The 57,671-nt window shown below is 46.3% G+C and carries 54 protein-coding genes (2 of these 54 cut by a window edge); 31 read left to right on the forward strand and 23 right to left on the reverse strand.

All coding sequences use genetic code 11. From position 1 onward, the window contains the following. The 12 genes from hypF to CSUNSWCD_RS03985 form a co-directional block, all read left to right on the forward strand. Positions 1–1,934, forward strand: the 3' portion of a protein-coding gene (gene hypF, locus CSUNSWCD_RS03930) for a carbamoyltransferase HypF (protein ID WP_009494355.1). 292 nt of this gene lie to the left of the window's left edge; only the last 1,934 of its 2,226 coding nucleotides appear in the window; its start codon lies off the left edge, out of view; it ends in the stop codon at positions 1,932–1,934. A 51-nt stretch (positions 1,935–1,985) separates the two neighbouring features. Further along, complete coding sequence (nikR, locus tag CSUNSWCD_RS03935; RefSeq protein WP_009494356.1) at positions 1,986–2,399, forward strand: nickel-responsive transcriptional regulator NikR; 414 nt, start codon at positions 1,986–1,988, stop codon at positions 2,397–2,399. Between the two features lie 130 nt (positions 2,400–2,529). After that, positions 2,530–3,714, forward strand: a complete 1,185-nt coding sequence (gene nhaA / locus CSUNSWCD_RS03940; protein ID WP_034964312.1) for a Na+/H+ antiporter NhaA — start codon at positions 2,530–2,532, stop codon at positions 3,712–3,714. A gap of 4 nt (positions 3,715–3,718) precedes the next feature. Next, on the forward strand, positions 3,719–5,002 hold the full coding sequence (locus CSUNSWCD_RS03945) for a DUF2157 domain-containing protein (RefSeq protein WP_009494359.1): 1,284 nt from the start codon (positions 3,719–3,721) through the stop codon (positions 5,000–5,002). Next, a complete protein-coding gene (locus CSUNSWCD_RS03950; protein WP_009494360.1) occupies positions 4,999–5,526 on the forward strand; it encodes a GDYXXLXY domain-containing protein in 528 nt (175 codons plus the stop codon). Before CSUNSWCD_RS03945 ends, CSUNSWCD_RS03950 begins: the two co-directional genes overlap by 4 nt. Positions 5,527–5,764: 238 nt before the next feature. Further along, a complete protein-coding gene (gene hypB, locus CSUNSWCD_RS03955) occupies positions 5,765–6,571 on the forward strand; it encodes a hydrogenase nickel incorporation protein HypB (RefSeq protein ID WP_009494362.1) in 807 nt (268 codons plus the stop codon). After that, positions 6,571–6,885 (forward strand): HypC/HybG/HupF family hydrogenase formation chaperone, encoded by a 315-nt coding sequence (locus CSUNSWCD_RS03960; protein WP_009494363.1) that lies wholly within the window; start codon positions 6,571–6,573, stop codon positions 6,883–6,885. Before hypB ends, CSUNSWCD_RS03960 begins: the two co-directional genes overlap by 1 nt. After that, positions 6,882–7,979, forward strand: coding sequence for a hydrogenase formation protein HypD (gene hypD / locus CSUNSWCD_RS03965; protein WP_009494364.1), 1,098 nt, complete (start codon positions 6,882–6,884; stop codon positions 7,977–7,979). Before CSUNSWCD_RS03960 ends, hypD begins: the two co-directional genes overlap by 4 nt. 12 nt (positions 7,980–7,991) lie before the next feature. After that, positions 7,992–9,041, forward strand: a complete 1,050-nt coding sequence (gene hypE, locus CSUNSWCD_RS03970; RefSeq protein WP_009494365.1) for a hydrogenase expression/formation protein HypE — start codon at positions 7,992–7,994, stop codon at positions 9,039–9,041. A 145-nt stretch (positions 9,042–9,186) separates the two neighbouring features. Beyond that, positions 9,187–9,528: a hydrogenase maturation nickel metallochaperone HypA gene (hypA, locus tag CSUNSWCD_RS03975; RefSeq protein ID WP_034964314.1), complete on the forward strand. Its 342-nt coding sequence runs from the start codon at positions 9,187–9,189 to the stop codon at positions 9,526–9,528. A gap of 135 nt (positions 9,529–9,663) precedes the next feature. After that, positions 9,664–9,954 carry a hypothetical protein gene (locus tag CSUNSWCD_RS03980; RefSeq protein WP_009494367.1) on the forward strand — a complete coding sequence of 97 codons (291 nt, stop codon included), beginning with the start codon at positions 9,664–9,666 and terminating at the stop codon, positions 9,952–9,954. A 56-nt stretch (positions 9,955–10,010) separates the two neighbouring features. After that, the gene (locus CSUNSWCD_RS03985) at positions 10,011–10,556 is read left to right on the forward strand and encodes a hypothetical protein (RefSeq protein ID WP_009494368.1); all 546 of its coding nucleotides are present in this window, start codon (positions 10,011–10,013) and stop codon (positions 10,554–10,556) included. A 484-nt stretch (positions 10,557–11,040) separates the two neighbouring features. Here the strand turns inward: CSUNSWCD_RS03985 and CSUNSWCD_RS03995 are convergent, their stop codons facing one another. Next, on the reverse strand, positions 11,041–13,590 hold the full coding sequence (locus tag CSUNSWCD_RS03995) for a YhdP family protein (protein WP_009494371.1): 2,550 nt from the start codon (positions 13,588–13,590) through the stop codon (positions 11,041–11,043). Between CSUNSWCD_RS03995 and mltG the strand changes: the two genes are divergently transcribed. The 9 genes from mltG (at position 13,520) to CSUNSWCD_RS04045 (ending at position 22,165) form a co-directional block, all read left to right on the forward strand. Then, a complete protein-coding gene (gene mltG / locus CSUNSWCD_RS04000; RefSeq protein WP_208853713.1) occupies positions 13,520–14,482 on the forward strand; it encodes an endolytic transglycosylase MltG in 963 nt (320 codons plus the stop codon). The two genes, CSUNSWCD_RS03995 and mltG, sit on opposite strands and share 71 nt — an antisense overlap. Positions 14,483–14,546: 64 nt before the next feature. Next, the gene (locus CSUNSWCD_RS04005; protein ID WP_009494373.1) at positions 14,547–16,763 is read left to right on the forward strand and encodes an NADP-dependent isocitrate dehydrogenase; all 2,217 of its coding nucleotides are present in this window, start codon (positions 14,547–14,549) and stop codon (positions 16,761–16,763) included. Between the two features lie 12 nt (positions 16,764–16,775). Then, positions 16,776–17,663, forward strand: coding sequence for a lactate/malate family dehydrogenase (locus CSUNSWCD_RS04010; protein WP_009494374.1), 888 nt, complete (start codon positions 16,776–16,778; stop codon positions 17,661–17,663). 3 nt (positions 17,664–17,666) lie between these two features. Beyond that, the gene (locus tag CSUNSWCD_RS04015) at positions 17,667–18,431 is read left to right on the forward strand and encodes an NlpC/P60 family protein (protein WP_009494375.1); all 765 of its coding nucleotides are present in this window, start codon (positions 17,667–17,669) and stop codon (positions 18,429–18,431) included. A gap of 312 nt (positions 18,432–18,743) precedes the next feature. Beyond that, positions 18,744–19,055, forward strand: a complete 312-nt coding sequence (locus tag CSUNSWCD_RS04025; protein WP_009494377.1) for a 4Fe-4S binding protein — start codon at positions 18,744–18,746, stop codon at positions 19,053–19,055. Continuing rightward, on the forward strand, positions 19,052–20,203 hold the full coding sequence (locus tag CSUNSWCD_RS04030; RefSeq protein WP_009494378.1) for a 2-oxoglutarate synthase subunit alpha: 1,152 nt from the start codon (positions 19,052–19,054) through the stop codon (positions 20,201–20,203). The genes CSUNSWCD_RS04025 and CSUNSWCD_RS04030 overlap by 4 nt, the downstream gene beginning before the upstream one ends. Next, the gene (locus tag CSUNSWCD_RS04035) at positions 20,203–21,048 is read left to right on the forward strand and encodes a 2-oxoglutarate ferredoxin oxidoreductase subunit beta (protein WP_009494379.1); all 846 of its coding nucleotides are present in this window, start codon (positions 20,203–20,205) and stop codon (positions 21,046–21,048) included. Before CSUNSWCD_RS04030 ends, CSUNSWCD_RS04035 begins: the two co-directional genes overlap by 1 nt. Further along, on the forward strand, positions 21,045–21,605 hold the full coding sequence (locus CSUNSWCD_RS04040) for a 2-oxoacid:acceptor oxidoreductase family protein (protein ID WP_009494380.1): 561 nt from the start codon (positions 21,045–21,047) through the stop codon (positions 21,603–21,605). The genes CSUNSWCD_RS04035 and CSUNSWCD_RS04040 overlap by 4 nt, the downstream gene beginning before the upstream one ends. Before the next feature lie 80 nt (positions 21,606–21,685). After that, positions 21,686–22,165: a flavodoxin domain-containing protein gene (locus CSUNSWCD_RS04045; RefSeq protein WP_009494381.1), complete on the forward strand. Its 480-nt coding sequence runs from the start codon at positions 21,686–21,688 to the stop codon at positions 22,163–22,165. A 196-nt stretch (positions 22,166–22,361) separates the two neighbouring features. On the opposite strand, the gene CSUNSWCD_RS04050 is transcribed toward CSUNSWCD_RS04045, so the two are convergent. The 14 genes from CSUNSWCD_RS04050 to murJ all read right to left on the reverse strand — a co-directional run bounded on the left by CSUNSWCD_RS04050 (position 22,362) and on the right by murJ (position 39,187). Continuing rightward, positions 22,362–25,892, reverse strand: coding sequence for a hypothetical protein (locus CSUNSWCD_RS04050; RefSeq protein ID WP_009494383.1), 3,531 nt, complete (start codon positions 25,890–25,892; stop codon positions 22,362–22,364). 258 nt (positions 25,893–26,150) lie between these two features. Then, on the reverse strand, positions 26,151–26,924 hold the full coding sequence (locus CSUNSWCD_RS04055; protein ID WP_009494384.1) for a hypothetical protein: 774 nt from the start codon (positions 26,922–26,924) through the stop codon (positions 26,151–26,153). 53 nt (positions 26,925–26,977) lie between these two features. Beyond that, positions 26,978–27,613 carry a YggS family pyridoxal phosphate-dependent enzyme gene (locus tag CSUNSWCD_RS04060; protein WP_009494385.1) on the reverse strand — a complete coding sequence of 212 codons (636 nt, stop codon included), beginning with the start codon at positions 27,611–27,613 and terminating at the stop codon, positions 26,978–26,980. Further along, a complete protein-coding gene (rseP, locus tag CSUNSWCD_RS04065; protein WP_009494386.1) occupies positions 27,610–28,722 on the reverse strand; it encodes an RIP metalloprotease RseP in 1,113 nt (370 codons plus the stop codon). Before rseP ends, CSUNSWCD_RS04060 begins: the two co-directional genes overlap by 4 nt. A gap of 21 nt (positions 28,723–28,743) precedes the next feature. Further along, positions 28,744–29,742: an AI-2E family transporter gene (locus tag CSUNSWCD_RS04070; protein WP_390886442.1), complete on the reverse strand. Its 999-nt coding sequence runs from the start codon at positions 29,740–29,742 to the stop codon at positions 28,744–28,746. A 20-nt stretch (positions 29,743–29,762) separates the two neighbouring features. Next, the gene (gene pgsA, locus CSUNSWCD_RS04075) at positions 29,763–30,317 is read right to left on the reverse strand and encodes a CDP-diacylglycerol--glycerol-3-phosphate 3-phosphatidyltransferase (RefSeq protein ID WP_009494388.1); all 555 of its coding nucleotides are present in this window, start codon (positions 30,315–30,317) and stop codon (positions 29,763–29,765) included. Further along, a complete protein-coding gene (locus CSUNSWCD_RS04080; protein WP_009494389.1) occupies positions 30,314–30,643 on the reverse strand; it encodes a hypothetical protein in 330 nt (109 codons plus the stop codon). Before CSUNSWCD_RS04080 ends, pgsA begins: the two co-directional genes overlap by 4 nt. Beyond that, on the reverse strand, positions 30,640–31,425 hold the full coding sequence (locus CSUNSWCD_RS04085; RefSeq protein WP_009494390.1) for an enoyl-ACP reductase: 786 nt from the start codon (positions 31,423–31,425) through the stop codon (positions 30,640–30,642). Before CSUNSWCD_RS04085 ends, CSUNSWCD_RS04080 begins: the two co-directional genes overlap by 4 nt. After that, positions 31,425–32,294: a 4-hydroxy-tetrahydrodipicolinate synthase gene (gene dapA, locus CSUNSWCD_RS04090; protein ID WP_390886443.1), complete on the reverse strand. Its 870-nt coding sequence runs from the start codon at positions 32,292–32,294 to the stop codon at positions 31,425–31,427. Before dapA ends, CSUNSWCD_RS04085 begins: the two co-directional genes overlap by 1 nt. A 19-nt stretch (positions 32,295–32,313) precedes the next feature. Continuing rightward, positions 32,314–33,567 (reverse strand): M16 family metallopeptidase, encoded by a 1,254-nt coding sequence (locus CSUNSWCD_RS04095; protein ID WP_009494392.1) that lies wholly within the window; start codon positions 33,565–33,567, stop codon positions 32,314–32,316. Positions 33,568–33,575: 8 nt separating this feature from the next. After that, complete coding sequence (locus CSUNSWCD_RS04100; protein WP_009494393.1) at positions 33,576–34,649, reverse strand: quinone-dependent dihydroorotate dehydrogenase; 1,074 nt, start codon at positions 34,647–34,649, stop codon at positions 33,576–33,578. A gap of 41 nt (positions 34,650–34,690) precedes the next feature. Beyond that, positions 34,691–36,415 (reverse strand): ABC transporter ATP-binding protein, encoded by a 1,725-nt coding sequence (locus tag CSUNSWCD_RS04105; RefSeq protein WP_009494394.1) that lies wholly within the window; start codon positions 36,413–36,415, stop codon positions 34,691–34,693. Then, the gene (gene cysS / locus CSUNSWCD_RS04110; protein WP_009494395.1) at positions 36,412–37,800 is read right to left on the reverse strand and encodes a cysteine--tRNA ligase; all 1,389 of its coding nucleotides are present in this window, start codon (positions 37,798–37,800) and stop codon (positions 36,412–36,414) included. Before cysS ends, CSUNSWCD_RS04105 begins: the two co-directional genes overlap by 4 nt. Next, positions 37,787–39,187 (reverse strand): murein biosynthesis integral membrane protein MurJ, encoded by a 1,401-nt coding sequence (gene murJ, locus CSUNSWCD_RS04115; RefSeq protein WP_009494396.1) that lies wholly within the window; start codon positions 39,185–39,187, stop codon positions 37,787–37,789. Before murJ ends, cysS begins: the two co-directional genes overlap by 14 nt. A gap of 110 nt (positions 39,188–39,297) precedes the next feature. Between murJ and CSUNSWCD_RS04120 the strand changes: the two genes are divergently transcribed. The 10 genes from CSUNSWCD_RS04120 to CSUNSWCD_RS04165 all read left to right on the forward strand — a co-directional run bounded on the left by CSUNSWCD_RS04120 (position 39,298) and on the right by CSUNSWCD_RS04165 (position 49,720). After that, on the forward strand, positions 39,298–41,214 hold the full coding sequence (locus CSUNSWCD_RS04120) for a flagellar assembly protein A (RefSeq protein ID WP_241091507.1): 1,917 nt from the start codon (positions 39,298–39,300) through the stop codon (positions 41,212–41,214). Positions 41,215–41,216: 2 nt separating this feature from the next. Beyond that, entirely contained in the window at positions 41,217–42,353 is a 1,137-nt protein-coding gene (locus tag CSUNSWCD_RS04125) for an MlaE family ABC transporter permease (protein WP_009494398.1), read from the forward strand. Further along, on the forward strand, positions 42,354–43,097 hold the full coding sequence (locus tag CSUNSWCD_RS04130; RefSeq protein WP_009494399.1) for an ABC transporter ATP-binding protein: 744 nt from the start codon (positions 42,354–42,356) through the stop codon (positions 43,095–43,097). It abuts the gene before it with no gap. Beyond that, complete coding sequence (locus tag CSUNSWCD_RS04135) at positions 43,087–44,019, forward strand: MlaD family protein (RefSeq protein WP_009494400.1); 933 nt, start codon at positions 43,087–43,089, stop codon at positions 44,017–44,019. The genes CSUNSWCD_RS04130 and CSUNSWCD_RS04135 overlap by 11 nt, the downstream gene beginning before the upstream one ends. Next, positions 44,016–44,579: a hypothetical protein gene (locus CSUNSWCD_RS04140; RefSeq protein ID WP_009494401.1), complete on the forward strand. Its 564-nt coding sequence runs from the start codon at positions 44,016–44,018 to the stop codon at positions 44,577–44,579. The genes CSUNSWCD_RS04135 and CSUNSWCD_RS04140 overlap by 4 nt, the downstream gene beginning before the upstream one ends. Before the next feature lie 28 nt (positions 44,580–44,607). Next, a complete protein-coding gene (ruvA, locus tag CSUNSWCD_RS04145; RefSeq protein WP_009494402.1) occupies positions 44,608–45,162 on the forward strand; it encodes a Holliday junction branch migration protein RuvA in 555 nt (184 codons plus the stop codon). Positions 45,163–45,175: 13 nt separating this feature from the next. Beyond that, entirely contained in the window at positions 45,176–46,210 is a 1,035-nt protein-coding gene (locus tag CSUNSWCD_RS04150) for a D-alanine--D-alanine ligase (RefSeq protein WP_009494403.1), read from the forward strand. Between the two features lie 409 nt (positions 46,211–46,619). Further along, complete coding sequence (locus CSUNSWCD_RS04155; RefSeq protein ID WP_002947827.1) at positions 46,620–46,850, forward strand: type II toxin-antitoxin system Phd/YefM family antitoxin; 231 nt, start codon at positions 46,620–46,622, stop codon at positions 46,848–46,850. After that, positions 46,850–48,007 (forward strand): alpha/beta fold hydrolase, encoded by a 1,158-nt coding sequence (locus CSUNSWCD_RS04160; RefSeq protein WP_009494404.1) that lies wholly within the window; start codon positions 46,850–46,852, stop codon positions 48,005–48,007. Before CSUNSWCD_RS04155 ends, CSUNSWCD_RS04160 begins: the two co-directional genes overlap by 1 nt. A gap of 276 nt (positions 48,008–48,283) precedes the next feature. Beyond that, on the forward strand, positions 48,284–49,720 hold the full coding sequence (locus tag CSUNSWCD_RS04165) for a Mur ligase family protein (protein WP_009494406.1): 1,437 nt from the start codon (positions 48,284–48,286) through the stop codon (positions 49,718–49,720). A 205-nt stretch (positions 49,721–49,925) separates the two neighbouring features. On the opposite strand, the gene CSUNSWCD_RS04170 is transcribed toward CSUNSWCD_RS04165, so the two are convergent. From CSUNSWCD_RS04170 to CSUNSWCD_RS11945, 8 genes are all read right to left on the reverse strand, one after another. Further along, the gene (locus CSUNSWCD_RS04170) at positions 49,926–51,959 is read right to left on the reverse strand and encodes an ATP-dependent helicase (protein ID WP_009494407.1); all 2,034 of its coding nucleotides are present in this window, start codon (positions 51,957–51,959) and stop codon (positions 49,926–49,928) included. Positions 51,960–52,171: 212 nt separating this feature from the next. Further along, positions 52,172–53,098: an ABC transporter substrate-binding protein gene (locus CSUNSWCD_RS04175; RefSeq protein WP_009494408.1), complete on the reverse strand. Its 927-nt coding sequence runs from the start codon at positions 53,096–53,098 to the stop codon at positions 52,172–52,174. A gap of 9 nt (positions 53,099–53,107) precedes the next feature. Beyond that, complete coding sequence (locus CSUNSWCD_RS04180) at positions 53,108–53,884, reverse strand: ABC transporter ATP-binding protein (RefSeq protein ID WP_009494409.1); 777 nt, start codon at positions 53,882–53,884, stop codon at positions 53,108–53,110. A 2-nt stretch (positions 53,885–53,886) separates the two neighbouring features. After that, the gene (locus CSUNSWCD_RS04185; RefSeq protein WP_009494410.1) at positions 53,887–54,891 is read right to left on the reverse strand and encodes a FecCD family ABC transporter permease; all 1,005 of its coding nucleotides are present in this window, start codon (positions 54,889–54,891) and stop codon (positions 53,887–53,889) included. After that, positions 54,884–55,735 carry a class I SAM-dependent methyltransferase gene (locus tag CSUNSWCD_RS04190; RefSeq protein ID WP_009494411.1) on the reverse strand — a complete coding sequence of 284 codons (852 nt, stop codon included), beginning with the start codon at positions 55,733–55,735 and terminating at the stop codon, positions 54,884–54,886. The genes CSUNSWCD_RS04185 and CSUNSWCD_RS04190 overlap by 8 nt, the downstream gene beginning before the upstream one ends. A gap of 63 nt (positions 55,736–55,798) precedes the next feature. Next, on the reverse strand, positions 55,799–56,152 hold the full coding sequence (locus CSUNSWCD_RS11935) for a TonB-dependent receptor domain-containing protein (RefSeq protein WP_009494412.1): 354 nt from the start codon (positions 56,150–56,152) through the stop codon (positions 55,799–55,801). Then, on the reverse strand, positions 56,149–56,802 hold the full coding sequence (locus CSUNSWCD_RS11940) for a TonB-dependent receptor domain-containing protein (protein WP_341871752.1): 654 nt from the start codon (positions 56,800–56,802) through the stop codon (positions 56,149–56,151). The genes CSUNSWCD_RS11935 and CSUNSWCD_RS11940 overlap by 4 nt, the downstream gene beginning before the upstream one ends. After that, positions 56,724–57,671 carry the 3' portion of a porin family protein gene (locus tag CSUNSWCD_RS11945; RefSeq protein WP_009494414.1) on the reverse strand. The gene runs 3 nt beyond the window's last position, so only the last 948 of its 951 coding nucleotides appear in the window; its start codon lies off the right edge, out of view — the gene reads right to left on this strand; the stop codon is at positions 56,724–56,726. Before CSUNSWCD_RS11945 ends, CSUNSWCD_RS11940 begins: the two co-directional genes overlap by 79 nt.

Raw genomic sequence — 57,671 nt, forward strand, 5'->3', positions numbered from 1 at the left:
CGCCTATCTTGCCTGATTTTGCCCTCTGCGCAGACTGCGAGCGCGAGTTTCACGATCCCGCAGACCCGAGGTATCATTATCCTTTTATCAACTGCACCAACTGCGGCCCGAGGTTTTCTATCATCAAGTCCCTGCCTTACGACCGCGCAAACACGACGATGAACGCGTTTAAGATGTGCGAATTTTGCGAGGGCGAATACAAAAATCCGCTAAATCGCCGCTATCACGCCCAGCCCGTTTCATGCCCAAACTGCGGGCCTAGGCTTGCCTTAAAAGACAAATTCGGGCGGGTTTTAGCGCAGGATAATGAAAGCGCAAAGCAGGCCGCGTATCTCATAAACGAGGGTAAAATTTTAGCCGTCAAAGGGCTTGGCGGATTTCATCTGATGTGCCGCCTAGATGAGGATACGGTAGGGCTGCTAAGAGAGCGCAAAAAGCGGCCTAAAAAGCCATTTGCCGTGATGTGTAAAGACCTAGCGCGCGCTAAAAAATACGCTCAAATTTCGCCCGAAGAACAGCGTCTTTTAAGCTCGAATTTAAAACCGATCGTCGTTTTGCAAAGCTTGCCTGGCGCGCCGGTTCCCTCAAATTTAGCGCCGGGACTCAATAAAATCGGCATATTTTTGCCATACACGGGCGTTCATCTTTTGCTTTTTGAGTACCTAGAGGGCGACGTTATCGCCACCTCGGCCAACGTCTCTGGCGAGCCCATCATCTATGGCGAAAAAGACCTGCGAGAAAAGCTGGGCGGCGTGATAGATTTTTATCTGGATAACGACCGAGAGATCCACTCGCCAAGCGATGATAGTATCGCGTTTGTGGCAGACGGCGAGCCCATTTTTATCCGAACTAGCCGCGGCTTGCATCCCAAATTTATCCGCACGAAATTTAAGAGCGAAAAGACCGTTTTAGCCGTCGGAGCCGAGCTAAAAAATCAGTTTGCGATCTTTAAAGACGGCGAGCTGATGATAAGCCCGTATATCGGCGATCTAAAAAACGTCGCGACCTATGAGCGGTTTTGCGCACTAATCAAGCTTTTTAGCGAGATTTACGAGCTAAAATTTGACGAGATCGTAGCCGACTTGCATCCGCATTTTTTAAATTTGAAATGGGCGCGCGAGTATGCCGCGAATTTTGGCTCAAAAATCACGCAGATTCAGCATCATCACGCACACTTGCTTTCGGTGATTTTAGAAAACGATCTGGACGCAAATCGCGAGTATCTGGGCTTTTGCTTTGACGGCACGGGATACGGCGCGGATGGGAGCGTCTGGGGCGGAGAGATCCTAAAAGTGCGCGGCAAAGAGTACGAGCGGGTTTGTAAATTTGATGAAATTTTGCTAATCGGCGGCGAAGCTAGCGTAAAAAATATCTGGCAGATTGCTTATGCCGCGATTTTAAAATATGATTTGGAGTGCGAGGCGGAGGCGTTTTTGGCCAAATTTGAGCCAGCCAAGCTAAAAAATCTAAAAATCCTGCACGAAAAGCAAATAAATTGCGTCAAAACCAGCTCGCTTGGGCGCATTTTCGATGCGTTTGCGGCCGTGATCCTAGGGCTTGATAGCATCAGCTACGAGGGTGAGGCGGGAATGAGCTTAGAAGCGCTCTACGACGCAAATTTAGACGCTTGCTATGAGTTTGAGATTAGAAGTGACAAAATTTGCTTTAAAGAAGCCTTTAAAAGAGCTTTAAAAGACGATGCTAAAACAGCTGCGACGGGCTTTATAAAAGGGCTGGCAAAGCTCGTAACAGACGTAGCTTGCGCGCAGGCAAACGACATCTTGCTCGCAGGCGGAGTCTTTCAAAATAAAGCCTTGCTTGAAAATGTAATTTTAATTCTTAAGCAAAAAGGTAAAAAGTATTACATAAATAAGAACTTTTCGTCAAACGACTCTTCGGTAGCTATCGGTCAGATCGCGCTTACATTAATTTAAATTAAAGTTTTCTGATGTATAATATTTAATAATTTCTTTAAGGAGGCAGCGATGGAAAACATCATAAGATTCAGCGTCTCATTGCCTAAGCAGTTATTAGACGAACTCGACAATAAAATAGGCGCTCAGGGCTATGCTTCAAGAAGCGAATTTACTCGCGATCTGATTAGGGAAAAAATAGTAAATGACAGCTGGAAGGATGCCGACGAAGATCTCATCGGCGTTTTGACGCTCATTTATTTGCACCACCAAAACGACCTCGTCGTGAAAATGATGGACATCGAACACCAGGCAAATTTGCACATCGCCTGCACGACTCACGTCCACATAGATCACGACAACTGCCTCGAGACTCTGATACTGCGCGGTAAAGCGGGAGCTATCGAGAAATTTTCCGAAAAAATGGGCGGACTAAAAGGGGTTAAATTTTCAAAACTAACCAAGGCCGCCGTCCCACACTCGTAACGCTTAAAATGCGGGCAAGCTTGATAAGCCATATCAAATTTGCCCGCAAAAGTCTCTCTTTTATCACGCATTTATCTCTTTAACGCTAAAATTATCAGGATTCATCACTATTTTTATTTCAAGGTTAAATTTGAAACATATCTCTTTTAAAAATTTCGTCCAAAACGAGGCTAGTTCGGGTATTTTGCTCATACTTGCCGCGATTTTTGCGATGATATTTCAAAACGGCTTTTTAAGCGAATTTTACAACTCCTTTTTGCGCATAAATATGGGCGTGGTTTTTGGCGAATTTAGCCTGCAAAAGCCGCTTATTTTGTGGGTAAACGACGGGCTCATGGCGGTTTTTTTCTTTCTTTTGGGGCTTGAGCTAAAGCGCGAGATAGTCGAGGGCGAGATGCGAAATCCCGCTCAGATCGTGCTACCTATCGTAGGTGCGGCAGGCGGTATCGTCATGCCCGCGCTCGTTTTTTACGCGTTTAACCACGCCGATGCTTTCGCGCTAAAAGGCTGGGCTATCCCGACTGCGACGGATACGGCGTTTGCGCTGGGGCTTATAATGATCCTTGGTAAAAGAGTGCCGGCGAGTCTTAAAATTTTTCTCGTGACGCTCTCTATCATCGACGACGTTTGCGCGATTTTGATAATGGCGATATTTTACAGCGGACATCTATCTGCTGTATCGTTTATGGTTGCCGGAGCGGCTACTTTGGGGCTTTTAGCCTTAAATTTAGCCGGCGTAAATAAAAAAGCCTGCTACATGATTTTGGGCATTATCCTTTGGGTGAGCGTGCTAAAATCAGGCGTGCACGCGACGCTAGCGGGCGTCGTGGCGGCATTTTTCATACCGCTTAAGGCAAAAGACGGCGAGGGCTCGATGCTAAAACAGATCGAGTACGACTTGCACGGTTACGTCGCCTTTTTCGTGCTGCCGGTGTTTGCCTTTGTAAACGCTGGTATCTCGCTAAAAGGCATCGGACTGGAGCAGATTTTCCACCCCGTGTCGCTAGGCGTCATACTGGGGCTGTTTGCGGGCAAGCAGCTTGGGGTATTTGGATTTTGCTTTCTTGCGATCAAATTTAAGCTAGCAAAGCTACCAAAATACTGCAACCTTGCGCAGTTTTACGGCCTTTGCTTGCTTACCGGTATCGGCTTTACGATGAGTCTTTTTATAAATTCGCTTTCCTATCACGACACCTATGAGTTTGCATACGCCGATAAGCTAGCCGTGCTAATCGCATCGGTGATCTCGGGTGCGGCGGGCTATGCGGTGCTCTACTGGGCAGGGCGACACAGGATAATGAAATGCGTGGAGTAGAAAAATGATGATATTTCATAAAAATTTTCTCGCGGACGAGCTTACGAAATGGCGAGAGGACGGGCTAATAAGCGACGAGGCGGCGCGCAAGATAGCTGCTAGATACGATATAGATTTATCGGGCGCAAACGAGCGGCGAAGCTTTATATTAAAGCTCGTAGCATATTTGTTTTTGGCGCTTTCGCTATTTACGCTTGTAGGCGCAAACTGGGAGGAGCTGCCGCGCGCTGTGAGGCTAATCATAGTACTTGGCATACTCGCGGCGGTAAATTTTAGCGGAGTTTTGGCGCAAAAAAACGGTAAAGAGACGCAGGCTACGACGCTGTTTTTCCTGGGTAACTTCTGCTACGGCGCGGCGATCGTTTTAGTCGCGCAAATTTACCATCTAGGCGAGCATATGCCAAACGGCGTGCTGCTGTGGGCGGTCGGAGCTTTGGCGCTCGGACTTGCTACGCGCAAATCCATCATCACGCTTCAGGCTCTTATTTTAGGGCTTGTTTGGTTTTTGATGGAGTTTGAGTTTAGCGGCGTTTCGCACGGATTTTTGCTATTTATCGTAGCTTCGGCTGCGGTGCTTTGGCGCGACGATTCGCGGCTGCTTACGGGCGCGCTTTTTGCTAGCGTGTTTACTTATATCGTATCTTTCGTGCTTTACGAGCGGTATTTTATGACGGATTTGCGCGTGGACGACGCGTTTTACGGCGTTCATTTTTTTGCGCTTAGCTACTGCTTGCTAGCCGTTTGCGCTTCGTTTTTGCTTGAGAGGGTGGGTAAATTTGAACTCGCGTTTTATCTCAAAACCGTCGGCATCGTCTGCGGCGCTGGCATCTTGTGTTTTGATATGTCGCTTTACGAGGACTTGCATTTTTCGCGTCCGTGGTCTTACGGCGCCCAGAATTACGAAAATGTTTTAAACGGCGTTACATTTTTAAAAAGCGTGTTTGGAGCGTTGTTTACGGCTTTTTGCGCGGCCTCTTTGGGACTTGCGTTTTACTTTAAAAAATATGCCGCCGCAACAGTCGGAGCGCTTTTACTGGCGCTACCGTTTATCTTAGACGCGTTTGCGGGCTACGAGGAGGGCGTGTTTTCGCTCATCGGCGTTTGCGTCGCAGTCACTCTTATAAAGCAAAATAATATGAAATTTGGCATCGCGCTCATCTTTTGGGTGGCGTTTGTGCGATATGTCGATCTAGTTGGTGATTACGTCAGTGCTAGCGCGCTGTTTTTGGTATTTGCGCTGGTGGTGCTCGGGGTATCTAGGATCTCTAAAAAAAGGAGCGCGAGATGAAACTAAAGCTGATTTTTGCCGCCGCGGTATTTCAAATTTTAGCCGTGATCGCGATGCTTGCGTATGCGTATGCGCCGATATATTTTGGCAAAGAGATCTTGCTGCAAACTACTCTTTACGATCCGCGCGATATGCTTCGAGGCGATTACGTGCGCCTTAGCTACGGCTTTGCGGGCGTTTACGAGCTGGACAAAAGAGACTCAAATTTGAGCAAAAGGCAGCAGCTGCACGGTAGTAAAATTTACGCTATCTTAAAGCAGGACAAAGACGGCAGGTATAAATTTGACCAATATAGCTTCGAGCGGCCTAGCGGCGGGACGTTTTTAGCGGGCAGAGTTGATTATAATACCGCAAATTTCGGTATAGAGGCCTTTTTCATGCCACCTAAAAAGGCGCAGCAGATGGAGCGAGATATGATGGAGTTTAACGCCACCGCCGTAATTAGCGTGATGGATAACGGCAAAGCTCGCATCAAAGATATCGTGCTAGAAAAATCAAACGCGGGCGAGTCTAGCAAGCATTAAATTTATCGGCAAAGAGGAGCTAAATTTGATTTGGTTTATCTGAACTCAAATTTAGCCTAGTGCTTCAAATTTAACGCGGCTTAAATTTGAGTCAAATTTGACCCACCTCGCCGCTACCGTAAAAATCTCAAAATATAAATAAAATGCAACGAAATAATATCCGCAAGGTATGAAACTAAAGCGAGATTTTAACATCTAAGAGTATAATAACCCCAAAAAATCGCTAAGGAGAAACAAAATGTGTAAAGATTGCGGATGCTCGCTGGGTGGGCACGACCACACCCACACTCATGCTGACGGCACGACTCACTCGCACGCTCACGATCACGGCGCCGAACACGGACACGGCGCGGCTCACGAGCATAGCCACGGCCACGCGCACCCTGCGCTAAACGAGAGCAAAACGGTCGAAGTTATAACGAAAATTTTATCCCAAAACGACGAAGAGGCCGCGCACAACCGCGCTCACTTGGACGAGCACGGGATTTTATGCATAAATCTCATGAGCAGCCCCGGCAGCGGCAAAACAACGCTACTAGAAGCCACGATAAAAAGCGGTAAATTTAAAATCGGCGTCGTCGAGGGCGATCTAGAAACCAACCAAGACGCCGACCGCATTATAAAAGCTGGCGGCAAAGCCCACCAAATCACGACCGGGCAGGCATGTCATCTCGATGCCTTTATGGTGCACGAGGGGCTTCATCATCTGCCACTAGAGGGCCTTGATATAGTTTTCGTTGAAAACGTCGGCAACCTCGTTTGCCCGGCTAGCTACGACGTGGGCTCGCACTTTAACGTCGTGCTGCTATCAGTACCTGAAGGCGACGACAAGGTAGCTAAATACCCCGTGATGTTTCGCGCCGCCGATCTCATCGTGATAACCAAAACTTCGCTGTTGCCGCATTTTGAATTTGACGTGAAAAAAGTCGTCAAAGAGGCTCGCAAGCTAAATCCGAAGGTTGATGTAATCGAGCTAGACGCAAAAACGGGCGAAGGTATGGAGAAGTGGCTAAATTTCTTAAAATTTAAAAAAGAGCTTAGATAATGTGCCTCTCAATCCCTTCAAAAGTGGTCTCAATCGACGAAGATAACGTCGCTACCGTCGAGACGCTAGGCGTGAGTCGCCGCGTGAGCCTCGATCTCATCGCCGAGCCCGTAGCCGTGGGCGAATACGTACTCATCCACGTCGGCTACGCGATGGAAAAAATCGATACGAAATTTGCACTAGAGAGTATCGAAATCTACCGCCAAATCGCCAAAGATATGCAAAGCGGCGAGATCAGCGCGGACGAGGGCGACGCGGGACTAAGCGCCATGCAAGCGGCGGCAAATGAGCCAAACGCAAAGGAAAAAGCGTGAATCTAATCAATGATTTTCGCGATAAAGAGCTTATTTTAGCGCTTTCAAAACTCATAAAAAAAGAGAGCGTAAAACCGCTAAATATCATGGAAATTTGCGGGGGACATACGCACTCGATCATGAAATTTGGCCTACCTCAGCTAGTGGGCGAGCATATAAATTTCGTCCACGGCCCCGGCTGTCCCGTATGCGTGATGCCAAGGAGCCGCATAGATGAGGCGATAAAGCTAGCCCAGATGCCAGGCACCATCCTGTGCACTCTAGCCGATATGATGAGAGTCCCGGGCTCAAACACCAGCCTGCAAAAGCTGCGTGGCGAAGGTTGTGACATCAGAGCACTATATAGCCCGCTAGACTGTATCAAAATCGCGCGCGAAAATCCCGAAAAGAGCGTGATATTTTTCGCGATCGGGTTTGAGACGACGACGCCTATGAGCGCAAATTTAGTCCAAAAGACGCTAGAACTCGGGCTAAAAAATCTATTTTTTCACATAAATCATGTTACCGTCCCCGCACCCGTGCGAGCGATCCTAAATGACAAAGACGTCAAGATCGACGCATTTTTGGGGCCTAGCCACGTGAGCGTGATCACGGGATATGGCATCTACGAGAGCATCGCGGCGGAGTATAAAAAACCTATCGCGGTTAGCGGGTTTGAACCGCTTGATCTGATGGACGGTATCCTAAACCTCGTCCGCCAGCAAAACGCAGGCATGCACGAGGTCTATAACGAGTACGCCAGAGTCGTCACACGCGAGGGCAATCAAAAAGCAAAGTCGCTCATAGAGGAGTTTTTCGAGCCGTGCGACTTCTCGTGGCGCGGTCTTGGCGTGATCGCGCAAAGCGGTATGAAGCTGCGCTCCGAGTACGCCGAGCTTGACGCGAGGGTCAAATTTGACTGCAGCGTGCAAAGCAAAGGTGAGAGCAAGGCCTGTATCTGCCCTGAAATTTTACGCGGGCGAGCAAAGCCGTTTGACTGCAAAATTTTCGCCAAAGCCTGTACGCCAAAAACTCCCGTGGGCTCGTGTATGGTTTCTAGCGAGGGCGCGTGCGCGGCATACTACAAATACGGCGACGTCAAAAGCGCGGGCTAAGAGGAGGCAAATTTGAGCAAGATAATGCTAAGCCACGGCGGCGGCGGCGAGGAGATGAACTCGCTCATAAACGAGACGATTTTTAGGATATTTGACAACGAAATTTTGCGCGAGAGCAACGACAGTGCGATACTAAATTTCAGCGATTTTCGCGCAGACGAAAACGCTGACGACTCGGCAAATTTGACGCCTAAATTTAACGGCAAGCTAGCCTTTAGCACCGATAGTTTCGTGGTTACGCCGATATTTTTTAACGGCGGCGACATCGGCAAGATCGCCGCATGCGGCACGATAAACGACCTAGTTATGGTGGGTGCCGAGGCAAAATACCTAAGCTGTGCGCTCATCGTCGAGGAGGGCCTAGAAATAGCCGAGCTAGAGCGCGTGCTAGGCTCGCTAGCCGCGGTCGCTCGCGAAAACGGCGTGCGGATAGTTTGCGGCGATACGAAGGTCGTGCCGCGTGGCAAATGCGATAAAATTTTTATCAACACGAGCGGTATCGGCGAGATCGTCTGTGAGGGTGTGGAGCTAAAAAGCCTGCGCGCGGGCGCAAAGATCCTGGTCTCGGGCGACGTGGGCAGGCACGGCGCGGTGGTGCTGGCTAGCCGCGAGGAGCTCGATCTGCAAAGCGAGCTAAAAAGCGACTGCAAAGCGCTAGTGGGCGTGGTAAAGGCGCTGATAGAAGGCGGCGTGAAGCCCCTTTGTATGCGCGACGCGACGCGCGGCGGACTCTCGGCGGTGCTAAACGAATGGGCGAAATTTAGCGGCCTAGACATCCTCGTGCGCGAGGAGGATATCAAGGTTAGCGACGAAGTAACTGGCGTTTGCGAGTTGTTTGGTTTTGAACCTTACGAGCTAGCAAACGAGGGTACCTTCGTGCTAGCCGTCGATGAAAAAGACGAGGCGCGCGCGCTTGAGATTTTACGCAAATTTGACGCTAACGCGGCTTTGATCGGCGAGATTTTATGTGCTGCAAACGGCCGCGTCATCTTGCAAAACGCATACGGCTCGAAGCGCTTTTTAGAAGCGCCAAAGGGCGAGCTGTTGCCTCGAATATGCTAGGCTCGGCAATGGATAGATCAAATTTAAGTGCGCAATATTTTTGGGCTTGTACGGCACGGGAGTCGGCTCGCAAAATTTATCAAATTTACGTCTTGAGTGCATCCGTGCAAATAAAATCCGCTCCGTCCGCAATCAAGGAAATCCGATGCATGAACTAAGCATAGTGCAAAGCCTAGTGGCGCTCTGCGAGAAAAACGCCGCCGCAAACGGCGCGAAAGAGGTTGTGCGTCTTGAAGTGCGTATCGGGCGGCTAAGCGGCGTCGAGCCTCACTATCTAGAAAGTGCATTTGAAGTCTATAAAACCGGCACGATCTGCGAAAATGCCGAGCTTGCAATTATCGTGCAAAACGTCGCCGTGGAGTGCAAAAGCTGCGGTTTTAGCGGCGAGCTTAGCGAAAACAACTTTACTTGCCCGGTTTGCGGTTCACAGGAGCTCGAGGTCACGGGCGGCGAGGATATGCACCTCATGCGCCTTGAGATGCGGTGATTTTGCCGCAAATTTTAGCTCAAATTTGATGTTTAAATTTGAGTCGGTTTTTAAAATTTACTTCTAAAAACGCGTCAAATTTGACGCGTTTTCCACTCTTTAAAACGCGGCAAAATAAATTTAAAAAGAAGCCAAATGCCTAAATACTCATTTAAAACCATAGAGCAAATGCTGCTAAAATGCGTAGCCCAGGGCGGCAAGCCCGAGCTTAGCTTTCATCTGCGCGGTGCAGAATATATAATCATCACCTATGCGGATCGCTGCTCGTTTCAAAGATGCGCGGACGAATCCGGCGCAAATGCGAGCGGCGAGCGGTATTTTGCCACATTGCAAGAACTCTACGCCGCGCCGCAGATAGACGGGCGCTCTCTAGGGGAGCTTTGGGACGAGGCGGATGAATTTTACTGCTTTGATTTTGAGCCGTGAGACCGCGAGATTTGCGCAGCACAGGCAAATGCGCGGATAAATTTGAAAGGAAATAAATGGGTCCTGCTTGGAGTTACAGCGCGAAAGAGTGCAGCGCGGACGGTAAATTTAGCGCGGAATTTGATGGTCATGAGATAGCCATGGGCGCGCCGAGTTTTGGCGAGCTACGGCTTTACGCGAGCGCGGAGCTTTTGCGAGGCAGCATAAATTTGCAAAGCGGATTTAGCGGCGACGCGAGCGCTGAGGCGCAGGATTTAAATTTGAAGCGCAAAGAAAACGGTGGCGAGAGCGAAAACGTAAAATTTAGCCAAAGCGGCGAGATTGAGCAAATTTTACTTAGCGAGCAGGCTACGGCGTGTTTTACGTTTTCGGACGATTCGCAGTTTTTGGCATTTGCCGAGTGGACGGCTGATAAAATGCAGCTCGTAAAGGTGCTGCGGCTAGCGGACATGAGCCTAAAAACCGTTGACAGACTCCAAAGAGTCGCGGAGTTTTTATCTTTTAGGGACGGCCTACTTGAGATTTTGGACTCGCCGATTTTTATGCCCGAAAGCTTTTGGGTGGACGTTCGCGAGCTTTTTGACGATGAGATCAAAAGCTAAATTTGACGCCGCAAAACGCCCGAGCCGCTAGTGGTAAATTTGACGATAAACCGCAATCTAGGCAAGATAGCGCCGAGCACCAAAACTAGCCGTAAATTTGTAAAAAGCATACAAAAATCTACTACTGGCGCGATATGTTTATTGCTGCTGTTTTGGCTTTAAGTGCATTTAGCAAGCCTACACTACATCTACGCCTTGTTTATTTTTCTGTTTCTAGCTTCGCTTTTGTCAAATTTGGAGCGGATACGATTTTTTATTTTGCGGTGCGTGATATCGCTGCGATTTTGGGCTTTATATTTGACTTAGTTTTTCGCGCGGAAATGCTGTTTTTGTCGTATTTAACCGCGCGCTGTTTTGCTATAATTTTGATTAAATTTGCCAATAGCCCGCGAACGTCTTGCACAGTCGAGCTGCGCGGGGTATCAAATTTGGCTTCAAATTTAACCCGCAAACTAGCGGCGCAGAGGCTTGCGGCTCGTCAAATTTACTCAAATATCAAAAACGGCGCTTCAAGTACGTTTCTGATTATCTTAAACGGCGAAAGTAGCGCGTCTTGCAGGATTTGCGTCGAGTACTGCGGCTTTTGCAGAGTTCCGCGCACCTTGATGACTGTCGAGAGCGTGCGGTCTTTGCCTAGCACGATCTGATTTATGAGCGGGATTTTGTCGATGATGGAGCTAGCGTCTTTTAGCAGCTTTAGCTCCAGATCCACATCTATCTCTTTGGTTGCGAGATTTATCGTTCCGTGACCGCCGATATCGGCACTTGAGCTCTCTAGCTCGATGGCTAGAAACTTTAGTACATCTGCCTTTTTCTCAAATAAAATTTTGCCAAATTTCACGGGATACCCATCTGCGCCAAAATCCGGTGTCTTAAACACGAGTAGCGAGGGTACGGAGTTTAAAAACGTGAGAAGCTGGTTGTAAAACGTGTAGTCTTTTAGCGTGGCTCCGATTAGCCTTACTTCGCCCTTAAAATCATCGGTACTGCCGCCTAAAACGCGCATTTTAAAGCTGCCGCCCTTAAAGCTTTTGATGTTAAAAATCGAGTTGATAAACTCGCCTCTGATGTCGTTTGCCCACATTTCAAATTTTTTGTCCGATTTTATGAGAGAAAAGTTGCCGCGAGCGGGCTTTGCGTCAAATCTCACCATCCCGCCAGCACTCTGGCCGCTGTAGGCTAGCAGGTCTAGAGTCGCGTTGAAATCATTTAAAATCAGCTTCGAACCCTTGGCCTCAAACTCGATGTCGCCGTCTTTGTCGGCCAAATTTTCATCTCCGCTAAGCGCCAGATCAAGCTCCTTTATAAAAAGCTCTGTCTTGCCGCCCGCGATTTTAAAATTTAGACCGCCGCTTTTGCTCTTGCCCGTTGCGCCCTTGGCGTTTACGTCGATGGTAAAGCTATCGGCGTCATACGGCGAGCCGTCTTTTTTAAGTAGCGGCGTTTCAAATTTAACGCCGTTAGCCTCGATGCTAAGATTTTCAAAATCCTTGGTTTTTATATTTACGCCGCCTTCTGATATTTTTAGGCTTTTTAGCAGCGGCGAGTAGGGCAGTAGATCGCGCGAGTCGGGTAAATTTATCTCGTTTTGCGCGCCGAATTTTAAACCTACGGCCGCCGGAGACGCGATATCTAGCTTTGTATCCTTGCTGCTAAAATCAAGCCTAGCCGCAAACGGCGTCGCGCCCAGTTTTAAAATTTCGCTCTTGCCAAATGCCAAATTTAGCCCTTTTAGCGTGCCGTTTATGTCGCCTGCGAGCTTGCCTAGATCGAGATTTACTGCCGCATCCGCGCTAAAAAAATCCATCCCCGTATTTTTCGCGTTTACCTTTAGCTTGTCGTTTAAAAGCTCGACGTCTGCGGTTTCGACATTAAATTTAGCACCCGCGATCAGAGTCTGTCCGCCGGTGATCTTAAATTTGCCCTTAGGCGTCACCTCTAGCGGGTCAAATTTGATATCAAGCGCAAGTTTGGCGTCGGTTTTGCCGCTTAGCTGCTCAACAGGAACCTCGATATCGTAGGCCTTTAGTATGGAGTTTACGCTTTTGTCGTAGAGAGCCGAGGTTTGCAGATTTAGCGTGAGCCCGGCGCCTTTATCCTCGAAAATTTTATAGATTTCAAGATTGCTTCCGTTTAGATTTTTGCCCTGCCATTTTGGGTTTTTTAGCGTGAAAAATAGCGAGCCTTTCTTTAGCTCGACATCGACCCCTTCGGCGGTCGCGGCGGGTAGCTTTTCGTGAAATTTAACCTTTACGTTTTTAGAAAATCCCTGCGCGCTAAGCTCGTTTAGATAGGGTTCTTGCTTGTTTAGGTCAAATCTACCCCGAAGCGATTTTACGAAGTAGTTATCCGCCGTGACGTAGCCGTAGATCCAGCTTTTTATCTCTTTATCTAGCCCAGTTTTTGCGCCCAGTTCGTCCATAAAGCCACTTAGGCTAGTCGCGTTTATGTCGCTTAGCTCGTATGATAGCTCGCTTTTTTTGAGATTTATAGCGGCATTTCCGTTTAGTTCGTGGCTAGAAAAAGTACCGTTAAAATCGTAAATTTGACGCCTCAAATCGGCATTGCTAACGCCGCTTAAAGTGATGTTAAAGTCCTTAAACTCGAGCAGATAGATGTTTGCGGTTATGCCGTCGTCGGTGTCTTTGAAATTTGAGCTAACCGCCAAAAACGGGCTATCTAGATAAAAAACGTCGTCTCTGTAAAATAGCGTGGACTCGCTGTTTAAAAATTTGACGCTCTCAAGTAAAATTTCATCAAACAGCCTGTCGATCCAGACGATGTTTTTGGAGAGGTCTAGTAGCGCTTCCTCGGAGCTATCCTTGGCGCTTTGTTTAGGTATCTCTATATTTTTCGCGCGTAAAATTATTTTTTTATCGAGTTTTATATATAATTGCTCTATTTTAAAGTCGCCCGCGTCGATATTTTCTATCTCGACGCCGTGTTTTAGGACGGCTATAAAAATGACGAATATCAAAACCGCAGGGATCAAAATGCGCCAAATTTTCTTCATTATCAGCGAGATGATTTTCATATTTTTTCTGAGCTTTCTTGTTTATCTTAGCCGCCCGGTGAGCGTGAGCGAGGTCATTTTCGTGCCTCAGGGCAGTACGCTTGGGATTATATCATATCTAAGCGAAAAAAATACGGACGCTAATAAATTCGACGCCGTGATCTTGCGCGCTATGGGGCATGTGCAAGCAGGCTGGATAGACCTGGGCGCGGCAAAGCTTAGCAAGCTTGATTTTTTATACAAGCTCACGACCGCAAAGGCGGCCCTAACGCAAATAACGCTGATTCCTGGCGAAACGACGGCCGTGTTTTTGCAAGAGGTTGCAAAAAAGCTAAATTTGAGCGAGACGAAGCTAAATGAATTTTACGCCAAATTTGCCCCGCTAGAAGACGGCTTTTTGGTGCCAGAAACCTATAAAGTGCCCCTTGGCGTAAACGAAGAGCAGCTAGCGGCACACCTCGTAAATTTATCTAAAAAATCCCACGAAAAAACGGCTACCGAGCTACTTGGAAACTACGACGAGAAGCGCTGGAGCGAGTATCTCGTAACTGCCTCGGTCGTGCAAAAAGAAGCCGCGAACGAGGATGAGATGCCCCTCGTCGCCTCCGTCATCCAAAACCGCCTAAAAAATGGCATGAAGCTGCAAATGGACGGTACGCTAAACTACGGACTCTACTCGCACGAGACGGTCACGGCCGAGCGCATACGAAGCGATAAGAGTAAATTTAACACCTATCTAAACGAAGGCCTGCCGCCAAGTCCCGTCTGTACCGTGGGATTAGCTGCGATAAGGGCGGCGATAAGGCCCGCGCAGAGCGAGTTTTTGTACTTCGTTCGCGATAAAAAGACGGGCAAGCATAAATTTAGCGTCACTTACGATGAGCACGTGGGCACGATAAACTCCCAAAAATAGCGCGCTAAAAGGCGTTTTAATATAAATTTGGATAAGATTTTGCGAAATTTAATTAGGAGAAAAGATGAGCGACATCGTTTATACTAGAACCGACGAATCCCCGCTGCTTGCCAGCTACTCGCTGTTTCCGATCCTGCAGGCGTTTTTGCGCGCGGGCGGCATAGAGATAGCCCAGGCCGACATAGGGCTAGCCGCGCGGATCATCGCCGCTTTTAACGACAAGCTGCCGCCAGATCAACGCGTGAGCGACGACCTGGAGATGCTGCGAAATTTGACGCAAGAAAAGCGCGCGAATATAATTAAGCTACCAAACATCTCGGCAAGCTTGCCTCAACTAAACGCCGCTATCACGGAGCTTCGCGCCAAAGGCTACGATCTGCCGCCATACCCGTCCGAGCCAAAAACGCCGGAGGAAAAAGACGCAGCCGCTAGGTACGCCAAAGTGCTAGGAAGCGCGGTAAATCCGGTGCTGCGCGAGGGCAACTCAGACCGCAGATGCGTCGGTGCGGTAAAACGCTACGCCCGAGAAAATCCGTACAAAATCACCCCTTTTGAAAAAGATAGCAAAACCGAAGTAGCCTATATGAAGGGCGGAGATTTTTACTCCTCCGAGCGTTCGATTAGCTTTGAAGCGGATGAAAATTTACGCGTCGAGTTTATCTCAAAAAGTGGCGAAAAACGCATACTAAAAGAAAATTTAGCGGTAGAAAAGGGCGATATAATCGACGCTAGCTTTATGAGCGCAAGCAAGCTGGACGCCTTTATAAAGGAGCAAATTGCGGACGCGAAAGCAAAAAATTTGCTCTTTAGCGTCCATCTAAAAGCCTCGATGATGAAGGTGAGCGATCCCGTGATTTTCGGGCATTTTGTAAAGAATTTTTTCGCGGAGGTTTTTGAGGAGTTTGAAAGCGAGCTAAAAAGCGTAAATGTCAGCGAAAACAACGGACTAAAAGACCTTTTTGCGCGGATTTTAAATTTACCTCAAGCTACGCAGGAAAAGATCAAGGCCAAATTTGATGACATTTACGCCACAAGGCCAAATTTGGCGATGGTGAACTCGGCTGCAGGCGTTACAAATTTACACGTACCTAGCGACATTATTATCGACGCCTCGATGCCCGCGATGATAAAAAACGGCGGCAAAATGTGGGACAAAGATGGTGTGCTACGCGAAACAAAAGCCGTGATACCAGATAAAACCTACGCTGTCGTTTACGAGGCCTCGATCGCCGATATCAAGGCAAATGGCGCGCTAGATCCCGCTAAAATCGGCAGCGTCTCAAACGTCGGGCTAATGGCTAAAAAGGCCGAGGAGTACGGCAGCCACGATAAGACCTTCGTAATGAGCGAAGCGGGCGAGGCGTGCGTGCTAAATGAAAAAGGCGAAATTTTATTTAAATTTGAGTTAGAAAAAGGCGATATATTTAGGATGACGCAGGTTAAAGATATCGCCGTGCGAAACTGGGTCGAGCTGGCGCTAAAACGCGCGAAAATCACGGGGCAAAAGGCGATATTTTGGCTGGACGAAAACAGAGCTCACGACCGAGAAATCCTAAAAAAAGTAAAAGCGCAGCTAGCTAGCTCGGATGCGAGCGGGCTTGATATAGAGATTCTCTCTCCCGCGGTAGCTTGTAAAAAGTCGCTTGAGATCATCAGACGCGGCGAGGACTGCATCAGCGTCACGGGCAACGTCCTGCGCGACTATCTGACCGATCTTTTTCCGATCTTGGAGCTTGAAACTAGCGCCAAGATGCTCTCGGTCGTGCCGCTACTAGAGGGCGGAAGTATCTTTGAAACGGGGGCGGGAGGCAGTGCGCCAAGGCTCGCCGAGCAGCTACTAGAGCAAAATCACCTAAGCTGGGATAGCCTGGGCGAGTTTTTGGCTCTAGGCGCTAGTCTCGAGCAGCTGGCAGGTTTTAAACAAAGCCCTGAGGCGCAAATTTTAGCAGATACGCTAAACGCGGCCGTAGAGCGCTATCTAAAAGAAAACAAAGTTCCGCGGTTTGAAGCCTTGCAGCTAGATACGCGCACGAGCCATTTTTATATCGCGCTTTATTGGGCGAGCGAGCTTGCCGCTAGCGGTACGCAGCTGGGCGATAAATTTAAACTCGTCGCCCAAAATCTCGCGCAAAACGAGAGCACGATAGTGGCTCAAATAAACGCGGCGCAAGGACAAAAAGTCGATCTCGGCGGATACTATAAGCCAGACGATAAAAAGGCAAGCGCGGCGATGAGGCCGAGCGTGATGTTTAATCAAATTTTACAAAATCAAATTTTATAAAAAAGGAAAAAAATGAAAATTTCAGTTATCGGAGCTGGAAACGTAGGCGCGAGCGCGGCTAGCGCTATTTTGCTAAGAGGCATCGCAGACGAGATCGCGCTGGTGGATATATTTGGCGATGTGGCGCGCGCAAAGGCAATCGATCTATCTCAGAGCGCGGCGGTTTTTGGTCTTGATGTGAGCGTCGCTGGCGGGGATGATTTTTCGTTGATTAAGGATAGCGACATCGTGGTCGTGACCGCCGGAAGCCCTAGAAAAGAGGGGCAGACTAGAGAGGATTTGCTGCTAAAAAACGCGGGCATCGTAAAAGGCACGGTGGAGAAAATCGCCAAATTTGCCCCAAACTGCGTCATCATAAACGTAACAAATCCGCTTGACGCGCTCACGTATCTAGTCTATAAAACGAGCGGTTTTGATAAAAGTAGGGTGCTAGGGATGGCTGGCGAACTAGACTCTGCGCGCCTAAAATACGAGATCTCTCAAAAAACGGGGCTAAAAAACAGCGCCTTTAGCGCGCACATCATAGGCTCTCACAACGACGATATGGTCGCGCTACAAAGCAACGTGAGCGTGGATCTGGGCGGCGAATTTGACGCGGTAGCGCAGGAGGCCAAAACGGGCGGTGCAAAGATAGTTAAGCTGCTTGGCACGTCGGCATACTACGCTCCGGGCGCGGCTGCGGTCAAGATGTGTGAGGCGATAAAAACCGGTAGCGAACAGTGGCTAAGCTGCTGCGTGATAGAGGGCGAGTGCGCGGGCGGCAGGCTCGTTAAGCTAGGCAAGGGCGGCGTGCGCGAGATCAAGCAATCAAGTGCGGAGGAAAAAGCGGCTCTTGAAAAAGGCGAATCGCAAACTGCCGTAAATATCAAATTTTTAAAAGAAAGCGGGGTAATCGCGTAGCCGATGTTTATAAAATCCAAGATAAAAACGAATCAAATTTGCGCGCTATTTTTGGCGACTTTTATTTCAGGCTGCGCTAACGTTTCGTCAAGCACTCCCAAAAATACGATACCGATAAAGCAAAGTAAAATTCAGACTTTAGCGCCGAAAGAAAAAAATCAAATCAAAGTCGCGACTTTACTAGAAAAGAATGAAATCCAGAATTTGGGAGGTCGAGCTTTTCTAGACAAAAGCGACGACAGATTCAATGCAAAAGATACGGCTCTGCTAAATCTCCTACAAGGATATATAGGTAAGAGAGACGGCGGCGACTGCTCGGGTTTTGTAACGCTCGTAAATAAAAAACTAGAACTAGACCTTTTTGATGAAAAAGAGCTTGATAAGTTTTACACCAAGCACAAACTAAAAAGCGAAGCTATGTTTAAACTTTACGAGAGTAAAAATTTAATTGCGTTTGACAACCCAAAGGTTGGGGATTTGATATTTTTCAACAACACGACTAGAAGCATGAAAAATAACAAAAAAACCAAAATCGTCACTCATGTAGGTATTGTAAGTAGCGTCGAAAAAGACGGCACTGTAGGTTTTACGCATAACTCAAGAGGTAAAAATGCGGTTAATTTTATGAATCTAAAAAATAAAAATACGCGTAAAAAGGGTGAAAAAGAGTTAAATTCCTACATCGTATCTTGCAAAAATAACAATGCGTCGTGTCTTGCGTCAAATAGATTTGCGGGATTTGGCAAAGCTGGCGTAAGGAGAAAGTAAAGTTAACTTTAATGCTTTAAAATTTGCCGTCGCATCTGTATAAATTCGTATCAAATTTTACGGATAGACGGCGGTAAATTTGACTTTTAAATTACCCATCGACTGCAAATTTAATTTTCCTTTCGACGAATTTGCCGCAATAGTCGTTAAATTTGAGCCAATAAGCACAAAAACATCCGCACGGGCGTTTCAAATTTGCTCGCTTTTATGCAAAAAATCTTCAAAATTTTACTTTGCCCTGCGCTTTAAATACCAAATTTAACTTAAATGCTATAAAATTATTGTTATGAGTTAAATTTGATAAGGAAAAATATGCTGATAAAAACTGACGCCCCCGTCTGGGTCGATATCTCGCGCTGTAAGGCGTGCGATATCTGCGTGAGCTGCTGTCCTGCGGGCGTGCTGGCGATGGCCGTCGAGCCGTGCGCGGTGCTAGGCAAAACGATCGAAGTAGTACACCCGGAGGCCTGTATCGGGTGCCGCGAGTGCGAGCTGCACTGTCCCGATTTTGCGATTTACGTGGCGGAAAAGGGCTTTAAATTTGCCAAACTAACTGCCCAAAGTAAAGAGCGCGCGACCGCCGTAAAAGAGAACAAATTTGAAAAATTAGAGGCTGGGTTATGAGCGAGCTTTTAAATAATAACGGCGGCAAAAGAGAGGTCATCGCTAGTGGAAACGAGCTAGTCGCGCTTGCGGCGGTGGAGTGCGGGTGTAACTTTTTTGGCGGTTACCCGATCACGCCAAGTAGTGAGATCGCACACGAGCTAAGCGTACTGCTGCCAAAGCACGGCGGCAAATTTATCCAGATGGAGGACGAGATCGCGGGTATCTCGGTGGCACTGGGAGCTTCGATGAGCGGAGCAAAGGCAATGACGGCAAGCTCGGGTCCGGGCATCTCGCTAAAGGCCGAGCAGATCGGGCTAGGGTTTATCGCGGAGGTGCCGCTAGTGATCGTAAACGTCATGCGCGGTGGGCCCAGCACGGGGTTGCCTACTCGCGTGGCGCAGGGTGATTTGCTCCAGGCGAAAAACCCGACTCACGGCGACGTAAACAGCATCGTTATCGCGCCATCTAGCCTAGAGGAGTGCTATACGCAGACCGTTCGCGCGTTTAATCTCGCCGAGCGGTTTATGACGCCCGTGTTTTTACTGCTGGATGAGACGATCGGGCACATGCATGCAAAGGCCGTGCTGCCGCAGATTAGCGAGCTAGAAATCTACTCGCGCAAGCAGTTTGGCGGCGACCCTGCAGACTACCGTCCATACAAAGCAGCTCCCGACGAGCCCGCTACGCTAAATAAATTTTTCGGCGGTTACCGCTATCACGTCACAGGCCTACATCACGGCGAGACGGGCTTTCCGACAGAGGACGGCGCAGTCGTGGACTACAACATCAAGCGCCTTTTTAACAAAATAAATGCACACGCGCACGAGCTTGAGCTCTGGGAGGAGTTTATGCTAGATGATGCGGATATTTGCATTATCGCGTTTGGCTCCGTGGCCCGCTCGGCAAAAGAGGCAGTGCTAAATTTACGCGAAAAGGGCGTGAAAGTAGGGCTTTTTAAACCTATTACGCTATTTCCGACGCCGAGCGAAAAACTACGCGAGATCTCGGCTAAATTTAGCAAAATTTTGATCTGCGAGTTAAATTTAGGCCAGTACACAGGAGAGATAATCAAAGCTACGCTAAGAGAGGACTTTAAGACGCTGCTAAAAGCCAACGGTCGTCCGATCAGCCCGCAAGAAATCGCGCAAAAAATAGGAGAATTTTGATGGCATTTAACTACGATAACTACCTACGCACGGACAAAATGCCGACTCTGTGGTGCTGGGGCTGCGGCGACGGCGTGATACTAAAGGCGCTAATCCGCGCAATCGACAAGCTCGGCTGGGACATGAACGACGTGTGCGTGGTATCTGGCATCGGCTGCTCTGGGCGCTTTAGCTCATATATCAACTGCAACACCGTTCACACCACGCACGGGCGCGCGATCGCCTACGCTACGGGTATCAAGCTGGCAAATCCCGATAAACACGTCATCGTGGTAACCGGCGACGGCGACGGACTCGCAATAGGAGGCAATCACACGATCCACGGATGCCGTAGAAATATAAATTTAAACCACGTTTTGATAAATAATTTCATCTACGGCCTAACAAACTCTCAAACCAGCCCGACCACGCCGACTGGCTTTTGGACAGTGACGGCGCAATACGGCAACATCGATCCAAATTTCGACGCGTGCAAGCTCGCAACCGCCGCAGGAGCGACCTTTGTAGCGCGCAGCAGCGTGATAGAGCCCTCAAAGCTGGAAAAGATATTTGCCGAGGGCTTTGAGCACGACGGATACAGCTTTTTTGACGTATTTTCAAACTGTCACATAAATCTAGGCCGCAAAAACAAAATGGGCCAAGCTACGCAAATGCTCGAATGGATCGACGATCGCACGGTGAGCAAGGCTAAATTTGACGCGATGAGCGAGGATGAGCAGGGGGGTAAATTTCCGCTCGGAGTGCTGCATAAAGACGAGTCGCGCATGGAGTACACCAAGGCCTACGACATGGTGATAAAAGCCGCCAGAGACGGCGAGAAAATCGACTTTGGAGCGCTAAAATGAAAAGGCAATTAAGATTTGTCGGAGTGGGCGGTCAGGGCGTGATTTTGGCGGGCGAGATTTTGGCGGCAGCTAAAATCAAGGAGGGCGGATACGGCATCAAAGCCTCGACCTACACCTCGCAGGTACGCGGCGGGCCGACGAAGGTCGATATCATTTTGAGCGAGCGCGAGATTTTTTATCCGTACGCAAACGAGGGCGAGATCGAGTTTATGCTAGCTACCGCGCAGGTTAGCTTTGAGCAGTTTAAAGACGGAGTAAAAGAGGGCGGCATCATCGTCGTGGAGCCAAATTTGGTTCGCGCTAGCGACGAGGATAAAAAGCGTTGGAAAATTTACGAGATACCAATCATCTCCATCGCCAAAGACGAGGTCGGCAACGTAATAACCCAAAGCGTCGTCGCGCTCGCCGTCGCCGTGCAGATGAGTGGCTGCCTAGATACTGAGCTAGTTAAACGCGTAATGCTCTCAAAAGTGCCTAAAAAAGTCTACGGTGAAAATGAAAAAGCATATGAGCTGGGAATTAAATACGCCAAAATTTGCATAGAAAACGACAAATAAAAGCGTGATAAAATAAGATAGATTAAGTATCATTTCGTTATAATTCAGGTATTAATTTATGTAATTTTAAGGAGAACGAAATGAGCGTTGGGATTTTTTACACGACGACAAAGGGGCACACAAAGAGCGCGTGCGATTACCTAGCGGACAAAATAGGAGCGCAGCTAATAGACGTAAAGAGCGCCGGGGCGGAGGATTTTGCTAAATTTGACGTCATCATCGCAGCAGCGCCTAGCTACGGCGACGGCGAGTTGCAGTCTGACTGGGCGGAGAAACTGCCGCTTTTAAAAGCAGGAAGCAAAGGCAAAAAAGTAGCCATCGTAGCTATCGGAAATCAAGCCAACCACCCGCAAACTCTTTTTAGCGGCGCGGTGGATTTCCTGCCGTATCTAAAAGATGCGCAAATTTTTGGCGCTAGCGACGTGGACGGATATAAATTTAACCACTCAGCGTTTTTACTAAACGGCAAATTTATCGGCCTAGCGCTTGACATTAAGGGCGACGAAAACTACGCAAAACGCATCGACAAATGGATCGAGGAAAACAAGTCAAATTTTTAATTTACCCTACTTCCCGCCGCTTCGCTCGTTAAATTTGCGGAGCGGACGACCTTTTTCTACTCACGACATTAAATTTATTAGTTAACGGCGACGGCAAAATTTGGCGCTTGCGACAATGACTCAAATTTGATAGTAAATTAGCGAAAAAAGCAAGATGTAAAAAAGGGGCCAAATTTAGCCCCTTTTAGTTTTAAGTTTAGCTTAACGTCGTGTATCCGCCGTCTACGTCGCTAAATCCTGCGCCGTAAGCTACGCCGGAGATTTTGACTAGAGTGTCGCTGCCATCCTGATAGCCTTCTTCTCCGTCCGTATTTAGCGCCAGATATGCATTAAATTTATCCGCTCCTACGTTTTCTAAGAAATAAGCGCCTTCGCCGTTTTTCAAATTTGCGAGCTTTTCCGTCAAATTTGACGAATCCGTGCCGTCTGCTGCTTTTGAAATTTTATTGATATTTTCAGGCAGTTTGATTTTTTCGTTTTTAGATATTTTCATCATACCCGTACCCGATTCTATCGATATCTCTTTTTGATCCGTATTTTGAGCGATAGTTTCTTTGAGATCAAATTCCTCTTTGCTCAAAAACGATCCGTTATTTCCCTGGGCTTTTGAGATGAGAGTTATTTTATCCGAGTTTATATTTTCATAGATTTTAAACGTCGTTTGCGTATCTCCGATCTGGGCTACGGCTTTTTTATCTAGCGCTTTGTCGGTTATAGTCGCAGTACCTTTAAGTCCTTTTGTTACGTCGCTTAACGGGCTTAGATCCCAAGGCTTAGATAAATCCATCGTAAGTGGCGATTTTGTCGTTAGCATCGAAGCTTCATTATCTGAGCTAACGTCAAATTTTACCGTTTTATTGGCATATTCTGCGCTTTTTATTGTAGCCGATTTTATCTGTTCGTTTTCGTAGGTTACGTCTACGGTTTTGTCGTTTTGACTGTACGAAGAGTCTTGTAATACCTGCTTTATTAGCTTGTTTGAAGCGTCGTAGGTTTTTGTGATGGTTTGGGTAACCCTACCACCTTCATTATTGCTTAGGGCTTTTACGATCTCGACGTTTGGAGTAGATTTGTCTATCTCGTAGACCTTTGCTCTAGTTTGCCAGCCCGTAGTATTTAGCACCTTTTCGTTTTTATCGAAAAATACTCCTTGTGCAAATTTAAACCCACTATTTTCGTCTTGCGCCTTTTCAAAGACTGTTTGGTACGCCTTGTTAGCCACCGTATCTTCGTATTCCCAGATTTTAGATTTTCCGTCTATTACGTCTTTAGCTGCCGCATCTTCAAAACTAGACGGAGTCGGAGTGGTAAAATCAGGCGTTAATTTCTTATAAATCGAAGTTGCGCCTTCTTTTATCCCTGTAAAATAGCTTCTAGATTCGACATCTTTTACCTCTATCAAGGTATCGCTATCCTTTTGATAGCCCTCTACGCCGTCGGTATTTAGCGCCATATAGGCATTAAATTTATTTTCTCCTACGTTTTGCAAGAAATACTGCGCCTTACCGACTCCGAGCGTAGATAGCTTCTCCTCGATATTTTCTTGATTTACGCCCTCTTGCGCTCTTGTTAGCTCAGTGATGTTTGATGGAAGCGTGATTTTATCTTGAGCGTTGTCTAGTACCGCCATTTTTGAGCCGTTTGATAGATTGTTCGTGTCGGCGTTGATGCTTATTTTTTTCAAATTTGCATTTTCTTGCAGGGTCTGGGCTATATCAAAAGTATCGACTCCATAGCTGCTATTGACTGTATATGCAGCCTTTGACACTAGCGTTACGTCATCCGAGAATCGTCCGTCGTACGCTCGGTAGACCACTTCGTCTTTTCCGATATCGGCGGTCCATTTCGTATCTAGCGCGCTATCTGTTACTGTGACTTTGCCTTTGTAGTTGAAACTCGGCGTAAGAGTGCCTAAGTGTTCTGGCGAGCTTGCGTTTAGATATAGCTTACCTTTGTAGTCCAGATTTTCGCTATCTTTGCTGATCTCGAAGTTTATATCGGTATTTGCGTATTTTGGATCTGTTTTGCTAGCATAGCTTAGTTTGCCGTCATTGTAGGTTAGGGTGAGTTTTTCGCCACTGGATCTTTCTAAGATTTTTTCTTCCAGCACGCCTTTGTCGTCAAATTTATCTCTAGTGATATCGCCTGATTTCGAGGTGCTAGGCGTGTATTCTTCAGTTACTTTGTAGCCGTCTTTTTCGTAAATTTTATAGGCTGAGATCTTGTAGTCCTTGATCATATTTTCGCCGTTATAAAATTTACCGTCCGGCATATCTACTTTTATATCCGAGCCCTCAGGCTGAGCGTCTCTTTTGCCAAATTCTATCCTATACGTTACGCCCGTCGTGTCGTTTGAGTATTCCCAGGTAAAGGCCTTGCCGTCTTTTACGTCGATCGGTTTCATGGCTGCTTTGCCGGTCTGTTCATTGACCTCATACACTCCGTTATCTTTGTCGTCCTTAGATACTACGTCTTTTACGGCGTCGTATTGTGCTTTTATGAAATTTATCTTTGCATTATCGGTACTATCTAGAGTCTTGATACTATTTATATGGGATTTTATATAGTCAAAGTTTTTAACAATATTTTCCGAAGTATCTTTTAATACTAATTTATCGAGATTTGCGATCTTGTCTTTTAACGATATAAAAGTAGCGATATCTAACGTAAAATCTTTACTATCGTCTATAAAAAATTTCTCTACCGAACTGCTTTTTATCAAATTTAGATGATCGCTCGTTACGTTATGTAGCCAAATTTTACCTTCGGAAATTTTGTTTAGTAGCACCGTAGTAGCCTTGCTGGCGTCTAGCGTAAAGCTGCCGCTAAATTTAATAGATAGGACGTATTTTAAATTTGAGGCGATTTTATCTATATTGTTTTGTATATTTCCCGCTTCGTCTTCTATGATAAACGAAGTGCTTTCGTCGGTAATACTTGCAGCTTTTTCCAAAAACGTCTTAACATCGGTTTTTTCGATGATGGGATCAGGGTCGGGTTTTGGCTCCGGTTTGGGATCTGGTTTTGGCTCCGGAGTAGGGACATAATCTTTATCGTAGTTTGGAAATTGACTTTTTATCTCGCTTTCGCTTTTTCCTGTTACTTGCGATATTACGGATATTTTATCGTTTTTGCTTAGCGATTCGTCTAGTTTTGAGTTACCTAGCGTCAAATTTGATTTGTTGTTTATGATAACGTTTTTTATATCCTGAGCGGAGGATGTCGCCGTTATAGCGTCGTTTATTTTTAAAAAAGAATTTAAAGCGGTTTTTATATCGCCGTCCGGTACGTCTTGTACGCTATCGGCTACGACGTTTGAGGCGATGATTTTGTTTATCAGTGTTTTGTGCGCGTCTCTAGTGGCGGCATCCGAGCTTTGCGCGTGGACCGGGTTTAGCGCCGCTTTTAAGATCTCGCTTACGACTTGACCTCCGTCGTTTGTATTATTTAGCATGTTTATCCAGCCTGCTTTTCCGCCGACGTCGGTATTTTCATCCTTGTTTAACAATGTTGCATAAATATGCTTGATGAAATTTTCGTTGCTCTCCAGGCTTTTGCCGAAAAACTCCTTCGACGCCGTCGTATCCAACATCAAATTTGCAACGCTGGATAAATTTAAATTTTTAGCATTTGCCGATTTTAGCCAGGCTTCATTGCCCGCTCCTTCGCTAGATCTGCCAAATAAGGCAACATAAAGTCCTGAAATTTGTGACTTGGTTAAAGACATTTTCACGCCTTTAAGTTGTATTTTTAAATATACGTATGGAATATTTAAAATTTTATTATTATATAGCATAAGTATAAAAATAAAACTTAATATTTTATGAAATATCAGCTACAAAATATGGAACTTTAGGCGTGAAGCTTTTGTATTTTTATGCGTATTAAGTAATAAATTTTGAGTTTTTTAATTATCAAAATAGATAGATGAAATTTGTGTTAAAGCGGAGTTTTGAAAAAGGACACGGAAGTAAAGCTCGCGGCTTCACTTCCCAAAAAAATTCTTTATAGCGCCGAAAAAGCCGCCTGAGCTCTCGTTTTTATCGCTTTCATCTTTCTTTTTATTCAGCTTCATCGCTTCGCTTATCTGCTGTGCCGCCGTATCGGCGTAGATAAATGCGCCTTCGGGGTCGCAATTAAAAAGATTTGAGTAGCACTCGGACTTGTTTAGATCGAACGGGTTTGGCATGATGACGTCGGTAGCCTCAAATAGCCCGTAGCCGTTTTCTACGCTAAATTTGACCGCGCTCAAAAACGCAGGCAAATTTTGCGCGTAAAAGTCATCTACTTTTTGTTTTATATTTTTATCGGCATTGTAGTCCTGCCAAAATTTGGCCAAATTTGCCGCGCTTATAAATGCGCCAGACGAGTAGTTTCCGTCAAATTCGCCCGTAAATTTAGCTTTTATCTCGGGTGGTATGATGCCGCTTATATCGCTTAGATACCGCTTAAATTCGCCGTGTTCGTCCGCCAAAAAGCTAAACGCCGTGCCGCGCGTGTAGAAGTATTTTCTAAAAAATCCCTGCACGGCGGCGAGTATGTAGCCGTGTCCCGTAGAAAAACTCTCGTCATCTTTGGTTTCAAGCGCGACCTTTAGGGTATCGATGTATTTTTGCGCGTAAAAATCCTCTATGCCGTACTCTTTTGAAAGCCTTTGTGCGACCGACCAGTCGCCCTCTCGCGCGCTTTTTAATGCGTCAAAATACCACTGCTTTATCTCGCTTTCGTTGATCGGATGATAGCTTACGTCGTAGCCCATTTTGGCTCCTTTTTTGGTAGATTTTTTCTAAATTTACAAAGATCGCGGCCGACTTACGCGTACAAAATCGACCCCAAACGAATCATATTCGAGCCGCATTTTATAGCTAACTCAAAGTCGCCGCTCATGCCCATCGAGCAAATTTGCGCGCCGCGAGGTTGCAGATTTTCGTAAATTTTACGCGTCGTCTCAAAGCTTTTTTTTACGACCTTCTCGTCCTCTACGTGCGCGCCGATACTCATCACACCGACTGGTTTTAAAAATTTGCACTCCTGCGCGATTTGTAAAAACGCAGCCTCGGCGGCCTCGGGCGAGATGCCTTGTTTGCTATCTTCGCGCGCGGAGTTTATTTGCAGCAGGCAAGGTAGCTCATGGTCAAGCCTCTTATCCACCGCAAGCGCGGCCTCTACGCTCTCGCAGCTTTGCCAAAGCGCGGGCTTGAGCGCTAACAGGTGGTTTATTTTGTTACTTTGAAGTCGCCCGATAAAGTGCCACTCTATCGGTAAATTTGACAAAATTTCTCTCTTGTTTTTGAGCTCTTGTACGCGGTTTTCGCCAAAGCTCGTTTGTCCCTGTTCAAAAAGCTCCAAAACCTCTTTGGTAGTTACGTTTTTGCTCACGGCGATTAGTTTTACAGGCTCGCCGGTACGTGCGTTTTCGATGCGTTCTAAAATTTGCGCGAGTTTCATTGTCCCGCTCCGCTCAGGCGCATCACGTCGTTAAAGGTCGCAAATGCCATCAGGCAGAGCAAGAACGCCCAGCCGCAGTAGGTGAGGCCGATATAGACTTTTTCGTTCATCTCGCGGCGGAAAACGAGCTCGTAAAGGTTGAAAAATATATGACCGCCGTCAAGCGCTGGGATAGGCAGCAGGTTTAGCACGCCTAAATTTACGGAGATGAGCGCGGCGATGATGAGTAGTGTTGAGAGGCCGATACCAGCGGCTTTTGAGGTGATGTCAGTGATCTGGATGATGCCGCCCATCTCTTTTAGCGGCACGACGCCCACTATCAGCTTTTCAAGCCCCGTAAATATAAGCTTTGAGGCGTTTACGGTCTCAACAAGCGCAAATTTGAGCGAGCTAAAGCCGGTGTTTCGTATCGTGACGGCCTCGCCTGAGGGCGAAATGCCGATGAGCGGTTTTTCTATCTTTTCGCCAAATATCGTCATGCTTTGCCCGATTTTAGGCGTCAAATTTATCGTTTTTATTTCGCCTGCGCGCTCGAGCGTGATCGCGGTGGAGGTTAAATTTACGTTTTTGCTTATCTCGTCCCATTCGCTGATTTTGATGCCGTTTATGTTTAAAATTTTATCGCCCTTTTGCAGTCCGGCATTCGCCGCAGCCGAGTTTTCCAGCACCTTGCCCACAGTCGGCGCTAGCCTTTCTACGCCGATGTGTCCGAGCGCGATAAAGATAAAAAACGCCAAGGCAAAGTTAAAAAACGGTCCGGCAAAAAGGATGAAAATGCGTCCTAGCGGGCTAAGTCTCGTGTAGCTGTCGGCGTCCTCGTTTTTTAGGCTGGGCTTTGCGTCCTCTTGTCCTTTTAGACTAACGTAGCCGCCAAGCGGTATCGCGCTGATGGCGTACTCGGTGCCGCCGATGGTTTTTGAGTAGACGCTCTGGCCAAAGCCCACGCTAAATTTTAAAACGCCCACTTTTAGCATGCGAGCGGCGAGAAAGTGGCCCAGCTCATGGAAAAATATAAGAAACGAAATCACCAAAACCGTGATCAAAAAGTGCCAAGAATACGTATAAATGCCGACGGCTAGCAACGCCGCCACAAAGATAATGCTTTTCAAAATTTACCTTTAAATTTGATTTTACCGCTCGAGTTTATCGCTGAGTAAAACGGCGATAAATTTCGTGCTCGGGTTTGCGTCAAGCGCGATCTTTAGGCTCATCGTAAGCGGTACGGCTAAAAACATACCGCCGATGCCGAACAAAAATCCCCAAAAAAGTAGGCTCAAAAGTACTACAAGCGTGCTGATACCAAGGCCTTTGCCAAGAAATTTAGGCTCGATAAAGTTGCCGATGACGACATTTACGACCACATACAGTGCTGCAGTCCAAGCGCAATCCGCCGCGTCGTTTAGCAAAAGCGCCACCAAAAGCGCTGGAACGGCCGCGATGATAGAGCCGATCGTTGGGACAAAATTTAGCACGAAAGCCAAAATCCCCCAAAGCGGCGCGTAAGGAACGCCGATGAAATTTAGCCCGATAAATATAAAAACGCCCGTCGCAAAAGATGCTGCGGACTTGATCGCGAGATAGCGCTTGAGATTTGATATAAACGTATCTACGATCTGATTTGTTTGCGGATTTTTACTCGCAAAATACTCGACTTTTTGAGAAAATACCTGCACCTCAAAAAGCATAAAAGTAACGAGTAAAAAGACAAAAAAGCTCTTTGAGGCAAGCTCCGTGCCACTTCTTAAAAACCCGCCCAGCACGGCAAAAAGTTTATTGATATCAAAGTCTGCGGGCGCGGAGACGCTGTTTGGGTCGATGAGGCCGCGGCTAGCTAGTATATGGTGATAGTGGTCGGCTAGGGTTTTAAATTTGCTCTGAAGCTCGGGCATATAGCTAACTAGCCCGTTAATGGTCTTTAACACGGTGTTTGCGATAAATCCAAGCAATAAAAACACGACCGCGGTAACTAGCACAAAAGCTAAAACGCGCGGAAATTTGAGCTTTTTTAGCGCATTTATCGCGGGCGTCGCCACGATAGCGATAAAAACCGCCATCAAAAAGGGCAGCACTACGACGCTAGCGGCCTTTAGTCCGGCTGCTACAACGACGAAGCTAGCTAGATAGATTATGGCGTTTCCTGTTCTCAAATTTACGCCTTTTTGGCTTGATTTTTAACGTGCCTTACATAAGCGTTTACGTACTCAAAGCCCGAATACAGCGTCAGCGCGACGCTAAGCCAGAGCAAAAACTCGCCAAAAGGCCACTGCATGGTTAAAAAGCCGATCGCGACCATCTGGCAGACAGTTTTAATTTTGCCTGCCATCGATGCGGCGACCTCTACGCCTTCGCCCGCCATCACAACGCGAAATCCCGTGATAAAAAACTCGCGAACGAGGATGAGATACACGGCCCATGGGCTCGCGCGGTCTATCATCATGAGTCCTAAAAACGCGCCAAGCGTTAGCATTTTATCCGCAAGCGGGTCGATCACGGCTCCTAGTTTGGTTTTTTGATCCCATGCGCGCGCGATAAATCCGTCAAAAAAATCCGTGACGCTAGCGATCACGAATACAAGCGCGGCAAAGTAGTTCATCCAGCTAATATGCACGCCTGAGAAGGAATTTGCGCTAAGTAGCAGCCAAAACATCAGGGGTGCGAGAAATACGCGCAGGAAGGCTAGGGCGTTTGGTAAATTTAGGCTCATTTATTTTTTCTTTCTTTTGGATTTCGGGGTTTAAAATTTGACGGCGCAGTGCGGGAGTCGGCGGAAAAATCGCTTGCCTTGTTTTGGCTCGACTTTGCCCATTTCTTATTCGCGTTTTGGTTAAATTTGCTCGGCTCTTCGTCAAATTTGAGCAAATTTGGCAAATTTGGATTAAATTTAAAAGAGCCGTCCACACCGCAAAATTTGCTTGTAAATTTTAAATTTTCATCAAATTTAGCCTGTAAGCGCGTTAAATTTATAACGCCGAATTTGCCCAAAATGCGAGCAGGCGGCAAAGGCGCGTAGGCTAAATTTGCTTTTTTCATTTAAATGTAGTACCGCCGTCGATGATGAAGGTGTGGCCCGTAACCCAGCTGGCTTTTGAGCTGCACAGAAACAAACACGCACCTGCTATGTCGGTCGGCTGCCCCATGCGATTTAGCGGGCTTAGCTCGGCTGTTTTGTCGCGTACTTCCTCATAGTTGGTGAAGGCTCGCAACGCGTCCGTCTCGATTGGACCGCCGCTAACGACGTTTACGCGGATATTTTTTTCGCCAAGCTCGGTTGCCGCATAGCGCGCCATAGCTTCTACTGCAGCTTTTGCAGTGCCATGGCCTGCGTAGTTTTCGATGTAGACGAGATTACCTGTAGATGAAAGCGAGATGATACTGCCGCCGCCCGTTTTTTCCATGCGTTTTGCCGCTTCTTGCGCGCCGACTACGAATGCGTTTACGGTTGCCGTGAAAATATTATTAATACCGCGAGGGCGAAGTTTCATAAATTTCGTATATCCGCCTGCGACCGAACGACCCGAGATGATAGCGTTTGAGATGAAAAAATCGATGCGGTCGAAGTCTGCGTCGATCTCTAAAAATAGATCTTTGTAGGTCTCGGGCTCTAGTATATTTAGTGCGTAGGCTCTGGCTTTTATGCCGTACGTCGCCTCGAGCTCGGCGGCTTGGGTCTTGGCTAGCTCTTCGTTTGAGTTATATGTAAAGGCGATGTTTACGCCCTTTGCGGCGAATTCCTCCACGATGGCGCGTCCGATACCGCGCGTTCCGCCGCTGATTACTAGAGTTTTGCCTTTAAATTCGTTTTCGCAGTTCATTAAAATCCTTTTATGTTATATTGTTTTATGGTTTGTTCGATTTTTTTGAGATTTTCAGCGCTCGGCTCGCAAAGCGGCAAGCGGTACTCTAGGCTTGATATGAGCCCAGCGATGTACATAGCGGCCTTGACCGGGATCGGATTGCTCTCGCAAAACATTATTTTATTTACCGCATAAAGATCGTCGTTTATGGCTTTTGCGCGCGCAAATTCGCCTTTTAGCGCAAAGTGGGTCAAATTTGAGATCTCGTCCGGGAGCAAATTTGCCGTGACCGAGATCACGCCCCTGCCGCCATTTGAGAGGATAGGGTAATTTATCGCGTCCTCGCCGCTGATGACGGATAGGCCGGGCTCGTGCGCGAGTAGATCGACGCAGCGCTCGATGCTACCAGTGGCCTCTTTTATGCCGTAAACGTTCTCGCACTCTTTAAACAGCCTAAAAACCGTGCACGGCTGGATATCTACGCCCACGCGGCCCGGGACGTTATAGAGTAGCACCGGGATTTCGACGCTTGAGGCGATTGCTTTGTAGTGGCGGTATAGGCCTTCTTGCGTCGGTTTGTTGTAGTATGGCGCTACCGAGAGGATACCGTCTGCACCGTGATCTTGAGCAAATTTTGCTAAACCTACCGCCTCGTGAGTGGCGTTACTGCCAGCGCCCGCGAGTACTTTTACGCCGGTGTTTTTGCAGGTATTTACGGCGATTTCTATGCAGATTCTATGCTCGTCGTGCGTTAGCGTCGCACTCTCGCCTGTGGTGCCGACTGGTACGACTGCGTCGATGCCGTTTGCTATTTGTCTTTTGATTAATTTTTCATAACCGATTTCGTCTAATTTGCCGTCTTTAAAAGGCGTAATCAGCGCCGTCATAGCGCCCGTTATTGCTTTTTTATTCACTTTTTTCCTTTCTTAGGATGATCGTCGTGGATTTTTCTTTTCTTGCGTATTTTTTGCAGATTTCGTTTAGATCGGTAGGTTTTAGCGCGGCTGTTTTTTCCGGCAGCTCAAAAAGCGGCTTTATATCGCCTCTAACTAGATAACTGCCGTATAAATTTGCAACCTTCGACGCGCTATCTAGCGAGTAAATAAGATCGCTTTTTAAGCTATTTTTTATCTTGGTTATCTCGTCTTCGTCTATTTTTTGGGTTTTGGCGTTTTCTAGCACTCGCCAGATCTCTTCCTCTACGGCCTCGGCCTTGACGCCAGGATTACAAACGGCTAGTACGATGAGCAAGCTCTCGTCGATGTTGCTCATATTATAGACGTCCACGCTGTTTACGAGGCATTTTTCATCTATCAAAACGCGCTGCAAAACAGAGCTTTGCCCGCTGCCTAGATACTCGGCTAGCGCGCCCAGACGCGGCTGATCCTCGTGATTAAACGGCGGGATCTTAAAGGCAAGCGCCAGCATCTCTACTTCGCTGTCCTTGTAAATTTCAGCCCTTTTTGCGCCGTTTTGCCCAGGCTCGATGCAGTGGAGTTTTGGTAGCGGTTTTTTGTTTTTTATATTTTCAAAGTGCTTTTTACCTAGCTCAAACGCGCTTTTTTTATCTATGTCGCCGCTGATTAGAAGCATTGCATTTTGCGGCTGATAGTACGTCTCGTGAAATTCTTTTATATCATCTATCGTCCAGTTTCTGATGTCGCCGATAAAGCCGATCGGTGTCCAGTGATACGGGTGATAACTAAAAGCGACGTTAAAGAGCGTAAAGTACAAAAAGCCGATCGGAGAGTTGTCCGTGCGCCATCTGCGCTCCTCGGTCACGACGTCGCGCTCGGGCTGGAATTCTTTATCTTTTAGACTCAAATTTTCCATTATATCGGCGTAGAGCCTAAGCGCCTCGTCTAGGTTACCCTTTGAGCATTTGACGAAATAGTGCGTATAATCAAAGCCCGTGCTAGCGTTGTTTACGCCGCCAAATCCCTTTACGATCTCGTCAAATTCGCCCGCTTTCATATTTTTGGTGGATTTAAAATTTAGGTGCTCTAGCATGTGCGCGATGCCGCTTTTGCCCATGGTTTCGTTTCGCGAGCCCACGCGGTAAAACACGTCCACGCTGATGACGCTAGAACCCTTGCTAGCGGGGATGTGATAGATCTCAAAGCCGTTTTTGAGCTTTGTTTTGGAGTATTTTATAAGCATAAATTTCCTTAAATTTTGTTTTTTATATCGCAGCCCACCGCTTCGCTAATTGAGGCGAAATTATCCTCTTTTAAAAGCTTTAAAATACCTTCGTTTATCTGTTTTGCGATGTTTGGACCCTTAAAGATGAAGGATGTGTAAATTTGAACCAAATTTGCGCCTGATTTTATGCGCGCGTATGCCTCCTCGGCGCTGTCTATGCCGCCGCTTGCGATCAAAACCGTCTTGCCGTAAAGCTCGCTAGCTACCGCACTAAAAAGCTCGCGAGAGCGTTTGGTGATGACCTTGCCGCTTAGTCCGCCGAAATTTTGTAAATTTGGCGACTTTGATAGCGAATAATCCACACTCGTATTATTTACGATGACGCCTTTTGCGCCGCATTCTACGGCCGTTTTGCAGATCTGCACGGCTTTGTCGTCGTCCATATCGGGCGCGATTTTAAAGATTATCGGTTTTTTTGCGATCGGCGTAAGGCGCGCAAAGAGGTCTTTTATAAAGCTATCTTCTTGCAGTTCGCGTAGGTTCGGGGTGTTTGGCGAGGAGACGTTGATGACGAAGCAGTCGCAAATTTCGTTAAATTTGGCGACTAAAATTTCGTAGTCCTTGATCGCTTCTTCATTTGGCGTGATTTTATTTTTGCCGATGTTGGCAAAAAGCGGTATCGCAAACGGATAGAGCTTGCCGACGCGTGCGTTCAGAGCGTCTGCGCCTTCGTTGTTAAAGCCCATCGCGTTTTGTATACTCTCTTCTTCGATTAAGCGAAAAAGGCGAGGTTTTGCGTTGCCCTCTTGCGGTTTTGGCGTCACGGTGCCAAACTCCACGTGCCCAAACCCGAGCGCTGCCAGCGGACGCAGCATGGTGGCATTTTTATCAAAGCCACCGGCGATTCCAACTGGGTTTAAAAAGCTAGTTCCTAGCAAATTTTGCGAAAGAGCCGCGTCCGTGACGACGCAGTTTTTGGCGACGATGCTATAAAGTCCCGGAAATACGCAGTCTGAGATACTTAGCGTTTTTTCTACGATTTTGTGAGCGGTTTCGGGGTCAAATTTAAAAAATATGGATTTTAGCGTTTCGTAATTCAAATTTTATCCTTAAATTTTGAGCGATTTTATCAAATTTAGGCTTAAACAAGGGCTTCGCCTTTTAGTTTCGCGTAAATTTCGCAGCTCTTGCTAAGCGCCTCGTCAGTATCAAAACCAACCACTTTTCCGCCGCTGATAACGGCGATTTTATCGGCATTTTGCACCGTGCTTAGGCGGTGCGCGATGATAAATATTATCTTTTCTTTTTGTAAATTCGCGATGGCTTTGGTTATTTGCTGTTCGCTTTCGTTATCCAGGGCGCTCGTAGCCTCGTCAAATATCAAAATCTGCGGATCGTCGTAGAGCGCGCGGGCGATGGCGATACGCTGGCGCTGGCCGCCTGAGAGATTGGTGCCAAATTCATTTAAAACGGTCTGAGCGCCCTGGGGCAAATTTGACACGAAATCATAAGCGTTTGCGGTTTTTAGCGCGAGCTCGACCTTGGCCTCGTCGTATTCGCGGCCGTAGGCGACGTTGTTTGCGACCGTGTCGTTAAAGATATAGACGCGCTGGGTAACTAGGCCGATATTTTGCCTAAGCGAACCTAGATCGAAATTTTTGATATTTTCGCCGTTTATCTCGATCGCTCCGCCGTTTGCGTCGTAAAATCTCATGAGCAGGTTTACGACCGAGCTTTTTCCGCCGCCGCTACTACCCACGAGTGCTACGGTTTGGGATTTGCTCGCGCTTAGATTTATGCCTTTTAGCACCTCTTTATCGTCGTAATTTAGCCTGACGTCTTTAAAATTTATCAAATTTATTTCAGACGGCACCGGTTTGTCGCCGCTTAAAATTTGAGGCTCTTTATCAAGTAGCTCAAAGGTTCTCTCGGCCGCGACCACGGCGTCTTGCATTTTGTTATAAAGGCCTGAAATGCGTTTAATAGGCGTATAAAGCATGAAAAGCGCGGTTAGAAACGAAAAGAAGCTTCCCATCGTCAAATTTCCGTCTATGACCTCTTTGCCGCCGATAATGACGACCGCCGCGACGCCCACGGAGCCAAAAATTTCCATCATCGGGCTTACCATCTCGTTTACTTTTACGCTTTTTAAATTTAGCTTGAAAAATTTTGCGTTTTCGTCGGTAAATTTGGCGTGCTCAAACTCCTGCGCGTTGTTTGCTTTGATGATTTCGATGTTGGTAAAAATTTCGCTCAGCTTCGAGCTGATGTCGGAGGTCTTTTCCTGCGAGGCGCGGGAGATTTTTTTCATCTTTTTTGCGAGTCTTGAGAGCGGATATACGGCTGCAGGCATGATAACTAGCGCAAAAAACGCAAGCTGCAAGCTCTGATAAAGCACGACGCAAAGTAACCCGACGATCGTGATAGCCTCGCGGATGAGCTCTGGGATCATGGAGCTAACGATACTTCTGATGCGGTCGATGTCGTTGATATTTCGGCTGATTAGCTCGCCCGTACGGTAGTCGTTAAAAAACTTCATATCCAAATTTAGCAGGTTTTTTAGCAGCTTTTCGCGAAATCTCCTCACGATATCCTGCCCGATGTACGCGGTAAAATAGGCCTGCAAAAACGTCCCAAGCCCCTTTAAAAAGTAAATCGCTATGATGGCGTAGGGCAAAAGATAAAGCAGGTCTTTGTTTTTTTCGATGAAAATTTTATTTAACACAGGCTCGATCACCCACGCCGACGCGGCCGTACCGCCGCTAGCCATCAGCATGCCCGCAATCGCGATGATAAAATACGAAATATAATCCCTAAAATAGGGCGCAAACCGCCGCAAGACCTCTTTTAGGCTCATCTGCTTCATATCTTTTCCCACATGCAGCCGTTTGGAGTATCCATGAGGCTGATGCCGTTTGCGGATAGCATATCGCGGATTTTATCGGATAGCTCGTAGTTTTTTGCTTTTTTGGCTTCATTTCTTTGATTTATCAGATCCTCGATATAGGCTCGTTTTTCGTCGCTCACGCCAAACTGAAAATACTCAAATACGTCCACCTGCAAGATGCCTAGCACTCGCGCTATCAGCTCCAAATTTGCCGCGACCTCGCCTTTTTTGGCTTTGTCTTTAGGATTTGCGTCCAGTTCGTCGTTTGCGCTGCGGACAAACTCGTCTACGCTAGCAAGGGCTTTTGAGGTGTTTAGATCGTCCCCCATCGCGGACATAAATTCGCTCTTAAATTTATCGTTTGCGCTCAAATTTGCCGCCGCGCCCAAAACTCGTTTTTTTAGACGGTAAATTTTATCCAGGCGCTTTTTTGCCGCGCTTAGATCGTCTTCGCTAAAGTTAAAATTCGCTCTGTAGTGGCTAGAAATCAGATAAAATCTCACCGCCTCGCCCAAATTTCGCTCTAGCGCATCTTTAACGAAAAAGCTATTTCCCAGGCTCTTGCTCATTTTTTCGTTATTTACTTGGATAAAGCCGTTGTGAAGCCAGTATTTAGCCAGGCTTTTATGCTCGGCACAGCGGCACTGCGCAGCCTCGTTTTCGTGATGAGGAAAGAGCAAATCAAGCCCGCCCGCGTGGATATCGATTTCAAATTTTTCGCCGCTAGATAGGTGCTTTTTTATCATCGCGACGCACTCGGTGTGCCAGCCTGGGCGACCGCGGCCAAACGGGCTTTCGTACCATTTCTCGTCAAATTTCCACAGCACGAAGTCTTTTTCGTCCTTTTTTTCGTCGCTACTAGCCACGCGAGCGACATTTGCCTCGGTGTCAAATTTACCGCTCAGGCTCAGATACTGCGCGTCTTTTGCGGTGTCAAAGTATATGCCGTCGCCCGCGATCCCATAAGCAAAGCCGTTTTTTAGCAAAATTTCGATGTACTCTATCATCTCTTTTAGCGTCTGCGTCGCTTTTGGCTTGACGTCTGGCTCAAGCACGTTAAGTGCGCTCATATCGCGCTCATAGCTTGCGATGTATCTATCCGTGATCGCTTCTAAACTCTCGCCGCTCTCACTCATTTTCTTTAAAATTTTATCGTCGATGTCGGTGTAGTTTCGCACGAATTTGACCTTGTATCCAAGCTCGCTTAACGTGCGTCTAAGCAAATCAAAGCTAATCGCGCTTTTGGCGTGTCCTAAATGCGCATCGTCATAAACCGTCGGCCCGCAGACGTAAATGCGCACAAAGTCGCTTTTTACAGGCTCAAATTCTACTTTTTTTCTCTTTACGCTATCAAAAATTTGCATCTAAAAATTTCCTTAAAAATATCAAAATCACTGCTTCTAAAACCAAAACCGCGCTTAAAAGCGTTATTTTTTTAGGCTCAATTATAGCTAAAAATTTCCTTATCCCAAAAAATTTGACGTTTAAAGCTAGCGTCAAAAACCCGCCTAGCGAGCTAGCAAGCGCTAGTCCGAACGCACCGTAAATTTGCATCAGCGCGACTGCTAAAACGAGGTTAAAAACGAGCGTTATAACGGCTATTTTAGAGGCTAGCTTTTGCTGTAAATGCGCATAAAGCCAAAGCGAGAAAAGTTTAGCAAGCCCAAAAGGCAAAAGCCCGATCATATAAGCGGCCAAAACGCTTGCGGTCGCTGCCGTATCGGATGCCGTAAAGCTTCCGCGCTCAAAAAGCAGCTTGATGATAGGACCTGCTAAAATAATGCCGCCGATAGCCGCCGCAAAAAGCAGAAAATATAAAATTTCAAAGCTTTTTCGCATCCATTTTAGAGCTTCGGCTTCGTTGCCGGCCTTGATCTGGCGCGTGATTTTAGGAAAAAGCGCCGTCGAAAGCGCGATCGCAAATATCGCTAAAGGCAGCTGAAAAATGCGGTTGGCGTAAAAAAGATAGCTGATCGAGCCAGCTGCCAAAAACGATGCTAGCCACGTATCCATAAACGAGCTTAGCTGCATCGCGGACGATCCCACTAGGCCGTGGAAAAAGTTGCTAAAAAAGCCCCTCGTATCGGCCCTTTTGCCGCGGGCAAATTTAACTAAGCCGCCAAAAAATAGCTTTGAGATTCCATTAAATTTAAGAGCGATAAGGTGCGCTATGAGCTGCAAAATACCGCCTACAACGACGCCGAAACTCAGATAATAAGCCACGATTTTAGGCTCTTGTCCGCGAGCCAAAATCAAAGAGCCGATCATAGCTAAATTTAGCAAAGCGGTCGAAAATGCCGTCGTCGCAAAGTGTCCTCGGTACTGCAAAAGCGAGGCTAAAAAAGTAACGGCAAAGATGAGGGCCAGGTAGTAAAAGTTGATTTTTACGAGCGGGACGGCTTCGTTTATGTCGTTAGGCGCTAAACCGGTGGCAATAACGGCGGTAAAAAACGGGGCGAATAAATTTACCAAAAGTGTGAGAATGCCGATAAAGGCTAGAAATTTAAGAAAAATCTCGGCGCTAAAGAGCGATTTTTTGTTTGATTTCGTAAAATTTGGCAAAAAAGCGTTGGCAAATGCCCCCTCGCCAAAGATACGGCGCAATAAATTTGGTATCTTAAACGCGATGAAAAATATATCGCTGTAAATGCCCGCACCTAAAGTAGAAGCCGTGAGCAAGTCGCGCACAAGCCCTAAAACTCGCGAAACCATGATGCCGATGCTATTTGAAAAAAAGCCCTTGATAAACACGAAAATCCTAGTAAATTTTTAGCGCAATGATAGACAAATTTAGTTTTAAAAGACGTAAAATCAAGAGTTTTTAATGAAATTTTAGAGATAATCGACTAAAAATCAAAAAATTGCGAGAGTATCACGTGCCAGAAAACCAAAATGCGCAGCAAAACTTCCTAGCCGAGACGGAGGTCGAGACCGCCAATCCGTACGGCGAGATATTAAATTTAGCAAAACACTTCGGCGTCGATAGCAAATTTATAGATTTTGATATCATGGAAATCAAAACCGAGTGCAAGGTGGTGGGCGAGAGCCAACCTCGCCAAGTCCCTGCGGAAAAACTAAATATCTTTGACGACGATAAATTTTTTGTAGAAAAAGTAGAAAGCATAAAACAAAACTATCTGGTTAAATTTTACGACACGAGGCAGGTAAAACCAACGCCTTTGCCTAATGTCGCCATAAATGCGAATAAAAATTTAACTAAAATTTTAGCCACCGTTTCGCAAAACGCCGACACGGTTTATTTTAAAGAATTTGACAAAAAGCTGATAAATTTTATCTACAAAAAGCTGATAAAAGTAGGCATCCTGGTTGGCATCAGAAACAAAACGATGCTAGAAGAGGTCGCTAAAATTTATTCGGTTTTAAGAGTAAAAGAATTTATCGACAAAGACTACTCCTTTGTCGTAACTGCAGGCGTAAACGTAAATCCGTCGGCGGATGATGCGCTAGTGTTTCACTATAAAAATAAAAATAAATCCACTGACGAAAACGACAAGATCGACTATTCAAATAGGGGCTATTTATTGGGCGTAACCGAAAATGAATTGATATTTGAATACGTGAAACTAAGAGAAGGCGCAAACGGCCGTGATGTGCGAGGAAAACTTTTGCCTACTCAAAAAGCCAAAGCTACTATAGCAAAAATGCCAGAACATACAGAAAATATTTACTCAAAAGAAGATGAGGAAGGAATAAAATTCTTTTCAAAAAAATCCGGTTACGTACAGGAAGAAAAGGGCGTTTTTGATATTAAAGACGAGCTTGACGTAAATGAAATTTCGTTTAAGACTACCGGCTCGGTAGATACTGGGCTTGATACAAACGTAACTTTAAACGTAAAAGAAAAGGATCTAACAAAAGATGCCATAGGTACCGGAATGACGGTCGAAGCAAACGAGATAAATATAGAAGGAAACGTAGCCGCAAATGCGGTGGTGAAAGCAAATAAAGTAGTAATCGGCGGACAAACCCACGCTAAAGCTCTCATTGAAGCAAAAGATGCGAAAATAGCCGTACATATCGGTAGCTTTGACGGAGAATACGTCGAGATAGATAGGCTAGAAGGCGGCAAAGTAAAAGCTAAAAAAGTCGTGATAAAATCGGCGATCGGCGGAGAGATAATCGCCGAAAGCGTCATCATAGACACGCTCGTATCAAACTCAAACATCATAATCGCCGACACGTTAGAAATAAAAAAACTAAAGGGCGTAAATAATAAAATTTTAGTCGATTTTAGTATGATAAAAAACACGGGCGAACAGATAAACGAGCGCATGGCAAAGATAAAAACCATCAGAGAGCAGATCGTAAAAATGCCGCGCACTTTGGAGTCTAAAAGATGCGTTATCGAGGAAAACAAAGGCCCGATAAACGTCATAAAAGCTAAAATCGAGGAGCTAAAAAGCACTAACAACACTCCGCCAGTAACATTTATGAAAAAACTAAAAGAGTATCAGCAGCTGGTACACGAGTATAACGCGCTTTTAAAGGAATTTCGCGAAAAAAAAGCCGCGATCGCCGAGCTAAAAAGCGAGATAGCCAATATTCAAGACGGAATATTTAGCTCAAAAGTGATAAATCACAGCAATTGGCGCGAATTTAACGAGATAAAATTTAGGCTCGTCGATCCTGCTCGCGACATCACGTACAGCACCCGCGAAAACGAAATCGCTCGAGTCATAACGATAGCCAAGGTCGAGACCGAGGATGGCGATATAGACTACGTAGTTAAGAAAAACAACAACGTCAGAAAGGCCTAAATTTGCCTCTTTTTTTAAAATTTGAAAGCGAATTTTACAAGTGCGAGCAAAGTAGCGACAAGCTAACTATAAATCTAAAAAACGACTGGAACTACAAGCTACCGGCTCAAATTTGGACCCAAACGGCCGCGCTTATCGGCTCAAAGAAATTTAACAAAATCGTTTTAAATTTTAAAGAGGTAAAAGAGCTTGATTACGCAGCGGCACTGTTTTTTAAAAATACCTTTTTAAATGCCAGCAAAGAGTACGAGCTCGTAAATTTAACTCCCCACGCGCAAAAGATTTTTGATTCGATAAATAGCGAAGTAAATCCCAAAATAAAGCAGATCATAAACTCCAAACCGCACGGAAATCCATTCTCTCAAATCGGCAAAAATTTGACCGCGTTTTTTGCGGGATTTTGCGCGTTTTTAAATTTCATAGGCGAGTTTTTGGTCAAATTTAGCAAGATATTTATGTTAAAAAATATCCGCGCGAAGGAAATTTTGGCTTATTTTGAAGATGCGGGCATAAAGTCCGTTTTTATCGTGTGCCTCACCTCTTTTCTCATCGGTATCGTGCTAGCATATCAGGGCTCGAGCTTGCTTGAGCGTTTCGGCGCTACGATAATAATCGTTGAAATGATGGGGCTTTTGACCCTGCGCGAGATAGCTCCGCTCATCGCCGCCATCATCGTTGCCGGGCGCCTGGCGTCAAGCTTTACTGCGCAAATCGGCGTTATGAAAATCACCGAAGAGATCGATGCGATGAAAACGATGGGCTTTGATCCGTTTAAATTTCTAGTTTTGCCTCGCGTGATCGCTCTTATCGTAGCTATGCCGCTTATCGTGTTTTTAGCCGACGTGGCGGGGATACTAGGCGAGATGGTCGTAATGGAAAACTACCTAAACATCAGCTTTGATAGCTATCTGGCGAGATTTGGCCAAGAGGTGGATATAAAGCATCTTTACGTCGGGCTTTTTAAGGCTCCGTTTTTTGGCGTCGTGATCGCGTTTATCGGCTGCATGAGAGGCTTTCAGATCAGCGGAAACACCCAAAGCGTGGGCACATATACGACCGTGAGCGTTGTAAATGCGATATTTGGCGTGATCATGGTCGACGCGCTGTTTTCGATTATTTTCACGCAGCTAGGCATATAAATGATAATAAAAGCGACTGATTTAACGACGAAATTTGGAGACCGAGTGATTCACGACGGACTAAATTTCCACGTAAACGAGGCTGAAATTTACGGGCTGCTCGGCGGTAGCGGCACGGGCAAATCGACGCTGATGAAAACGATGATATATCTAAAGGAACCAAGCGCCGGCAAGGTCGAGATGCTGGGGCGCGATCTGTGGTCGCTAGACGAAGCGGCTAGGCAGGAAATGAAGCTAGCTTGCAGCGTGATGTTTCAGTTTGGTGCGCTTTATACCTCGATGAACGTGCTAGAAAACATCTACATCCTGCTAAAAGAGTATAGCGGTATGAGCGAGCGTTCGATGCGCGAGATAGCGATGTTTTGGCTACAAAAAGTAGGCCTTAGCGAAAACGTCGCGCTGCAATACCCAAGCGAGCTAAGTGGCGGTATGAAAAAGCGCGTGGCGATGGCTAGGGCTCTAGTGCTAAGTCCTAAAATTTTGTTTTTAGACGAGCCAAACTCGGGCCTTGATCCAAGCAGCGCGCGCGCCTTTGACGAGTTAGTGGTCGAGCTGCGAGATACGCTTGGCGTCACGGTCGTGATGGTAACGCACGATATAGACAGTATTTGCATGATTTTGGATAGATTTTTGATACTTCAAGATAAAAAGATAGCCTTCGAGGGGACGTTTGAGCAGCTGATGCAAATGCCCGAAAATCCGCTCGAAGAGCTTTTAAAAACAAGGAAAAACGGTGGGAAATAAAATAAATTATACTTTGATAGGTCTCTTTTTCGTGTTTGTCGTGAGCGCTCTTGGCGTCACGGCATGGTGGATGGGCGGATACGGAAAAAAGGCAGATGATTATAGGTCGTATTTCATCAAAACCACAAGCTTGCCAAGCGGTATCAAAAAAGACTCCACGGTCAAATTTATCGGCGTAGATGCGGGCACGGTCAAGGATATTCGCTTTGCCGACGAAAAAGAAGCCCTCATCGAGCTTGAGCTCTCCGTGAGAAAAGATATACCGATAAGAACCGATAGCACGGCGTCTGCGGAGATACAGGGCATCACGGGTATCGGCTATCTAAATATCTCGCGCGGTAGCATGGATAGCCCGCTCTTTGATAAAAACAAAAAGGCCTACATCGGACTTGAAGCGAGTTTTTTTGACAAAATAGGCAATAGGGCAGAGTATTTAACGCAAAATTTAGAGTCAACATTTAAAAATATCAATAAATTTTTAAGCGACGAAAACGCGGCTAAATTTTCGTCTATCCTAGTTTCGGTTGATGAAGCCGCGAAAAAGATAAATGCTGGAAATCTCGATATAAACGCGACTATCGCAAACGCAAACGAGGTTTTGTCTAATGCAAATTTGACGCTAAACGAGCTAAAAAAAGCGCTAAAAAACGCCTCGGGCACGCTTGAGTTTGTAAATGCATTTACGACCAAGGCCACGGACGCCGCGCAAGCGCTCAAAAATCTACAAACCGCGATAGCAGAAAAGATAAAAAGCGGCGAATATGACGTAAAAGACGCGCTAAATACGATTGGCGACGAGACGGAAAGGACGCTGCTAAGCTTTCAAAAGCTCATTTCGGATTTTAGAAACACCCTTTTTAGACTCGAGGACGATCCGTATGATTTTTTCTTTAAAGACACGCAGAAAAAGGACGAAAAATGAAAATTTTAAGCACGGTTTTAGCTCTGGCGGCACTGTTTTTTAGCGGTTGTAGCGTTTTGGCAAAGCCTGCGCCCAGGACGAATTATTTTATGCTAGGCAGCACGGAGGATAAATTTAAAGAGTGCGAAAACAAGCCCGAAAAAACGGTTTTTATCGAGGAGGTGCGGGTTTTTGGTGCGTATGAGAGCCGTGAAGTCCTAAAGGTAGACGCAAACGGCGAGATCCGTCCGCTAAAAAATATCAAATTTTTAGCGCTCCCAAGCGAGATGACGAGGCGAAATTTGATCATAGCCGCGAGCGATCAGTGCGCGTTTAAGCCCTCTTTTAAAAACGCGGACATTAACGTAAAGTCAAATTTACTCACGCTTCAAATCAAAGACCAAAAGGCGCAAATTTCGATGATGTTTAGCTTTTTTAAAGATGGCAAAGAGCTAAAAAGCATCGTGCTAAGCTCGCAAAAAGACGCAGGCGCGGACGAGGGCGAAATCGCGATGAAGGCGCTAAACGCCGCCTTTAGCGAGGTTACGGATAAATTTTTGCAAGAATTAATCAAATTTTAGAGATAATCGCAAATTTTAAAGGAAAACGATGATAAAAGCGATCGAGGGCGTCATAACCAAAAAAGAGCCCGCAAATCTCATCTTAAAGACGGCCGGCGGCGTGAGCTACGGCGTGGCGATCTCGCTTTTTTGCTCGGCGAAACTCGAGCGAGGCCAGAGCGTGGAGCTAAACATCACGCAGATCATCCGCGAGGATGCGGACTTGCTTTACGGATTTTTAGATAGTAACGAACAAAAGATGTTTGAGACGCTGATAAAACTAAGCGGTATCGGCGCGGCGACTGCGATGGCGGTGTGCTCGAGCCTAAATCCCAACGCATTTTTAAACGCGGTTAAAAGCGGAGACGCTACGGCGCTGCAAACAGTGCCAGGCATCGGCGCAAAGACTGCTAGACGCATCATCGCCGAGCTTAGCGACGCAAAGATGACGATGGATGAAAATCTGCCTAGCCATCAGCACGAAGCGATCTTAGCTCTGGAGAGTCTTGGCTTTAAAAGAGAAAAGATAACCAAGGTGCTTAGCGAGTGCGACGCGCAAAATACGGGCGAACTCATCAAACAAGCTCTAAAAAAACTAGCATAAAAAAGGAAAAGATATGAAATTTGCTGTGATATTCGGTGCAAAAAGCTACGAACACGAGATCAGTATCGTGAGCGCCATAGCCCTAAAAAAGGTGCTAAAAAACGAGCCTTTGTTTATATTTTGCGATAAATTTAGAGAATTTTACCTGATAAACGGCGCCGATATGAAGGCGAATTTCTTTAGCTCGGGCAAGTATAAAAACGCCAAAAAGCTCACTCTAAAACAGGGCGGATTTTTCGCGGGCGGGCTGCTCGGCGAGAAGAAGATCGAGGCGGACGTGTTTATAAATTTAGTCCACGGCATGGACGGCGAGGACGGCAAGATCGCTGCGCTACTCGAGTTTTACGGCCTTAGTTACATCGGCCCTCGCGTGGAAGCTAGCGCGCTAAGTTACAATAAGGAGCTAACCAAACTACTCGCACAAAAAGCGGGCGTAAAAACCCTAAACTATGAGGTTGTAAGCAGAATAAAGGCGCCTAGTCTGCCACTGCCCGTGATCCTAAAGCCGCTCCGACTGGGAAGCTCGATCGGAGTAAGCGTGATAAAAGACGCCGGCGAGCTAGAATACGGCCTAGATGTGGCGTATGAGTTTGACAAGGAGATCCTGGTAGAGCCATTTATCGAGGGCGTAAAGGAGTACAATCTAGCGGGCTGCAAGGCGGACGGCGAGATCAAATTTTCCATAATCGAAGAGCCCAAAAAGAAGGAATTTCTAGACTACGAGCAAAAGTATATGAGCTTTTCAAACGAGAGCAGGGCGCGCGAGGCCGACATCAGCGCAGAGCTAGCCACCAAGCTAAAACAAAGCTTTGAGCGCATCTACAACTGCGGCTTTGACGGGGCGCTGATACGCTGCGACTTTTTCGAGGTAAACGGCGAAGTCTATCTAAACGAGATAAATCCAAACCCAGGCAGTATGGCCAATTATCTATTTGACGACTTTGAGGGGACGCTAGGTCGCCTCGCCGCAAGCTTGCCAAAAGAACGCGAGATAAATATCGACTACAAATTTATTAACTCCATAACGTCGGCAAAAGGCAAGTTGTAAATTTTTTGCGGCTGAATTTCATAAATTTGACATTTGTTTTCCGCCTTAAACGGATTGTTTTGGGCGGCTTTTTAAATTTTTACGCTTTATCGTATCGCTAATAAATTTGGTCGGTAGTTTTGAAATTTAGCGATTATGGCGCTTGCCGGGTAAAATCGCGGCTTATTTTTCAACATTTTATATTGCAAAATCGCCAATTTAGGCCAAATTTAACTCGCTTTATTATTTGATGAAGCGGCTATTTTCATCAAATTTTACCACCTCGTCTTTGATATACTCGCAAATTTCACTTCAAAAATATAAAACGCTCTAAAATAAATTTTAAAGAACATAATGCGCTATTATATTTTAATTTGAATTTAAAGATAATATGCTATATTTTACACAAAATTTTACGTAAAGAGCAGAAATGACTACTTTTAGCAAAGATGAAATTTACACGGCTACCGAAGTGGTGCGAAATTTCAGCGCCGTTTTAGGCAAGGTCGGCAAGGCGCAGATGAAGCGCGCCGTGATCGTTAAAAATAATAAATTTGAAGCCGTGCTGCTAAATATGGGCGAATACGAGCGCCTATGCGAGGCCGTCGAGGTGCTCCAAAGTATATATGAGGCTAAAAAACGAGCCGGAAGCGGCGAATAATGGCAGTCAAAGAGATAAAATACGGCGGCAAAATTTACCGCATTAGCTACGAAACCATAAATCCCGCAAACAAGGACGTTGCGCTATTTTTGCACGGCTGGGGCGCAAACAAAGAGATCATGAAAAAGGCTTTCGGCGCGTATTTTAAGGACTTTCGGCACGTTTACGTCGATATGCCGGGCTTTGGCGCGAGCAGTATGCACGGCGCGCTAGCAACAAAAGACTACGCAAAAATCATGAAATCATTTTTGGACGAGCTTGGCGCGAATCCTAAAATCATCTTCGGACATAGCTTCGGCGGTAAGGTCGCAACCCTGCTAAACCCCCAATATCTCGCACTTTTAAGCTCGGCAGGCATCGTAGCTAAAAAGCCGCTTTGGGTGCGATTTAAGATCGCTTTGTTTAAGTTTTTAAAACTATTTGGCCTTGGATTTTTATACAAATTTTTCGCCACAAAAGACGTAAAAGGCATGAGCAAAACGATGTACGAGACGCTAAAAAACGTCGTTGACGAGGACTTTAGCTCTAAATTTGCAGACTTTGGCGGTAAGGCGTTTATATTTTGGGGTGAAGAGGACAAGGCCACGCCTCTAAAAAGCGGCGAACGCGTAAGTCGCCTTATCAAAAACAGCGAATTTCACGCACTAAAGGGTGATCATTTTTTCTTTTTACTTCACGCGCGCTACATCGACGGCGTCGTGAACGCGGGGTTAAATTTGACAGATTTGGACGATGAAAGCGGGATCGAGAGCGTAAAAATTTTAAGCCCGAAAAACCGTGAAAATTTGAGCGAGGAAACCTGGAGCACCGACGAAAATGGCGATCTTAAAAATGCTACCGAGCAAAATTTGGCCGAACCTGCTCGTGCGAATTTGGAGACGAGCGTTAAAACCATCTCTCAAAACAGCCTCTTTGACGAGCAACCACAAAGCGGCGGCCTTGTGGATCAAAAGCCGCAATTTGACGATGTAAGCCCTAAAAACGGTCAAATTTTTAAAGAAAATTTGTTTGACGAGCAAGAAAGCGTGCAAGACAAACCTGAGCCTAAAAACGACGTTTTAAACAGTGACGAGCAAAATCAAATTTTGCCAAAAGATAAGCAGGGCGATCAAAAAATCCCAAAAAAGCCGGTGCAGCAAACGTTTGACTTAAGCTAGCGCCTTGGATTACGATATCAGCATCAAATTTATGCGGGTTTGGCAGGCCTGCATCAAATTTACGAGCTAAATTTAAGCCCAAAATCTGTAAAATTTCGGCTGATAAATTTGCATTTTTGTGACACCGATAAAGCAGGGCGGCTAAATTTGGCTCTCAAATTTAACAGAAAAAAATATCAAAATTTATGCTAAGCCTGCAAAAGCAAACCGCAAAACGCCAAATTTTGCAAAAAAGGGCGCGAACAAAAGCCCGCTTAAGCGAACCTAGGAGAAAAAATGAACGAAACCCTTATAAATATCAGCCTTGCCGCGACGCAGATTTTATTTACGTTTGCGCTGGGATTTTATCTCATCACCTGCCTTCAGTGGTTTTCCTACAAGTTTGAGCGCGTGCTGTTTCACTTCACCAGGCCGCTGTGGCACGTATTTTTCCTCATCGTGCCGATCGTGCTTTTTTATGGGGCGGAGCGATTTTTCTGGATTTATTTTTACTTTGCGCTGGTACCGAGCCTCGCTCTTTGGCATAAAAAGCTCGATAAAAAGCTGGTTTTTACACCTAGAGTCAAGCGATTTTTTGTTATCTTAGCACTCGCCGTTATCACTAGCTACGGCGTTTATTTCGCGACGCAGTACCGCGTAAATCTAGGCGTCGTCCTGCCGCTCGTGGTATCTTTTGTGATTAGCTTTTTGCTGGAAAAGGCAAAATTTAAAGCCTACGAAAACAGCGCGCGCAAAAAGCTAGCCTCGATGTCGGAGCTCAAAATCATCATGATAACGGCGAGTTTTGGCAAAACCAGCATCAAAAATTTCCTCTTTGAGCTGCTCAAAAACGACTTCGCCTGCCGCAAAACCCCTCGTAGCGTAAACACGCTAGCAGGCCTCATCCAAGACGTAAATAACGAGCTTGCCGCCGGTACGCAGATCTATATCGCCGAGGCGGGCGCGCGTTTAAAAGGCGACATCGCACAGATCACGGAGTTTTTGAACCCGCAGATCGCCATAGTCGGCGAGATCGGCGCGCAGCATATCGAGTATTTTAAGACGCTTGAAAATATCCGCGCTACAAAGCTCGAGGCTCTTGGTTCAAAGCGCCTAGAAAAGGCTTTTGTACACAGTAGTACGCAGGCAAACGAGAGCGAAAAGATAGAAATTTACGATAAAGATCTAAGCGGCGTGGAGGCGAGCTTAGACGGAGTTAAATTTAAGCTTGGCGAGAGGGAATTTCACTCGCCGCTGCTTGGCAAATTTAACGCCGCAAACCTAGCCGTCTGCGTCAAAACCGCGCTATATTTGGGATTAGACGAAGCAAGGATTGCCACAGCTCTAGCGCGTCTAAAAAACGTCGAGCACAGACTTGAGCGCATCGATGCTGGTGGCAAAATCATCATCGACGACGGCTTTAACGGGAACTTTAACGGTATGAGCGCGAGCTACGAGCTGGTCGCCGGCTACGAAGGGCGCAAGGTGCTCGTGACGCCCGGCATCATGGAGAGCAGCGACGAAGAGAACGAAAAGCTAAGCAAAATCATCAACAAGACCTTTGATATCGTCATGCTAACAAGCTCGCTAAACGCCGTCGCGCTACTAAAGCACCTAAATAGGCCAAAAGTCATCGTTATCAAGGACAAATCAAAAATGCAAGAAGCCATGGCGCAAAATACTAGAGCCGGCGATCTGATCCTTTTTTCAAACGACGCTCCGAGCTTTATGTAGGCGTAAATTTGATGGTTTTGGGCGATAGAGATAAATTTGATAGCGCCACTTCTGACTTTTTAAATTAAAATTTGAAGTTTAGTTAAATTTGGCATTTTCAAGGCGCAGGTTTTGCTAAGCGCCGATTGCGGCAGATGAAAGATAAAATAGGGCGGCTAAATTTAAACGACTTTAAATTTCACATCGGTCAAATTTGCCGTCAAATTTAAATCCCCGCACTAGCCATCCCAGCCTCGATCAAAAACTGGCTGGGCTGATAGTTTATTTTTTTGATTTTGTCGTATTTGGCGTAGCTTAAAATCAGCTCGTCGCGTGCGCGAGTGACCGCGACATAAAAGAGCCGCCGCTCCTCCTCGAGCGAGCCGCCCATGCTCATGAGTTTGAGGTTCGGGAAGCGATTTTGCGCGAGATCGACTACGAAAACGAGGTCAAACTCAAGCCCCTTGCTCGCGTGCACGCTTAGCAAATTCACACCTTCGCCGCTGCTCATCTCGCTACTGCCTAGTGTGATAAAGTTATAAAATTTCTCCGCCTCCGAGTAGTTTTTGGCCAGTTCGCCCAGCACCTCGAGCTTGCCCGCGATGCGTTCTAGAGCCTCTTTTTTTAGCGTTTCGTCGACGTTGCCGTTTTTTTGCGTGGCGCGCTTGGTTGCGAGATTGTCGGCGATGAGGGCGTAAATTTTGCTATTTTTGAGATCCTCTATCAGCGAGGTCGGGCGTGAGTGGCGTTTGGCGGCGTTTAAAAAGTTGTAAATTTCATACAAAAACTGCCCGCCGCTCTCGCTTAGTTTTTGCATTTTTAAAATCGGATGCGCGAAAAATTTCTCGCTAAAGTTAAATTTAGCAAAGCGAGACTTCTCTCCGACCTCGTCAAGCTCGTCAAAAAGCCCCAGCTGGTAGTTTTTGGTCTTTTTGGCAAAGGCCTCCACGCTCTCATCAGGCTGCAAAAATCCGCGCACGACGTCGCCGTGTCCAACCTTGCTCAGCACCTCGAAAATCTCCTTGCTAAGCGCCGCACCGACGCCTTTTGCGTATTCGCATACGTGGATAAAGGCCATAATGTCCTTTGGGTTTATGAGGATGCCTAGTAGATCCATCGCCGCGCGCACCTCGCGGCTCTCAAAAAAACTCACACCGCCCTTGCGCTTGGAGCCGATACCAAGCTCCCGTAGCGCGACTTCTAGGCCGTCGGCGCTTGAGTTGTTGCGAAAGATGATAGCGATGTTTTCTTTTTTGTATTTGCTGACGGCGATGACCTGCGCGATGTTTGAGTATTGGTCGAAAAGCTCGTTGTAAACTAGCAGCTTTGGCGAGGTAAATTTGCCCTCGCGGCCGACGACCAGCTTTTTTTCGTAAAGGCGCGGGTTGTTTGCGATGACTTTGTTGGCTAGAGCCAGGATCGCGGAGCTACTGCGATAGTTGATGTTTAGCGCGTAGATTTTAGCGTCTGCGAATCGGTCCTTAAACGAGCCGATGATCTCGATGTTTGCGCCGTTAAAAGCGTAAATACTCTGGTCAAAATCCCCGACGCAAAAAAGGCTTTTCGTCTCAAAAGCGCTGATTAGCGAGCCTTGCAGCGAGTTTGTGTCCTGATACTCGTCGACTAAGATTTCTTCAAATTTTAGCGGCGCACCTTTTCTCAGTTCGTTACGCATTTTGATAAGCAAGTCATTAAAATCCGCGTAGCCAAATTTGCTCTTTTCCTCCTCAAATTCGCGCAAAACGTCCTCGTAAATCTCGGCATAAACGCCTTGCTCGTCGCTTCGCTCCTTTAGCCACTCGCCAAAAGTCTGCTTTAGGGCTAAATTTTGAAATAGCGAATACGCGTCGTAAAGATAAGCGCCCCCGTACGGTTTAACATCGCTTAGGTGGTTAAATTTGCGCCTTTCGACGAGCGATTTTAGCAGCGTTTTTAGCTCGCTTGGTTGCTTTAGCGTAACCGGTTTTTCTAGAAATTTAAGCAGCGAATAAGAAACCGAGTGAAAGGTGCCCGCCGTGATGCGCGAGGTGATTTTTTTATCAAAATGTCGGTTTAGACGCTCGATCATCTCGGCCGCGGCTTTGTTGGTGAAGGTTAGTAGCAAAATTTTCTCGGGCTTTACGCCTAAATTTAGCAGATGAGCGATGCGTGCGACGATGGTGCTGGTTTTACCGGTGCCCGCACTTGCGATGACTAGATTGTGCCCGGCGGGAGCGGTCGCGGCGGCGTATTGTTCTTGATTTAGTTTTGAAAGGGGCATATTTTCCTCGCGTTTAAAAGGGTGGATTATACCTAAACGGGCTTAAATTTTTAAAAATACGAAAGTAGCCGATGTAGCGGAAATTTGACTTGACCCTGCTTTTTGCAGGGCCGCAAAGTAAATTTAAGCTAGTTTATTTTGGATTTAGTATTTCTTTTAGCTCCTCGTCACTTAGCTCGTAGCGGTAAAATTTGAGGTAAAATTTTTTGACTTCATCTTCTAAATTTAGCTCGGTAAAAAATTTCAGGATAAAAGATTTTGGCTAGCCAAAGTGGCTGCAAAGCACCCTCAGCGCTACGCACGCTCCACAGATAAACTCCGCTAGGCACGACGAATACGGCGCCGTCTTTAACGGCTTTTAGTTTTTCAAACGCGGGATTATTTAAGATCTTTTCCTTGCCTTCGCGCGAATTGGTTATGATTATATCTGGATTAAAGATAATAACTTGCTCCTCGTTTATCGTCTTTGAAATCTTAAAATCCGCCTCGTTATCTTGGGAGCTTAAATTTATGCCGCCAGCGATTTTTATGTACTCTGCGCCGATATCTTTGCTACTGATCGTGCTAAAATTTCCAGAGTTAAAATTTAGAGCCAAAACCCGCTTTTTATCCTTGATATTTTGAACTTTTTCGCTTACGTATTTTATATTTTCATCAAAATACTCATCAAATTCCTCCGCCTTTTTTACTGCATCGCCGCCTAAAATTTGGGCTATTTTATTAACTGCGCCTTTTATCTCGCTAGCGTTGCTAAATTTATTTATATTTACGACCGCGATGCCGGCGGCTTCTAGTTGCGCTCTTTGATTTTCGTCAAATATCATACCGACTGGCCCAAAAACCACCTGCGTATTTGAGGCGATTATTGTCTCGGCGCTGCTTGTTAGCGAGCCGCTTACGTTATTCATCGTTTTTATTTTTGGGAAAATTTTACTCATCATTTTTGGTAGCCGCGCTGCGCCAGAGATGATTTTATCTTCGCCGGTTAGCATTGCGCTCATCTGCGTAAATGCCCCTATCATCGGCGTTATGCGCTCTACGTTATCAGGTATTTGCACCTCTTTGCCATCGTCATCAACGACGATACGCGCCTGCAAGATACAAACCGCCAAAATCAAAATCGCCAAAATTTTTCTCATTTTTTCTCCTTAAATGATCGGGACGCAGGAGTAGACGCTTCTGCCCTCGATCTCGTTTTTTACTACTCTTATATCGGCGCCATATGCGAGCCTTAAATTTTCATCCGTTATCGCTTCGCTCGCGCTGCCGTAGATGATATTTTGATCTCTTTTTAAAAGCGCAACCTTGGCGTCTATATAAAAAGCATGCTCGGCAAAGTGCGAAGTCATGATGATCTTATGCCCGTTTGCTGCTAGTTCTTTTACCGCCTTTAGAATTTTTATTTGGTTGCCAAAGTCCAAATTTGAAGCGGGCTCGTCTAGCATAACGGCGTTTGCTTCCTGCGCTAAAGCTCTTGCGATTAAGACCATTTGCCTCTCTCCGCCGCTGATATCGGTGTAAATTTTATCCGCAAATTCGCTCATTCCTAGCATTTCAAGCTTTTGTTCGGCGATCTTTACGTCCTTTGCGCTTGGATTTTCAAAGGTTCCGATATAAGGCGAGCGCCCCATTAAAACGACGTCTAAAACCTTAAAAGCAAACGGCGGAGTATGAGCCTGAGGCACGTAGCTAACGATCTTTGCTCGCTCTTTATCGTTTAAAGCGAAAAAATTTCTCCCATCTGCAAAAACCTCACCGCCAAAAGGCTTTAAAAATCCTAAAATGGTCTTAAAAACGGTCGTCTTGCCTACGCCATTGGGTCCGAGCAAGCATAAAATTTCTCCGTCTTTTAGCTCGGCGCTAAAATCCTTTACGACTAGCTTTTTGCCGTATCCGCAGCTTAAATTTTTTATCTCAAATTTCACAGCTAACCCTTTTTGCTCTGATAAAGCAAGTAGATAAAAACGGGTGCGCCAATCAGCGAGGTGATGATACCAAGGGGTATCTCGCTAGCCATCGCGCACCTTGCGATCGTATCTACTACTAGCAAAAATAGTGCGCCAATTAGCATTGAAGCGGGCAAGAGAGCGTTAAAATTTGCCCCCACGATAGAACGAGCGATGTGCGGCACGATGAGTCCGACCCAGCCTATGATACCGCAAAAAGCCATGCTAGAAGCCGTCAGCAAAGTAGAGGCGCAGATGATGATAAAGCTGTAAAATTTGACGTTTACGCCCATAGCCTTTGCTTCTTCTTCGCCAAATGCCAAGATATTTAGCCTAAATCTAAGCAAAAATAGAGGCACCGAGCAAAGCGCCGTGACGCCTAGCATATAAAGGGCGTTTTGATATCCTCCCGTGCGAGCTAGGCTACCCATCAGCCAAAACGTGATCTCGGGTAGCTTGTTTTCGCTATCTGCTAGAAATTTTAAAAGCGAGCTAAAAGCGCCGAAAAGCGAAGATATGACGACGCCTGAGAGTACCATTATGATGACGTTTAGCTTGCCTCTAGCTATGAGTTGGCTTAAAAAAACCACCGCAAAAACGGCTGCAAGTCCAAAGCCAAAAGACATTAGTGAGACGTAAAGCACGGGCAAGGAAAGGATGATAGCGATGCTAGCTCCGACCGCTGCGCCGCTAGATACGCCCAGAATATCGGGGGAGACTAAGGGATTTTTAAAAAGCCCTTGATACACGGCGCCGGCTGCGGAAAGGGCGGCTCCCACCAGCACCGCAAAGGCGATGCGAGGAAGTCTGATTTGCGTTATTACGGCGTGAGCTTGCTCGTTTGACGGCGGCGAGCCAAATAGCAAAGATTTTAAGCTAGCAAAAATTTCGGCCACACCCAGACCGTATCTGCCAAGAGTCAGAGAAGCAAAGGCGCAAACTATCAGCACAATCGTTAAAACGGCAAAAAAGGCTTTGTTATTCAAATTTTACCTCGCTTACGTCGTACCACATAGCGTAGCTTTTCGTCGTTCGGTAAAATTTAACCCCGCTACCATCTTTTACTAGCCATTTATCCACGTTTTTTCTAAAATTTTTTTCTTTTTCTTTTGGGATTTCTCCGACGAATTTTAAAAATTCGTAAGCCTCGTCCTTGCTCATAAAACTCTTTTCATAAACGGTATCAAATATACGCACATTTACGTTTGCGCCCAGATCGTAAAGCATATTGAAAGTAGCGTTATAGCCAAACATTCTAGGATTTTCGTTTATAAAAGGCGGACGCTTAGATGCTCTTTCGTCGATGCCAGCAAGCAAATCCATCCAAATTTTTCTAAGACTTGGATGATCTTCTAAAAAGCTAGTTATGCATACGTATTTTTTCGCTGCGTCGTTTAGCCTTTTTATATCGCCAAGACCGACCGAACGCGAGGCGACGACGACATCGTGCTTGCCGATTATGTCCAAGGCATCGCTATCTAGCCAGCTTTTTTGCATAAATTTTATATTTTTTACGCCAGCGTTTTTGGCATTTTGCTTACAAAATTTAAGCATCTCTCCAAACGCGTCAAGCGCGGTCAGGCTTTTAGCCCGTCTAGCCATAGGTATGCTAAGGCGTCCCGGTCCGCAGCCCACGTCTAGCACGCTATCTTCGGACGTTATCGGTAGAGCGTCTGCTAAAATTTGCGCACTACGCTTTTCAAGCTCAGCCATGCCGTTATACATCACAGCTACTTTATCCCAATCAACCGCGCTTCCGCCGGCTCCGTCTCTAGTCATAGGCGCAAATTTAAGCTCCCTAATCGCCTGCCAGTTTAGTAGTCCTTGCATGTTTGCTCCTTAAATTTAAGACAGGACGCCTAAACTATCCAAGGCGTCCTAGAAGGGCAAATTTTAAAATTTGACTTCCGCTGGGAGCATAAACGTCCTGCTCTGTCCTAAAAAGATACTTGTGCCCGCACCCGTCGTAGTTCCGTCGATATTTGACGGGAACATTCCGACCCAGTACTTTTTATCAAATACGTTATTTACGTTAAATCTTAGCGTAGTTTGCTTGCCTAGCCACTCTTTGGTCACGTAGCGGATGCCAAGATCTGTGGTAAAGTACGCAGGCACCGCGTTTACATTGCGCTGATCGGCGTAGCGTTTGCCGGTGTAGTGTAAATTTGCACTTAGGGCTAGCTTGTCGGTATTTGGCACGACGTAGTCAAAGAGTAAATTTGACTGAACTTTGGGCTCGCCGATCACGATCTTGCCCTGCGCATAAGCTTGTTTTGCTTTTTTAGCTTAGGCTGTATTAGTGCGACACCGCCCATTACGCTAAGATCGCTCGTTATCTTGCCTCCGGCTGTAAATTCCATGCCTCTATTTACCTGTTCGCCTTGGATGCTATATTCGTTGTTGTCGCCTAGATAGGCTATCGGGCGTTTTATCTCAAAAAGCGCCGCAGATAGGTCGATATCCTCTATCCTAGCTTTTGCGCCAATCTTGTATTGTTTACTTCTAAAAGGCTTTAAAACTACCGTTTCGCCGTATCTTGGATTGGTTCTTTCGTAGGTATAGCTTGAGCCTGCTTGCAAGCTGTCTGCATATGTGAAGTATAGGCTTACGTTTTCTACCGGGCGATAAATAAAGCTCGCCGCATAGCTAGTGCCGCTCTCGTCGTACGTTTTTACGCCTGTTTGCTTGTTTTTGTTCTCAAAGTTGCTTCTAGCCGCGCTTAAAATGACGCTAAGGTAGTCGTTTAGCTTGATATCGTCGGCGATAGTTAGGTTTTTCATAGTACTTTGGCTATTTTTATAAGCTCCGCCGCCTTTTGTTACGTGCGGATTTGAAAATGTTTTTGGATTATATAATTTGCTCTTCCGCCGGCGGTTTTTGCGCCGTATATCGTCCATATATATCCGTTTGCCTGCAAGCCGAAGTTGTGCTCTATGCCGAGCGTCTCAAACTCTGTCGCGGCTTTAGCAAACCAGCTTTGCACATCAAACCTGCTGGCAGCGCCGTTTCCGCCGCTAGCTGCTACGATAAAATCGTCGTTTTGATTCGTAAATGTTTTGCTTGTGCCGTACATGTCTCGGATAGCTTTTTGCCACTGATAGCCGCCCTCAAAATACCAACTTTCAGTCGGCGCGTATTTAAATTTAACGCTAGCAGTCGTAGTTTTTAGGTTGCTTCCCGCCCACTCTTGCTCTAGGCCGGCTTTCGTGTTTTTAGCTGCATCCGGAATGGCGAAGTTTAAAACGCCGTTTCTACCCGGCACCGAAAAGCCGCCAGGTATCCCAAGCATTTTGTGTTTGTAGTAACTAAAATTCGTCTCGATAGTAAAATTTTCAGTCAAGTAAAAGTCAAGACCAAGGCTAGCTAAATTTCTTTCATAGTCGCTATTTTTAGCTTGCTTGGCACCATCGCTTTTATAAAATACGCCGCGGTATCCGACGTACTCGAATCTATACGAAGTATCCCAGCCTACACCGAAATTTAACCTACTCTTATAGTCGGCCCAAAACGTATTTGAAAACGGTATCGGACGCTTTCTTGTATAGTTAAAGATGTCTGCCGGATCTTGTCCGCCGTAAAGCGAGCCTGCAAGACCGTTTTGTATCTGAAGACCCTCAAACATATACATAGGTATAGCCGTAGTAGAAACAGAGTAAAAGCCGTCCCAAAGTACGTTACCGACGACTGAGCCCTGAAAGCCGCGAGTCTGCGGACGGCCGACCCCGATGCCGCCCCTAGTTTGGATTTGCGCTGAAGGAAAATACTT

This window comes from Campylobacter showae CSUNSWCD, assembly GCF_000313615.1.
GTDB classification, from domain to species: Bacteria; Campylobacterota; Campylobacteria; order Campylobacterales; family Campylobacteraceae; genus Campylobacter_A; species Campylobacter_A showae_A.

What these genes read in the sequence shown, in the direction of transcription:
- nikR (WP_009494356.1), top strand. Translation starts at nt 1,986, where the DNA reads ATGGAAAACATCATAAGATTCAGCGTCTCATTGCCTAAGCAGTTATTA.
- CSUNSWCD_RS03945 (WP_009494359.1), top strand. Translation starts at nt 3,719, where the DNA reads ATGATGATATTTCATAAAAATTTTCTCGCGGACGAGCTTACGAAATGG.
- CSUNSWCD_RS03950 (WP_009494360.1), top strand. Translation starts at nt 4,999, where the DNA reads ATGAAACTAAAGCTGATTTTTGCCGCCGCGGTATTTCAAATTTTAGCC.
- hypB (WP_009494362.1), top strand. Translation starts at nt 5,765, where the DNA reads ATGTGTAAAGATTGCGGATGCTCGCTGGGTGGGCACGACCACACCCAC.
- CSUNSWCD_RS03960 (WP_009494363.1), top strand. Translation starts at nt 6,571, where the DNA reads ATGTGCCTCTCAATCCCTTCAAAAGTGGTCTCAATCGACGAAGATAAC.
- hypA (WP_034964314.1), top strand. Translation starts at nt 9,187, where the DNA reads ATGCATGAACTAAGCATAGTGCAAAGCCTAGTGGCGCTCTGCGAGAAA.
- CSUNSWCD_RS03980 (WP_009494367.1), top strand. Translation starts at nt 9,664, where the DNA reads ATGCCTAAATACTCATTTAAAACCATAGAGCAAATGCTGCTAAAATGC.
- CSUNSWCD_RS03985 (WP_009494368.1), top strand. Translation starts at nt 10,011, where the DNA reads ATGGGTCCTGCTTGGAGTTACAGCGCGAAAGAGTGCAGCGCGGACGGT.
- mltG (WP_208853713.1), top strand. Translation starts at nt 13,520, where the DNA reads ATGACGAATATCAAAACCGCAGGGATCAAAATGCGCCAAATTTTCTTC.
- CSUNSWCD_RS03995 (WP_009494371.1), bottom strand. Translation starts at nt 13,590, where the DNA reads ATGAAAATCATCTCGCTGATAATGAAGAAAATTTGGCGCATTTTGATC.
- CSUNSWCD_RS04005 (WP_009494373.1), top strand. Translation starts at nt 14,547, where the DNA reads ATGAGCGACATCGTTTATACTAGAACCGACGAATCCCCGCTGCTTGCC.
- CSUNSWCD_RS04010 (WP_009494374.1), top strand. Translation starts at nt 16,776, where the DNA reads ATGAAAATTTCAGTTATCGGAGCTGGAAACGTAGGCGCGAGCGCGGCT.
- CSUNSWCD_RS04015 (WP_009494375.1), top strand. Translation starts at nt 17,667, where the DNA reads ATGTTTATAAAATCCAAGATAAAAACGAATCAAATTTGCGCGCTATTT.
- CSUNSWCD_RS04025 (WP_009494377.1), top strand. Translation starts at nt 18,744, where the DNA reads ATGCTGATAAAAACTGACGCCCCCGTCTGGGTCGATATCTCGCGCTGT.
- CSUNSWCD_RS04030 (WP_009494378.1), top strand. Translation starts at nt 19,052, where the DNA reads ATGAGCGAGCTTTTAAATAATAACGGCGGCAAAAGAGAGGTCATCGCT.
- CSUNSWCD_RS04035 (WP_009494379.1), top strand. Translation starts at nt 20,203, where the DNA reads ATGGCATTTAACTACGATAACTACCTACGCACGGACAAAATGCCGACT.
- CSUNSWCD_RS04040 (WP_009494380.1), top strand. Translation starts at nt 21,045, where the DNA reads ATGAAAAGGCAATTAAGATTTGTCGGAGTGGGCGGTCAGGGCGTGATT.
- CSUNSWCD_RS04045 (WP_009494381.1), top strand. Translation starts at nt 21,686, where the DNA reads ATGAGCGTTGGGATTTTTTACACGACGACAAAGGGGCACACAAAGAGC.
- CSUNSWCD_RS04050 (WP_009494383.1), bottom strand. Translation starts at nt 25,892, where the DNA reads ATGTCTTTAACCAAGTCACAAATTTCAGGACTTTATGTTGCCTTATTT.
- CSUNSWCD_RS04055 (WP_009494384.1), bottom strand. Translation starts at nt 26,924, where the DNA reads ATGGGCTACGACGTAAGCTATCATCCGATCAACGAAAGCGAGATAAAG.
- CSUNSWCD_RS04060 (WP_009494385.1), bottom strand. Translation starts at nt 27,613, where the DNA reads ATGAAACTCGCGCAAATTTTAGAACGCATCGAAAACGCACGTACCGGC.
- pgsA (WP_009494388.1), bottom strand. Translation starts at nt 30,317, where the DNA reads ATGAGCCTAAATTTACCAAACGCCCTAGCCTTCCTGCGCGTATTTCTC.
- CSUNSWCD_RS04080 (WP_009494389.1), bottom strand. Translation starts at nt 30,643, where the DNA reads ATGAAAAAAGCAAATTTAGCCTACGCGCCTTTGCCGCCTGCTCGCATT.
- CSUNSWCD_RS04085 (WP_009494390.1), bottom strand. Translation starts at nt 31,425, where the DNA reads ATGAACTGCGAAAACGAATTTAAAGGCAAAACTCTAGTAATCAGCGGC.
- dapA (WP_390886443.1), bottom strand. Translation starts at nt 32,294, where the DNA reads ATGACGGCGCTGATTACGCCTTTTAAAGACGGCAAATTAGACGAAATC.
- CSUNSWCD_RS04095 (WP_009494392.1), bottom strand. Translation starts at nt 33,567, where the DNA reads ATGCTTATAAAATACTCCAAAACAAAGCTCAAAAACGGCTTTGAGATC.
- CSUNSWCD_RS04105 (WP_009494394.1), bottom strand. Translation starts at nt 36,415, where the DNA reads ATGAAGCAGATGAGCCTAAAAGAGGTCTTGCGGCGGTTTGCGCCCTAT.
- cysS (WP_009494395.1), bottom strand. Translation starts at nt 37,800, where the DNA reads ATGCAAATTTTTGATAGCGTAAAGAGAAAAAAAGTAGAATTTGAGCCT.
- CSUNSWCD_RS04130 (WP_009494399.1), top strand. Translation starts at nt 42,354, where the DNA reads ATGATAATAAAAGCGACTGATTTAACGACGAAATTTGGAGACCGAGTG.
- CSUNSWCD_RS04140 (WP_009494401.1), top strand. Translation starts at nt 44,016, where the DNA reads ATGAAAATTTTAAGCACGGTTTTAGCTCTGGCGGCACTGTTTTTTAGC.
- ruvA (WP_009494402.1), top strand. Translation starts at nt 44,608, where the DNA reads ATGATAAAAGCGATCGAGGGCGTCATAACCAAAAAAGAGCCCGCAAAT.
- CSUNSWCD_RS04150 (WP_009494403.1), top strand. Translation starts at nt 45,176, where the DNA reads ATGAAATTTGCTGTGATATTCGGTGCAAAAAGCTACGAACACGAGATC.
- CSUNSWCD_RS04155 (WP_002947827.1), top strand. Translation starts at nt 46,620, where the DNA reads ATGACTACTTTTAGCAAAGATGAAATTTACACGGCTACCGAAGTGGTG.
- CSUNSWCD_RS04160 (WP_009494404.1), top strand. Translation starts at nt 46,850, where the DNA reads ATGGCAGTCAAAGAGATAAAATACGGCGGCAAAATTTACCGCATTAGC.
- CSUNSWCD_RS04165 (WP_009494406.1), top strand. Translation starts at nt 48,284, where the DNA reads ATGAACGAAACCCTTATAAATATCAGCCTTGCCGCGACGCAGATTTTA.
- CSUNSWCD_RS04170 (WP_009494407.1), bottom strand. Translation starts at nt 51,959, where the DNA reads ATGCCCCTTTCAAAACTAAATCAAGAACAATACGCCGCCGCGACCGCT.
- CSUNSWCD_RS04175 (WP_009494408.1), bottom strand. Translation starts at nt 53,098, where the DNA reads ATGAGAAAAATTTTGGCGATTTTGATTTTGGCGGTTTGTATCTTGCAG.
- CSUNSWCD_RS04190 (WP_009494411.1), bottom strand. Translation starts at nt 55,735, where the DNA reads ATGCAAGGACTACTAAACTGGCAGGCGATTAGGGAGCTTAAATTTGCG.
- CSUNSWCD_RS11940 (WP_341871752.1), bottom strand. Translation starts at nt 56,802, where the DNA reads ATGGACGATATACGGCGCAAAAACCGCCGGCGGAAGAGCAAATTATAT.